This is a genomic window from Camelimonas sp. FR25, assembly GCF_059740505.1.
On the sequence record NZ_JCAWFG010000091.1, the window covers coordinates 115344 to 173014 of the forward strand.

The 57671-nt window shown below is 68.2% G+C and carries 40 protein-coding genes and 1 other RNA gene (1 of these 41 only partly in view); 6 read left to right on the forward strand and 35 right to left on the reverse strand.

Going from position 1 to position 57671, the window contains the following annotated elements:
- Nucleotides 1–519 precede the first annotated feature (519 nt).
- Nucleotides 520–1194, forward strand: coding sequence for an NAD(P)-dependent oxidoreductase (locus tag AC6A67_RS13280; protein ID WP_498037027.1), 675 nt, complete (start codon nt 520–522; stop codon nt 1192–1194).
- Between the two features lie 201 nt (nt 1195–1395).
- Here AC6A67_RS13280 and AC6A67_RS13285 read toward each other — a convergent pair whose 3' ends face one another.
- From AC6A67_RS13285 to AC6A67_RS13295, 3 genes are all read right to left on the reverse strand, one after another.
- Nucleotides 1396–1950, reverse strand: a complete 555-nt coding sequence (locus tag AC6A67_RS13285; protein ID WP_498037080.1) for a hypothetical protein — start codon at nt 1948–1950, stop codon at nt 1396–1398.
- Nucleotides 1951–2810: 860 nt separating this feature from the next.
- Nucleotides 2811–4136, reverse strand: coding sequence for an ABC transporter ATP-binding protein (locus AC6A67_RS13290; RefSeq protein ID WP_498037028.1), 1326 nt, complete (start codon nt 4134–4136; stop codon nt 2811–2813).
- A 109-nt stretch (nt 4137–4245) separates the two neighbouring features.
- Entirely contained in the window at nt 4246–5970 is a 1725-nt protein-coding gene (locus AC6A67_RS13295) for an ABC transporter permease (RefSeq protein ID WP_498037029.1), read from the reverse strand.
- A gap of 485 nt (nt 5971–6455) precedes the next feature.
- On the opposite strand from AC6A67_RS13295, the gene AC6A67_RS13300 reads away from it, so the two are divergent.
- Nucleotides 6456–7736 carry a hemolysin family protein gene (locus AC6A67_RS13300; protein ID WP_498037030.1) on the forward strand — a complete coding sequence of 427 codons (1281 nt, stop codon included), beginning with the start codon at nt 6456–6458 and terminating at the stop codon, nt 7734–7736.
- A gap of 60 nt (nt 7737–7796) precedes the next feature.
- On the opposite strand, the gene AC6A67_RS13305 is transcribed toward AC6A67_RS13300, so the two are convergent.
- The gene (locus AC6A67_RS13305; RefSeq protein ID WP_498037031.1) at nt 7797–8279 is read right to left on the reverse strand and encodes a nucleoside deaminase; all 483 of its coding nucleotides are present in this window, start codon (nt 8277–8279) and stop codon (nt 7797–7799) included.
- A gap of 43 nt (nt 8280–8322) precedes the next feature.
- On the opposite strand from AC6A67_RS13305, the gene AC6A67_RS13310 reads away from it, so the two are divergent.
- Nucleotides 8323–10896 (forward strand): pseudouridine synthase, encoded by a 2574-nt coding sequence (locus AC6A67_RS13310; protein WP_498037032.1) that lies wholly within the window; start codon nt 8323–8325, stop codon nt 10894–10896.
- 182 nt (nt 10897–11078) lie between these two features.
- Nucleotides 11079–11639 carry a 16S rRNA (guanine(966)-N(2))-methyltransferase RsmD gene (gene rsmD / locus AC6A67_RS13315; RefSeq protein ID WP_498037033.1) on the forward strand — a complete coding sequence of 187 codons (561 nt, stop codon included), beginning with the start codon at nt 11079–11081 and terminating at the stop codon, nt 11637–11639.
- 373 nt (nt 11640–12012) lie between these two features.
- Here the strand turns inward: rsmD and mutL are convergent, their stop codons facing one another.
- From mutL to AC6A67_RS13360, 9 genes are all read right to left on the reverse strand, one after another.
- The gene (mutL, locus tag AC6A67_RS13320) at nt 12013–13974 is read right to left on the reverse strand and encodes a DNA mismatch repair endonuclease MutL (protein WP_498037034.1); all 1962 of its coding nucleotides are present in this window, start codon (nt 13972–13974) and stop codon (nt 12013–12015) included.
- Nucleotides 13975–14124: 150 nt separating this feature from the next.
- A complete protein-coding gene (locus AC6A67_RS13325) occupies nt 14125–15465 on the reverse strand; it encodes a M16 family metallopeptidase (protein ID WP_498037035.1) in 1341 nt (446 codons plus the stop codon).
- 123 nt (nt 15466–15588) lie between these two features.
- The gene (locus tag AC6A67_RS13330) at nt 15589–16968 is read right to left on the reverse strand and encodes a M16 family metallopeptidase (protein WP_498037036.1); all 1380 of its coding nucleotides are present in this window, start codon (nt 16966–16968) and stop codon (nt 15589–15591) included.
- Nucleotides 16969–17276: 308 nt separating this feature from the next.
- Nucleotides 17277–18005, reverse strand: coding sequence for a hypothetical protein (locus AC6A67_RS13335; RefSeq protein WP_498037037.1), 729 nt, complete (start codon nt 18003–18005; stop codon nt 17277–17279).
- A 253-nt stretch (nt 18006–18258) separates the two neighbouring features.
- On the reverse strand, nt 18259–18819 hold the full coding sequence (gene lspA / locus AC6A67_RS13340) for a signal peptidase II (RefSeq protein ID WP_498037038.1): 561 nt from the start codon (nt 18817–18819) through the stop codon (nt 18259–18261).
- Entirely contained in the window at nt 18816–21779 is a 2964-nt protein-coding gene (gene ileS / locus AC6A67_RS13345; protein ID WP_498037039.1) for an isoleucine--tRNA ligase, read from the reverse strand. Before ileS ends, lspA begins: the two co-directional genes overlap by 4 nt.
- A gap of 405 nt (nt 21780–22184) precedes the next feature.
- On the reverse strand, nt 22185–23258 hold the full coding sequence (locus tag AC6A67_RS13350; protein WP_498037040.1) for a bifunctional riboflavin kinase/FAD synthetase: 1074 nt from the start codon (nt 23256–23258) through the stop codon (nt 22185–22187).
- Between the two features lie 248 nt (nt 23259–23506).
- A complete protein-coding gene (locus AC6A67_RS13355) occupies nt 23507–23977 on the reverse strand; it encodes a MaoC family dehydratase (protein ID WP_498037041.1) in 471 nt (156 codons plus the stop codon).
- Between the two features lie 428 nt (nt 23978–24405).
- A complete protein-coding gene (locus AC6A67_RS13360) occupies nt 24406–25296 on the reverse strand; it encodes a TIGR01459 family HAD-type hydrolase (RefSeq protein WP_498037042.1) in 891 nt (296 codons plus the stop codon).
- 321 nt (nt 25297–25617) lie between these two features.
- On the opposite strand from AC6A67_RS13360, the gene aptA reads away from it, so the two are divergent.
- Together aptA and AC6A67_RS13370 are read left to right on the forward strand one after the other, a co-directional pair.
- Nucleotides 25618–26982, forward strand: a complete 1365-nt coding sequence (gene aptA / locus AC6A67_RS13365; protein WP_498037043.1) for an omega-aminotransferase AptA — start codon at nt 25618–25620, stop codon at nt 26980–26982.
- 2 nt (nt 26983–26984) lie between these two features.
- Complete coding sequence (locus tag AC6A67_RS13370) at nt 26985–27416, forward strand: secondary thiamine-phosphate synthase enzyme YjbQ (protein WP_498037044.1); 432 nt, start codon at nt 26985–26987, stop codon at nt 27414–27416.
- A gap of 582 nt (nt 27417–27998) precedes the next feature.
- Here AC6A67_RS13370 and AC6A67_RS13375 read toward each other — a convergent pair.
- The 22 genes from AC6A67_RS13375 to rnpB all read right to left on the reverse strand — a co-directional run.
- The gene (locus AC6A67_RS13375) at nt 27999–28817 is read right to left on the reverse strand and encodes a 3'-5' exonuclease (RefSeq protein WP_498037045.1); all 819 of its coding nucleotides are present in this window, start codon (nt 28815–28817) and stop codon (nt 27999–28001) included.
- Between the two features lies 1 nt (nt 28818).
- Entirely contained in the window at nt 28819–31269 is a 2451-nt protein-coding gene (gene ligA, locus AC6A67_RS13380) for an NAD-dependent DNA ligase LigA (protein WP_498037046.1), read from the reverse strand.
- 200 nt (nt 31270–31469) lie between these two features.
- Complete coding sequence (recN, locus tag AC6A67_RS13385; protein WP_498037047.1) at nt 31470–33140, reverse strand: DNA repair protein RecN; 1671 nt, start codon at nt 33138–33140, stop codon at nt 31470–31472.
- A 6-nt stretch (nt 33141–33146) separates the two neighbouring features.
- Nucleotides 33147–34034, reverse strand: a complete 888-nt coding sequence (locus tag AC6A67_RS13390; protein ID WP_498037048.1) for an outer membrane protein assembly factor BamD — start codon at nt 34032–34034, stop codon at nt 33147–33149.
- A 622-nt stretch (nt 34035–34656) separates the two neighbouring features.
- Nucleotides 34657–35601 carry a UDP-3-O-acyl-N-acetylglucosamine deacetylase gene (gene lpxC / locus AC6A67_RS13395; RefSeq protein ID WP_498037049.1) on the reverse strand — a complete coding sequence of 315 codons (945 nt, stop codon included), beginning with the start codon at nt 35599–35601 and terminating at the stop codon, nt 34657–34659.
- Between the two features lie 394 nt (nt 35602–35995).
- Complete coding sequence (gene ftsZ, locus AC6A67_RS13400) at nt 35996–37810, reverse strand: cell division protein FtsZ (RefSeq protein WP_498037050.1); 1815 nt, start codon at nt 37808–37810, stop codon at nt 35996–35998.
- Between the two features lie 196 nt (nt 37811–38006).
- Nucleotides 38007–39338 carry a cell division protein FtsA gene (gene ftsA, locus AC6A67_RS13405; protein WP_498037051.1) on the reverse strand — a complete coding sequence of 444 codons (1332 nt, stop codon included), beginning with the start codon at nt 39336–39338 and terminating at the stop codon, nt 38007–38009.
- Nucleotides 39335–40273 carry a cell division protein FtsQ/DivIB gene (locus tag AC6A67_RS13410; RefSeq protein WP_498037052.1) on the reverse strand — a complete coding sequence of 313 codons (939 nt, stop codon included), beginning with the start codon at nt 40271–40273 and terminating at the stop codon, nt 39335–39337. Before AC6A67_RS13410 ends, ftsA begins: the two co-directional genes overlap by 4 nt.
- Nucleotides 40274–40296: 23 nt before the next feature.
- On the reverse strand, nt 40297–41232 hold the full coding sequence (locus AC6A67_RS13415) for a D-alanine--D-alanine ligase (RefSeq protein WP_498037053.1): 936 nt from the start codon (nt 41230–41232) through the stop codon (nt 40297–40299).
- Nucleotides 41233–41554: 322 nt separating this feature from the next.
- Nucleotides 41555–42478: a UDP-N-acetylmuramate dehydrogenase gene (murB, locus tag AC6A67_RS13420; protein WP_498037054.1), complete on the reverse strand. Its 924-nt coding sequence runs from the start codon at nt 42476–42478 to the stop codon at nt 41555–41557.
- A gap of 135 nt (nt 42479–42613) precedes the next feature.
- Nucleotides 42614–44017 carry a UDP-N-acetylmuramate--L-alanine ligase gene (gene murC, locus AC6A67_RS13425; protein WP_498037055.1) on the reverse strand — a complete coding sequence of 468 codons (1404 nt, stop codon included), beginning with the start codon at nt 44015–44017 and terminating at the stop codon, nt 42614–42616.
- 127 nt (nt 44018–44144) lie between these two features.
- Complete coding sequence (murG, locus tag AC6A67_RS13430) at nt 44145–45263, reverse strand: undecaprenyldiphospho-muramoylpentapeptide beta-N-acetylglucosaminyltransferase (protein ID WP_498037056.1); 1119 nt, start codon at nt 45261–45263, stop codon at nt 44145–44147.
- Between the two features lies 1 nt (nt 45264).
- On the reverse strand, nt 45265–46410 hold the full coding sequence (locus tag AC6A67_RS13435; RefSeq protein WP_498037057.1) for an FtsW/RodA/SpoVE family cell cycle protein: 1146 nt from the start codon (nt 46408–46410) through the stop codon (nt 45265–45267).
- A 229-nt stretch (nt 46411–46639) separates the two neighbouring features.
- The gene (murD, locus tag AC6A67_RS13440; RefSeq protein WP_498037058.1) at nt 46640–48037 is read right to left on the reverse strand and encodes a UDP-N-acetylmuramoyl-L-alanine--D-glutamate ligase; all 1398 of its coding nucleotides are present in this window, start codon (nt 48035–48037) and stop codon (nt 46640–46642) included.
- A gap of 75 nt (nt 48038–48112) precedes the next feature.
- Complete coding sequence (gene mraY / locus AC6A67_RS13445) at nt 48113–49216, reverse strand: phospho-N-acetylmuramoyl-pentapeptide-transferase (protein WP_498037059.1); 1104 nt, start codon at nt 49214–49216, stop codon at nt 48113–48115.
- An 18-nt stretch (nt 49217–49234) separates the two neighbouring features.
- Nucleotides 49235–50686 carry a UDP-N-acetylmuramoylalanyl-D-glutamyl-2,6-diaminopimelate--D-alanyl-D-alanine ligase gene (locus AC6A67_RS13450; RefSeq protein ID WP_498037060.1) on the reverse strand — a complete coding sequence of 484 codons (1452 nt, stop codon included), beginning with the start codon at nt 50684–50686 and terminating at the stop codon, nt 49235–49237.
- A 256-nt stretch (nt 50687–50942) separates the two neighbouring features.
- Nucleotides 50943–52436: a UDP-N-acetylmuramoyl-L-alanyl-D-glutamate--2,6-diaminopimelate ligase gene (locus AC6A67_RS13455; protein ID WP_498037061.1), complete on the reverse strand. Its 1494-nt coding sequence runs from the start codon at nt 52434–52436 to the stop codon at nt 50943–50945.
- A gap of 310 nt (nt 52437–52746) precedes the next feature.
- Complete coding sequence (locus tag AC6A67_RS13460) at nt 52747–54561, reverse strand: peptidoglycan D,D-transpeptidase FtsI family protein (RefSeq protein ID WP_498037081.1); 1815 nt, start codon at nt 54559–54561, stop codon at nt 52747–52749.
- Between the two features lie 338 nt (nt 54562–54899).
- A complete protein-coding gene (gene ftsL, locus AC6A67_RS13465; protein ID WP_498037062.1) occupies nt 54900–55310 on the reverse strand; it encodes a cell division protein FtsL in 411 nt (136 codons plus the stop codon).
- Nucleotides 55307–56350, reverse strand: a complete 1044-nt coding sequence (rsmH, locus tag AC6A67_RS13470; protein WP_498037063.1) for a 16S rRNA (cytosine(1402)-N(4))-methyltransferase RsmH — start codon at nt 56348–56350, stop codon at nt 55307–55309. Before rsmH ends, ftsL begins: the two co-directional genes overlap by 4 nt.
- On the reverse strand, nt 56347–56844 hold the full coding sequence (locus tag AC6A67_RS13475) for a division/cell wall cluster transcriptional repressor MraZ (protein ID WP_498037064.1): 498 nt from the start codon (nt 56842–56844) through the stop codon (nt 56347–56349). Before AC6A67_RS13475 ends, rsmH begins: the two co-directional genes overlap by 4 nt.
- Nucleotides 56845–57385: 541 nt before the next feature.
- Nucleotides 57386–57671, reverse strand: an RNA gene (gene rnpB, locus AC6A67_RS13480) — RNase P RNA component class A; it runs 93 nt beyond the window's last position.

The following is a 57671-nucleotide window of genomic DNA, read 5'->3' on the forward strand; positions in this document are numbered from 1 at the left end:
TATCCAGGCCATCGATTATAGCCGCGGCGATGAACGCCTTGCGACATGGCGCGAAGGTCGCGCCCGTTGCGCCGCATAAGGCGGCGTGCGACGTCGCCCCCTGGCGCGCGCATCAGCAATCATGGTCTCGACCATCAATGCCTTGCTCATAACGCCTTCTACATGGCTGCCTCCATCCGGCCAAGCATAAGGCCCTGATTGGCGAGACGATACAATTTGGCGCCCCAGTATGGTGATGCAGCCTTGCCATGACGGCGGACGCAGCGCCGTTCGGGGCGGCGCCCCCTGGAAGTCAGCTCCTGGGAGGCAGCGCATTGAGCCACATCGAGGCCGACACGTCGCACTGCTCGCGGCCCCGCGACAGGGCGCCCCATCCGCCGCAGCTTGCGCCAGCGCACATGCCGCGCAGGCTGCGTGGCGGATAGTGCAACCACGATCGCAGGCCAGATTCATTTGGGCGCCTCGTGCGTCGCCTGATGTGACAGGCGCAGGCGCGAGGTCGTATCAGGGAGCTTTATTATGAAGGTCGCCCTCATTGGCGCCACCGGCGCCGTCGGCTCGCGTTTGCTGGCTGAGCTCACAGCGCGTGGCCACCATGTCACCGCCATCGCCCGCGGCGCCGGCGCCATCGCCGCCAGCCCGTTGGTCACGCCGCGAAAGGCGGATGTGTTCAATGAGGCGGAGCTGACCGCCGCCCTCGCCGGCCATGACGCGGTGATCAGCGCGGTGTGGTTCAGCGCCTCTGATCCGGCGCTGCTCATCCGCGCCGTGCGCAATGCAGGCGTCGGGCGCTATCTGGTGGTCGGCGGCGCTGGTAGCCTTGAGGTCGCGCCTGGCGCTACGTCCGGCGCGGAACGCCAGGGCGGCGACCGGCCTGGTGTGAGCGGACCAGGCGCTGGCCTGCGCCTTTACGACACCGACCAGTTTCCCGAGGCGTGGAAGCCTGAGGCCCGCGCCGGCGGGGCCTTTCTGGAGCTGCTGCGCCAGACAACCGACCTCGACTGGACCTTCCCGTCGCCCTCGGCGATGCTGGAGCCAGGCGTCCGCACCGGAACATTCCGGCTGGGCGGCGACCATTTGCTGACCGACGATGACGGCAAGTCGCATATTTCGCTGGAAGACTACGCCGTGGCCATGGTCGACGAGCTGGAGCGACCGGCCCACAGCCGCCGCAGATTTACCGTCGGCTACTGATAGGGACCAGCAGACGCACGCCTGGTATTGTAATTTGCAAAGCGAAACGCCGCGCCAGGGGCGCGGCGGCTGACAGGCAGCGGTCTCAAATCAGGTCGCGAAGATGCTGGCCCATCCGCGACCTGACACGCGCTCACTTTGCCCTGCGTTAGCTATCGCTTGCTGAGGCAAGCCTATAGGGCGGTGCCGTGACCTCGCGGCTCAGCCCTTCAGGCGCTTGTTGCAGACGCTGTAATAGCCGCCGCCCTTCTGGATCCATTTCAGGCCGCCATTGGCGTTGCTGGCCTTGTTGGCGTTGTACTGGTCGAGGCATGTGTACATGCGCTGCTTCGCCGGCTTTTCCTTGGCGTATTTGGCCGCGAGGGCGCGCGGGAAAACCGCCGAGCCAGCTGCGGCAGGCGCGGGCTGGGAGGTCGCCCGGGAGGATGGCGCCGCCTGGCCGGCAGAGGCCGCCTGGCTGGCAGGGGCTGCCTGGCTGGCAGGGGCTGCCGAGCCGGAAGGCGCCGCCTGGGTCGCGGGCGCGGCGCCCTGGCGCGCGGCGGGCGCGGTGGCGGCTGTGGCGTCGCCACACTGGGTCTTGCGGAAATCGTTCCACTTCATGGCGCCGAGCGTTCCGGCGGCCTGGGCGGCTTTATATTTGGCGCTGCATTCCTGCATGGTCAAAGCCTGCGCCTGCGACGGGGCCAGCAGCGCCGCCCCAAGCGCCGTGAGGGCGCCAAGACCAGCGGCCAGCGCCAGCCGGCGCAGCAGCTGCATGCGTACGGCCTGCGGGTCCCGGGTAACCGCCACGGCGACTGCGCGCGCCCGCGCACGGCGGGCGGACATGGCGGCATGGGCGGACAGTGCAGCGTGGTTGGTGTGGTGAGCCATCAGTCCGATCCCCAATAAATGATCACGCCAGCCCCATCCTCACAGGGGCCAAACCCTGGGTGTCAGCCGGCGTCACAATGCCGGGTCGCGACCGGCGCCGCTTACGGCGCCGCTTTCCCGGAACCATAGCGCGTTCCGACGCGCGCCACGCGGCTTGCGCGGCCCAGAACTGACGCGCTTGCGCCATGCGCCCCGGCCAGCGCGCCAGCAGCTGTGGCGCCTGGCTCATGATTGGCCGGGCGCGCGCCGAGAGCAACTCCTGCACCGCACAATTAATAGGTGATTTACCGTATTGTGACCCAGCAATTGGTCGACTGGCGCCGCATCGGACCAATCGCAAGTCTCGCCAGGCGCGCCCGCGGGCCAGACGCAACCCCGGCGAGGCGCAAACACCGCCAGCCGCAAGTCAGGCCAGGCGCAAGTTCGGCCAGGCGCAAGTCGGGCCCAAGCTCAAGTGGGGGCCAAACCCGCACCAGTCGCGCGCAAGTCGTGGCTGCTGGCGCCAAGCCGCCCCCCCCAGCGTCCCAGCGTCCGCCTGGCTCACGACGGCGTGCGCCGCGCACCTCACCCCCCCTGCCGGAGGCCCACAGCGCGCCGACCACAGAGCACCCGAATAATCAACACGTCGATATCACAGCAAATATAATAGGCACATTCAAGCGAATAAAGCGGTATTTGAAGACCTGGAACAGATTACTTGCACCTGTCTTAAAAACAGAACGCGCACTGTATTAACCAGATGTTTATTATTCTGGATCGTCAAGGCTGAATTGTTCCGCCTGCTCATCATAAGAGAACAATTCAGCGTAACGCCCCCAGGCGACTGTGGTGTTCAGGGTCTGGTCGGCGTAACTCTCCGACATCGCCGCTTCCAGTTCCTGGCGGAAGCGGGCGGCGGGCAGCGGGCTGTCGGGGCGCTGCGTCAGCTCCTCATGGATGCGGCGCAACAGCGGCACATGCAGCAACAATTGCTCGGCGAACAGCTCCTTGCGCTGGTCGGTCTCCATGCTGGCGAAGGCGAAGCCAGCGTCGGTGAGATGCAGGTCGCCGTCGCGCATGTCAGCGAAGCCGAGCAATTGCAGCGCCTCGCCCAATTGCACCATCTCGTCGGCTTCCAGCTGGTGATCGCGCGCCAGTTCGGGCAGGTCGGCGCGGCCGTTCCACGGCTCGCCCGCCAGCGCCTCCATCAAGCCGGCCATGATATTGGTGGAGACCGGCTGCAGCGCCAGCACGTCGGCGGCGGCGGCCTCGCCCGACAGCGCCGCCTGGGAACGCCGGGTCATGCGGGCGTAGACGTCGTCCACCACCTTGCGGAAGCGCGGGTCCTGGCGGTTGCGCGGATGCGGCAGGGTGATGCGCACCTGGGCGGCCACCCGGCCAGGATTGGAGGAGAACACAAGGATGCGGTCGCACAACAGCACCGCTTCCTCGATATTGTGGGTGACAATCAGCGCTGCGCCGATCGGCAGACGGTCCTCCATCCACAGATCGACCAGATCGGTGCGCAAGGTCTCGGCGGTCAGAACGTCGAGGGCCGAGAACGGCTCATCCATCAGCAGCACGTCGGGGTGCATCACCAGGGCGCGGGCGAAGCCGACGCGCTGGCGCATGCCGCCAGACAGCTCGCGCGGATAGGCGTTCTCAAATCCATCGAGGCCAATCAGATCGATGGCCTGCAGGGCGCGGCGGCGGCGCTCGGGCGCGTCGACCTGCAGCGCCTCAAGCCCCAGCTCGACGTTTTCCTGCACGGTGAGCCAGGGGAACAGCGCAAAGCTCTGGAACACCATCGAGACGCCGCGCGGCGGGCCATCGACCAGCGCGCCGCGAAACAGCACCTCGCCGGATGTGGGCGGCAACAGGCCGGCGGCGATGCGCAACAGGGTCGACTTGCCCGAGCCGGAGCGCCCGAGCAGGCCGATGATCTCCCCCTGGCGCACGTCGAGATTGACGCCGTCGAGCACCGCCAGCGCCTCGCCGGAAGCCTTGGCGAAGTCGCGCTTGACGTTGCGCACCTCGAGCAGCAGCGGCCGGCCCGTGCGATCTCTCTGCGGCCATTCCGTATCGCGCGCCATGCACCCTGTCTCCGTTTGCACCCCGCCTGGGGCCGCTCGGGCGAGAAAACGCCTCACTTCACATCGCCAGCGCCGCTCTGGCCAACTGGCGCTCGCACAAAAGCCGCTATCACAGGCGGAACCTGCGCTCGCTCCACGCCCGCAACGGCAGCCAGACGGCGCGATTGAGGGCGAGCACGAACAGCGACATCACCGTCACCCCCAACACTACCCTGGGCAAATCACCCGCCATCGAGGCCTGGGCGATATAGGCGCCGAGCCCATTGGCGGTGAGCGTCACGTCGCCCCATTGCGCTACTTCGGCGATGATCGAGGCGTTCCACGCCCCGCCCGCCGCCGTCAGCGCGCCGGTGAGATAATAGGGCATCACCCCCGGCAGGATCAGCGTGCGCCAGCGCAAGGCGCCACGCAGGCGCAAGGAGCGCCCGGCCTCGCGCAGGTCGCCCGGAATGGCGCTGGCCCCGGCGATGACGTTGAACAGGATGTACCATTGCGCGCCGAGCGCCATCAGCAGCGTCAACCAGATATCCGGATTGCCCCGCCACATGACGATGGCGGCGACCACCACCGGAAACAGCAGATTGGCCGGGAACGCCGCCACAAATTGCACCAGCGGCTGCATGCGCGCGGCGAGCGCCGGCCGCAGGCCGATCCACACGCCGACAGGCGTCCAGATCAGGCTGGCGACGATGACGATGATGACGACGCGCAGGAAGGTCATGAAACCGAGGCGCAGCGCCTCGACGAAATCGCCTGGATTGAGCGAGGCGCGGACAAAGCTGGCGATCAGCCACACGCCGCCCAGCGCCGCCAGCGCCAGAACAAGGCGCCAGGCGATGTCGAGCGCCCGCTCCGCCAGCTTCGGCAGACGCAATGACATGGGCCGCGCCGGGCCGCGATCGAAGCGGAACTGACCGAGGCGGCGCAAGACATCGCTGACCGGCTCCACCATGGCCCGCAGCACGCGGGTGCGCCGGAACAAATTGAGCAGCCACGCCTCAGGCGCCTGGGTCTCCTCACCTTCGCCAGTCATGCGGAACTTGTCCGCCCACGCCATCAGCGGCCGGAACAGCGCCTGGTCGTAGATCAGGATCACCACCACCATGGTGAGGGCGGCGTAGCCGACCGCCGCAAGATCGCTCTGGTCGATGGCGGTGGCGAGATAGGAGCCGACGCCTGGCAGCAGAATGTGCTGGTCGCCCACCGTCAGCGCCTCGGCGGCGACGATGAAGAACCAGCCGCCCGACATGGACATCATCATGTTCCAGACGAGGCCAGGCATGGAGAAGGGCACCGTCAGCCGCCAGAACCGCTGCCACGCCGACAATTGCAGGCTGCGCGCCGCCTCCTCCAGGTCGCGGGGCGTGCTGCGCGCCGATTGCAGGAAGCTGAGCGCCATATTCCAGGCCTGGCTGGTGAAAATGGCGAAGATCGCCGCCAGCTCGGCGCCGAGGATCTGGCCGGGAAACAGGCCAAGGAAAAACGTGATGGTGAAGGTGAGGAAGCCCAGCACCGGCACGGATTGCAGGATATCGACCGCCGGCTCCAGCACCTGCGACAGCCGCCTGCTGCGCAGACACAGCGCGCCAAACGCGAATGTGAACGCCAGCGACGCCGCCAGCGCGGCCAGCATGCGCAGGGTGGTGCGCAAGGCGTAATAGGGCAGATGCGCCGGATCAGTGGTGATCGGCGGCGAGCGCAGCGCCTCCAGCGGCGCCGCAGCGTCGCGCGCGCCGACGCTGACGCCGACCATGATCGCCACAAGCAGGCCAAACGCCGCCACATCCCACAGATTGGGCAGCCAGCGACGCCCCTGTGGCGGAAGCGTAATCATCGGACGGGAACCTGCGCGCGCATTGGCAAGGAGACTGGCAAGGAGACTGGCGAGAAGACTGGCGAGTTAGCCGGCAAGGAGACTGGCAAGGAACTTGGCAAGAGATCTGGCAAGGAGACTGGCAAGAGACCTGACGAGAAGCCCGACAGGCACACCGACGGCCATGCTGGCCGTACGGCTGGCCGACTGGTTGACCAGGTGGCTGGCAAAGAAACTGGCGAAGAAACTGGCACGTTGAACAGCCCTGGAAGGCAGCGGTCGGGCGACGCCTCCCGTCCATAAAGCAGCTTCGCAACGGTTTTACCACATTCGCGACGGCCAATCCCGGCGCCGCCGTCGTGATTTGGGCAGGGAATCCTCGCAAGCGTCGCCCCCTTGCGGAATGGGCTCACGCCGCCCCACGCCATTGATTTGCCAGCTGGGCGCGCCCATGCTGACCGCCTGCATCCTGGGAGAGGCCTGCCTGACCGGCTGGTCTGCGCATTTTGCTCGAACTGATCATCGTTCTGCTGCTGATCGTGCTCAACGGCCTGTTCGCTTTGTCTGAGCTGGCGATCGTGTCGTCGCGCCCCTCGCGCCTGCGGGTGATGGCCGATCAGGGCCGTAGCGGCGCCGCCGCCGCCATCGCCTTGTCGGAAGAGCCTGGCCGGTTCTTGCCGACCGTGCAGATTGGCATCACCCTCATCGGCATCCTCGCCGGCGCCATCTCCGGCGCGGCGCTGGGCGACCAGATGGCCGCCGCCCTCGTCGACTGGGGGCTGACGCCGCGCGCCGCCGGAGCCGTCGGCTACGGCGTGGTGGTGACGATCATTACCCTGCTGTCGGTGATCATTGGCGAGCTGACGCCCAAGCAATTGGCCCTGCGCAATCCCGAGCCGATCGCCTGCGTCATGGCGCCGTGGATGGCGCGTCTGTCGCGGGCCACCGCGCCATTGGTGTGGCTGCTCGACGTGAGCACGCGCGGCGTGATGTGGCTGCTTGGGGCGCGCGGCCAGAGCGGCGCCACCATCAGCGACGAGGAGATTCGTTCGATCGTCGCCGAAGCCAGCACGACGGGGGTGATCGAAAAGGCGGAGCACCGGATGATCGGCGCCGTATTGCGGCTTGGCGACCGCTCGGTGCGCGGGGTGATGACGCCGCGCCGCGAGGTGGAGACGATCAATGTCCAGGATGATCCCGCGCTGATTTACCACCAGATCGCCGCCAGCAGCCATTCGCGTTTTCCGGTGATCGACGGCGATCCGGATAATGTCATCGGCATTGTGGTGGCGCGCGATCTGGTGCGCGGCGCCCGCGCCGGCCTGCCGCCTGACATTCGCGGCCATCTGCGCGCTGCGCCGGTGGCCCCCGATACGCTGGGCGCCCTTGAAGCCATCGCCCTGCTGCAGGCGTCGCCGACGCCGATGGCCTTGGTGCACGACGAATATGGGCACTTCGAGGGGGTGGTGACGCCAGCCGACGTGCTGGAGGCCATCGCCGGGGCCATCGACATCGATCATGTCAGCAATGACGAGGACGCGGTGGCGCGCGCCGACGGCTCCTGGCTGCTCGCCGGCGCCATGCATGTCGACGAGATGGCGGATCTGCTTGGCCTGACGCTCGACGACGATCGCGACTATGACACCGTGGCCGGCCTGGTCATCGACGCCATGCGCCGACTGCCCCATACCGGAGAGGCCGTGGACATCGGCGACTGGCGGCTGGAGGTGGTCGATATGGATGGCTTCCGCGTCGACAAGGTGCTGGCCCAGCGCCGCGACAGCTGAGCCCAGGCCACTACGTCGTGCGAGGTGATTCGCGGCGCCGAACTGGCGTCGGGAGCGCGATCAACGCCTGCTGGCGAAGAAATCGCGCAGCAGGCGCGCCGCCTCGGTTTCCGCAAGGCCGCCATAGACCTCTGGCGCGTGATGACAGGTGGGTGAGGCGTATAGGCGCACGCCGCTGTCCACCGCCCCGCCCTTGGGGTCGGCGGCGCCATAATACAGCCGGCGAATACGGGCGAAGGAGATGGCGGCGGCGCACATCGGACAGGGCTCAAGCGTGACGTAAAGATCGCATTCGAGCAGGCGTTCATTGCCCAAAATCCGGCCGGCCTCGCGGATCGCAAGGATTTCAGCATGGGCGGTGGGGTCAGAGAGCTGGCGCGGACGGTTGCCGGCGCGGGCGATCACCGCGCCTTTATGGGTCACCACGGCGCCGATGGGGATCTCGCCGCGCGCCGCTGCGGCTCGCGCTTCATCCAGCGCCAGGTCCATAATCGAGGCGCGGGGGCGTCCGGCGGCGTCGCCGGTAGAGCCATTATCCTGCATGGTTGTCCTCGCTAAGCAGCCCACGCTCTGCTATCACGCCGCAATGACGGACAAAACGGATAACAGGCGCCCGCCCCGCTCGGGACGCGGCGGCAATGGCCAGGGCGGCGATGGCCGTAACGGCGGTGAGCGCGGCTTTTCCGGTCGCGGCGGCAAGCCGGGCGGCGGCTTCAAGGCTGGCGGCTTCAAGACTGGCGGCTTCAAGGGCGATCGCTTCCAGGGCGACAAGCCGCGCGGCGAGCGCCCGGCCAATCGCGACTTTGCGGCGCGTGACGCTGGCGGTCGCGATGCGGGCAGCCGTGGCTTTGGCGAACGCGCTTTTGGCGAACGCGGTGATCGCGCACGCCCTTCCCGTGATTTCGCGCCGCGTGGCGGCGGAGCTGGTCGGGACTTTGCGCCGCGTGGCGGCGGAAGTGCTCGCGAATTTGCGCCGCGTAGCGGCGCAGGTGGGCGCGATTTCGCCCCGCGCGGCGGCGACAATCGTGGCTTTGGCGGCCGCGATGGCGGCCCGCGCCAGGAGCGCGGCTTCGACCGGCCCCAGCGCCAGCAGGAGCGTTTTTCCGGCCCTGACCGTAGCAATGAGCGTCCGTGGGAGAGCCGCGAGGCGCGCAGGCCGTCAGGCCCGCGCCCTGAAGGACGTGGCCAGCGGTTTGAGCGCCCGCGCGGCGATCGCCCCGACGACGCCCGTCCCCGCAGCAATTTTGGCCCCCGGGCTGGCGCGCCGCGCGCCGACGCTGGCCGCTATGGCGACGCCCGCCCGGCGTTTGGCGGTCGCGAGCGGCCGCAGGGTGGCCGTGGCTCCTATGGCGACCGCAGTGGCCAGGGGATGGGCCAGGCGGGTGGGCAAGGATTTGGTCGTGGTCCGGGCGAGCGCTTCGGCGGCCGCGCCGAGGGCGGCCGGTTCGAGCGCAGCGGACCCGACCGCAACCGCGCCAGGCCGCAGACTGAGCGCGTCGAGCGCGCCGATGGCCGCGAGCGTCTGGCCAAGGTGATGGCCCGCGCTGGCGTCGCCTCGCGTCGCGACGCCGAACAGATCATCGAAGCCGGCCGCGTCAGCGTCAATGGCGCGCTGATCACCTCCCCGGCGATCAATGTCGGCCCGCAGGACAAGGTGCTGATCGACGGCAAGCCCATGCCGGCGCGCGAGCGCACCCGCCTGTGGCTGTACAACAAGCCGGCGGGCCTCGTGACCACCCAGTTCGACCCGGAAGGTCGTCCGACGGTGTTCGAGCACCTGCCGGGGGCGCTGCCGCATGTGATTTCGGTGGGTCGCCTCGACATCAACACCGAGGGCCTGCTGCTGCTGACCAATGACGGCGGCCTCGCGCGTGTGCTGTCGCATCCCGAGACTGGCTGGCTGCGTCGCTATCGCGTGCGCGCCTATGGCTCGGTGACCCCGGACGCGCTTGCGGCGCTGGAAGATGGCGTCACCATCGACGGCGTACATTACGGCCCGGTGCAGGCGCAGATCCAGCGCCAGCAGGGTCACAATGTCTGGCTGATGCTCGGCCTGCGTGAGGGCAAGAACCGCGAGGTCAAGCGCATCCTCGAGCATCTCGGCCTGCGCGTGAACCGGCTGATCCGCATTTCCTTCGGCCCGTTCCAGCTGGGTGACCTTGAGGAAGGGGCGGCCGATGAGGTGCGCCTCGCCGTGCTGCGCGCCCAGCTTGGCGACGATCTGGCCCGCCGCGCTGGCGCCGACTTCGAGTCGCCCGCCCATGAGCGCGATCCGGACGAAGGCCGGCCAGTTTCGCTGCTGCCGCCGCGTATTCCGCATCGCCTGCCAGAGGAAGAGGTGGTCGATCCGTCCTTCGATGACGGCGTCGACGAGGAATTCCGCGAGGCGCTCAAGGGCAAGCCGTGGAAGGACGACACCGCCTTCGAACACGATGATGGGCGTTTTGACCCAGGCGGTCGCCGCCCGGCCCCTTCGGCTGAGGACGCGCCCATCTCTGGCCGCGCCGCGCCGACAGGTCCACGCGCTACGCCTGACCCGTGGCGTCCCGGTGAAAACGATCCGCCTCCGGCCCGGGCCGTCGGCTCGCGCCTTGGCCTGAAGCGCAGCACCTGGCGCGACGCCGACACGGAAGCGTCGCGCAACACCGGCTCGCGCAAGCCGCGCCGCGGCGATGATCCGCTGGCGGCCCGCGCCGAGAGCGGCCAGCGCGCCCATGTCCGCGCCGGCGCCGTCTCCAGCCCTGGCGGTCGCCGGGTGCTGGTGGAGAAAGTGGTGCGCGAGCAGCGCCAGGAGCTGCAGGTGCGTGGCGAACGCAGCCGCGACGACCGCCGCGAGGCTGGCGGAGGGCGCGGGTTTGGCGACAAGCGCGGGTTTGGCGACAAGCGGGGCTTCGGCGACCGCAGCGCAGGCGGCGGGCGCGGCTTTGGCGACAGGTCGTTCGGTGACCGTCCGGCAGGCGGCCGCTCCTTCGGCGACAGGCCGGATTCGGGCAAGTCGTTCGGGGGCAAGCCTTTCGGAGGCAAGTCTTTCGGGGGCAAACCGTTTGGCGGCAAACCGGCAGATGGCCGGCCCACCGGAGGCCGGCCTGCTGGCGGCAAGCCCTTTGGCGGCAAACCCTTCGGCGCCAAGCCTGGCGGTCGCGGCGGCCCGCGGCGCTAGGCCGGGGCCAGCCCTTCGCTGTTGATTGAGTTGGCGTGACGCCCGGACCATGGTTCCGGGCGTTGTCGCGCGGCGGCGCGCGCCTTAGCGGCGCGCGCCATGAGTATTTGGCTGGTCGATGATCTGGCGCCGCGTGATCGGATCGCCCCACGGCCGCCTGTTGCCCCAATGGAGAGCGCCCGGTGAGGATCGTCGCAGGCAAGTTCAAGGGACGCGCGTTGTCGTCGCCAAAGACCAATGCGGTGCGGCCAACGTCGGATCGTCTGCGCGAGGCGGTGTTCAACGTGCTCAGCCACGCCTATGACGATCCGCTGCGTGACGCTCGCGTGCTCGATCTGTTCGCCGGCACCGGGGCGCTGGCCATCGAGGCGCTGTCACGCGGCGCGGCCTTCGCGCTGTTCGTCGATGAATCGGCTGAGGCGCGCGGCCTGATCCGCGCCAATATGGATACGCTCGGCCTTGGTGGAACCAGCCGGCTGTTCCGCCGCGACGCCACCAGGCTCGGCCCGATCAGCGGCATGGCGCCCTTCTCTGTGGTGTTCTGCGACCCGCCCTATGGCAAGGGTCTGGCGGAACAGGCTCTCGCCAGCGCCCTCGCCGGCGGCTGGCTGACGGCGGATGCGCTGCTGGTGGTGGAGGAAGCCTCCGACGCCAATTTCGCCTGGCCCACCGGCTTCACCGAATTCGAGCGCCGGAGCTATGGCGAGACCACGGTGTATTTCGGCGGCCTTAGCGTGAGCTGATCCGCGACTGGCGGCTGGCGGCTGGCGGCTGGCGGCTGGCGGCTGGCGGCTGGCGGCTGGCGGCGCAGAAAAAACGCGTGGATGCCCGTGACAAGCACGGGCATGACGGCGAGAGGGGGGCGCATGCCGCTCTCCACCTCACCACCGTCATGGTCGGGCTAGACCCGACCATCCACGTCTTGCCTGCCTAGGCCTGCCCACAACGCCTTGCCCACCACGTCTTGCCTACCGGGGCTTACCCGCAACCTCTCGCCTGGCTCATCTTACCTATCGCGTCTGGCTCGCATGCCTTTCCCGCATCCCATCCGCTGTCTCACGCCAGCCAGCCCTAGCCCACCAACCTGGCTTGACGGGCCCACAAACCGACCTCGCCTCACCGCCTGCCGAACAGCTTCTCGATATCCGACAGCTTCAGCTCCACTGAGGTGGGGCGGCCGTGGTTGCATTGACCGGAGAGCGGCGTCGCCTCCATTTCGCGCAACAGCGCGTTCATCTCCTCCGGGCGCAGGCGGCGACCGGCGCGGATAGAGCCGTGGCAGGCCATGGTGGCCAGCACGTGGTCGAGCTTTTCCTCCAGCGCGCCAGCGTGATCCCATTCGGCCAGGGCGTCCGCCACGTCGCGCACCAGCCGGCGCAGGTCGCATTGGCCCAGCAGCGCCGGCGTCTCACGCACGCACAGGGCGCCTGGGCCGAAGCCTTCAACCACGAGGCCCAATTGTTCGAGTTGCGGCGCCGCCGCCAGCACCCGATCCGCGTCCACCGGATCGAGTTCGACGATATCGGGCACCAGCAGCATCTGCCGCGCCACCCCCTGCACCGCCCGCTGCGCCTTCAGCCGCTCATAAACCAGCCGCTCATGAGCGGCGTGCTGGTCGACGATGACGATGCCATCGGTGGTCTGGGCGATGATGTAGGTTCCGTGCACCTGGGCGCGGGCTGCGCCCAGCGGCTGGGCCTGGCGCGCCGTATCCTGATCAAGCGCCTGCTGCACGGCGGGGCCATCGGCCTCGCCGCCCGGCGTCGTGGCGCGGGCGTCGGCGGACGGGGCCAGCAGATCAGCGAAGGCCGCCTGGACATCGCCGTTCCAGCCGCCGCCCGCGTCAGCGAAGCCTTGCGGCGCGCCGCCGTCGATCGCCGCCGGCGCCTGCCAGTCGGCGGGCGGCGGGGCGTGGCGCGGGGTCTCGCGCCAGCGATTGTCCCAGCGTATCCCGGCCTGGCCCTGCGTAGCTGCGCCCGACGCACTGGCGGCGCCTGATGAGATGTTGGCGGCTGGCAGACCGGCGTTGCGCGCCGCCTGCAAGGCCTCAAGCGTGCGCGAGCCGCCGGTGGTGGCGGCGCGATGGCCGGCGCGGTGGATCGCCTCCTTCAGCGCGCCAATCACCAGCCCGCGCACCAGGCCAGGGTCGCGAAATCGCACCTCGGTCTTGGCCGGATGCACATTGACGTCGACGCTGCGCGGGTCGCACTGCAGCAGGAGCGCCAGCGCCGGGTGCCGCCCCGCCGGCAGCACGTCCATGTAAGCGGCGCGCACCGCGCCCTGGAACAGCTTGTCGCGCACTGGCCGACCATTGACCATGATGTGCACATGCGCCGGGCTGCCCCGGTGCCAGGTTGGCAGGCCGGCGAAGCCGATCAGCTGCACGCCCTCACGTTCAGCGTCGATGGCGATGGCGTTGGGGGCGAAATCACTACCGAGCAGTCGGGTGAGCCTGGCCAGCAGCGCCTGCTCGCCGCGTTCGCGCGGCAGGGTGATCGGCGTCAGATGATCGCCGGCCAGCGTGAACGCAACTTCCGGATGCGCCATGGCCAGCCGCTTGACCATGTCGGCCACCGCCTGGGCTTCAGCGCGATCGGTTTTGAGAAACTTCAGCCGCGCCGGGGTGGCCATGAACAGATCGGCGATCTCCACCCGCGTGCCGATGACGCCGGAAGCTGGACGCACCGGCCCCTTGAGGCCTGCCTCAACGATGATCTGCGCCGCGCTGTCGGCGTCCTGGGTGCGGGTGGTGATGCTCAGGCGCGACACCGCGCCGATCGACGGCAAGGCTTCGCCGCGGAATCCCAAAGTGGCGATGGCGAACAGATCGCCATCAGGGATCTTGGAGGTGGCGTGGCGCTCCACCGCGAGCGCCAGGTCTTCGGGCGACATGCCGCAGCCATCGTCGGTGACCCGGATCAGCCGGCGACCGCCAGCCTCCACCACCACCTCAATCGCCGTGGCGCCGGCGTCGAGCGCGTTCTCCACCAGTTCCTTGACCGCAGCGGCGGGGCGCTCGACCACCTCACCCGCCGCAATGCGATCCACCAGCACCGGATCAAGCCGCCGCACCGCCATGCTTCATCTCCCGGCCTGTCAGCGCAGGCGCAGCTGTCGCAAGAGCCGCCCTGCAAATGTGTCCCTGCAGGGCGCAGCGATCTGTCCGCGCCCTGGTTGATCTGGCGTCGCCCATCCCTGGCGGCGAGGCCCGGCTGGCGTCAGCGCCGGTCAGGCGTGGCCGTCGCGCTCGGTGACGCCCTGCGGCTTGCCCGCCGCCACCACCAGCAGATTCTCCGCCTTGAGGAAACGGGCCGCGGCGCGGCGCACATCCTCCACCGTCACCGCCGCCACAAGGGCGTTGCGGCGGTCGATGTAGTCGATGCCCATGTTCTCCAGCGACAGATGCAGCAATTGCCCGGCGATCTTGGAGGACGTGTCGAAGTGCAGGGCGTACGAGCCGATCAGATATTGCCTCGCCAGACGGACCTCCTCCTCGGTCGGTCCCTCGGCGCCCATGCGGGCGATCTCGGCGGCGATCACCTCGATGGATTCGGCCACGCGCTCATTCTTGGTGGCGGTGCCGCCAAAGAACATCGCCGAGGCGCGCATCGGATACAGCGCGCTGGAGACGCCATAGGCGAGGCCCCGCTTCTCGCGCACTTCCTTGAACAGGCGGGCCGAGAACACGCCGCCGCCGAGGATGTGGTTGGCGATATAGGCGGCCATATAATCAGGGTCGTGCCGGGCGACGCCAGGGGCGCCAAAGCGCACCACGGTCTGCGGCGTCTCAACGTCGACCACCCGCACCGCGCCCTGCGAGCCAAGCGTCACCTGCGGCACGGGCGTCAGCGTGCTGGACGCCGGCAGGCCGCCGAACACCTCGTCGAGCAATGCGCCAAGCGTGGCCGCGTCCACCGCGCCTACGGCGGCGACGTGCAGATTGTCGCGCGCCATCACCGCGCCGCGATACGCGGCGAGGTCATCGCGGCCAATGCGGGCGACGCTCTCAGGCAGGCCGCGCACCGGGCGACCATAAGCGTGGCCGCCATAGGCCATCTGGTTGAAGGCGCGCATGGCCAGCACTTCGGGATTGGCGGCGTCGTGACGCAGCCCGGCCTCGATCTGGCCGCGCACCCGGTCGATAGCGTCTTCCTCAAGCCGCGCCTTATTGAGCGCCAGCCGCAGTGCCTCGATCGCCCTCGGCAGATTGCTGACCAGCGTCTTCAGCGAGCCGCGGAATGCGTCGCGATCGGCGCTAAAGCGCAATTCGATGGCGTGATCGGCGAGCAGCGCCTGGAAGGCGTCGGAACCGTAGTCCCCTGCCCCCTCATCGAGCATGCCAGACAGCATATTGGCGACGCCAGGCAGATCGGCCGGGTCCTGGGCGGCGCCGCCGACGAAGGCGAACTCCAGCGCCAGCAGCGGGATGGCGTGCTCCTCCACCAGCCAGGCGCCGACGCCGCCGGGCGAGGTCACGTCCTGAACATGGGCGGGGGATTTGGCGGGCGAGTCGGAGGTTGCCTCGTTGCGGCCCGCCCCCTGGGCGAGCCTGGCGGCCACTTCAGTCATGGTGTTCCTGTCGGGAAAGGCGCAGATGGCGCCGCGCTCAGGGACCGCGTGGGGCCCGGGAGCGGCGCGCACGCGGAAACATCGGGGCGGCGGTCGCCTCAGGCGCCCGCCTTGAATGAACGCTCAGGCAGCCGCAGGTTCGAGGCGCCCGGTCACGGCGGTGCGGGCGTTCAGCCACTGCTTCGCCACCTCCATCACCTCATCGGGCGTGACGGCGGCGATGCGCGACGGCCACAGCTGCACGTCGGCGATGCTCTCGCCAATCGCCAGCGCCGAGCCATAGACCCGGGCCAGCGTCGCCTGGCTGTCCTGGGCGTAGACCATATCGGCGACGAGGCGCGTCGTGGCGCGTTTGAAGTCAGCCTCATCGACGCCCGTGGCGATGAACTCCGCCACCACCGCGTCGATCGCCGCCTCCAGCTCATCCAGCGACACCCCATGGGCCGGGGCCGCCGAAATGCCGAAGCGCGTCTGATCAACGGCCGAGCCAAAATACCAGGCGCCGGCCGTCACCGCCTTGCCCTGCTCCAGCACCAGTTTGCGATACAGCGTCGAGGTCGCGCCGCCGCCGAGCACCTCGGCCAGCACGTCGAGCGCGCAGGACGTTTCCGCGCCGCCGGTCAGCGACGATGGCGCCAGATACAGCCGGCGCAGCAGCGGCTGCTCGACGCGGGCGTCGGTGACAGTGACGCGGCGGGCGGCCTGTGGGGCCGGCTCCTGAACGCGCTGGCGCTGCGGCCGCGGCCCCGAGGCGATGCCGCCATAATGCTGCTCGGCCAGCGCCCGCACCTCCTGCGCCTCCACATCGCCCGCCACCACCAGAATGGCGTTCGAGGGCGTGTAGAAACGCTGGTAATAGTTGAAGGCGTCGTCGCGGCTCAGCCCCTCAATCTCATGCATCCAGCCGATGATCGGCAGGCCATAGGGATGGTGGGTGAACAGCGCCGCGTCCATGGCTTCGCTGAGCTGCTGATCCGGGTCGGAATCGGTGCGCATGCGGCGCTCTTCGATCACCACATCGCGCTCAGGACCCACCACCGCCTCGTCGAACGACAGATTGGTCATGCGGTCGGCTTCAAAGCGCATCATCTCGCCGAGGTGCTCTTTGGCGACGCGCTGGAAATAAGCGGTGTAATCGTAAGACGTGAAGGCGTTCTCCTGGCCGCCGATGGCCGCCACCGCGTCCGAAAACGCGCCTTCCGGATGATTGATCGTGCCCTTGAACATCAGATGCTCGAGGAAATGCGCGATGCCGGATTTGCCCACCGGATCATCGGCGGAGCCGTTGCGATACCACACCATATGGGTGACCACCGGCGCCCGGTGATCGGGGATCACTACCAGTTCCAGTCCATTGTCGAGGGTGCTGGCGTGAACCACGGGGCCATCGCCGACGTTTGCGCCAGACGCTCCCAGATCACGAGTCGCATTTTGGTCACGAGGCGCATCTTCCGCGCGAGGCGCATTTTGGGCACGAAGTGCGGCTCCACCGGCGCTGCTCATGCTGTCTCCTGTCCACGACTGGCGTTCACCCGCCGAACGGGCGCCGCCAGCGCAAGCTGCCACGCCGCCACACGGGCGGCGTCAAGGTTTATAAGGCCAAACATAATGTTTGCCGCCGCGCTTTGTAAGCCGCAAGTCGGGTATGACCGTGATGCTACAGCGGCAAACCACGGCAGGGGTCTGCGCCTGCCGCTACGACGCCGATGGCTGCCGCCCGCCGTACACAAAAAAAGCCCGTCGCGGCCTTGGGGCCGTGGCGGGCGTTGCTGCAGCGCTCAGTAGGCGCAAGGGGAGGGTCCTGCCGGCGATCAGTCTTCCGACTGCTTCAGGAAGTCGCGCTCAGGATTGGCGTCGCGCTTGAACGGCACCGGATCGGAGCGGGTCGCCTTGACCGGCGCGCCCGGCGCCGGCTTGCGATAGCCGCTCGGCGGCTGCAGCAGCGTCTCGCGGCGCGGCTCGAAGTTCGGATCGAGCTTCTTGCCATCGTCATTGGTCGCGGTGGAACGCAGCGTGTCGGGGTCAACCCAAGTCGACTCGCGGCCATCGCCCAGCACCTTGCGCGGCTGGTAATCCTCAGCTGTGCGGGTCGGCTTGCGCGAAATGCGCTCCATCTCATACACGCTCAGGCGGCCGCCATCACGCACGCCATTATCGTTCGGAAACGGCACCGGCTTCTGGCGCTCGGCCGTCTCGCGGCGGCGGCGCTGCAGGTCGGCGTCATCCGGCCATTGGGCGGAACGCTTCTCCGCCGTCGGACGCGGCGTCGGCAAGGTCTTCAGCGCCGACGGCGGCAAGGCCAGAGGCGCACGCTCGTGGTAGCTGATCGGATCCTTGTCCTCTTCGATCACGCCCATTTTGCCCAGCAGATTCTTGAACAGAACCCCTTCCTGGGCAGCGGCCGGGGCCGTCGCCGCCAGCAGGCCAGCGAAACCGGCGATGGCCACGCCTGCGACAATATTCGCCTGGCTGGCGACACGCAGGGCGCGACGCGCCGCGCTGTTCATGCCGATGCGCACAGTGGAATGCTTTGGCGCCATTGGTCTGTTCCCCCTCGGCGTCTGGCGTCCTGCCCGCGCCATCCTTCAAAACCCACGCTGGCGTCGCGGCCGTGGCGTGATCAAACCTCGCCTGGCGCTGCGCCAGCCTGTTGGACGTTGCCGCCGCACAGATGCGGCGTACACCGGCGCGTAAAGCGTCTATCCGCCATCTGCGCCTCATTGTGCGGCGCCAGTATGGCAGAAACGCCCCGCCCTGTCGAAGCGGCGGGCGCCAGCCCGCGCGCCATTGGCCTCAGGCGGCTGGCGTTTTCTGCCCGCGCAGGGAGTCATACAGAAGCAGCGCCACCCCGGCAACGATGGCGGCGTCGGCAAGGTTAAACACGTACCAGCTGAACGTGCCGACGTGAAAATGCACGAAATCGACCACCGCGCCCCAATAAATCCGGTCGATCAGATTGCCGATGGCCCCGCCGATGATGAGGCCAAGGCCGCTGGCCAGCAGGCGGTTATTGGCCCGGGCCAGCCACACGCACAGGGCAATTGTTGCCAATGCCGTGAAGCCGACCAGCGCCCAGCGGCCGGCGTCCTGCGACATCTGGAACAGGCCGTAGGAGATGCCGCGGTTCCACACCAGCACCAGCTCAAGGAACGGCGCCAAAACGATCGGCGGCCGGTTGGCCAGATCGGCGCCGAACATCAGCCAGAGCTTGCTGGCCTGGTCGAGCGCCAGGATGACCACGGCCAGGATGACGCCGAGGCGAACCGGGCGGCTGGCGCCGGAAGCGCTCACTGCTGCGCCGCGCGGCGCAGCATTTGTCGTCGCGGAGCGTGCGCCCTGGCCGTCGTCGTTCATCCGCGCGCCTTTTCCAGCTCACGCATCGCCGCCGCGTCGCGCAGCGAGATGTCCGGATAGTCGGGATCCGCGCCCACGTCTGGCAGGATCTTCCACGAGCGGGCGCATTTGCGGCCTTCGGCCCGGGCGAACACCACCGCGACGCCAGCCACGTCGTCGAGGCAGAAGGCGTCGCCCTGGGGCTCGCCCGCCTCGATGCGGATGGCCGAGGTGATGCACACTTCAGCGAAGTCGACGCCATCGAGCGCAGCGCGCAGCTCGTCATCCGCCACGTATACCACCGGCGCCGCCTCCAGCGACGAGCCGATGTTCTTGCGGGCGCGCTCCAGCTCCAGCGCGCCAGTGACGACACGACGCACCTTGCGCACCTTGGCCCAACGCTCAGCCAGCGCCTCGTCACGCCAGCCCAGCGGCAGCTCAGGGAAGCGCTGCAGATGCACGGAACCTGCCTCCGACGGGAAGCGGCTCAGCCAGGCCTCTTCCGCCGTAAAGGCGAGGATCGGGGCCAGCCAGGTCGTCACGCAGCGGAAGATCTGGTCGACCACCGTCAGCGCGGCGCGACGGGCGTTGCTGGAGATCGGGTCGCAATACAGTGTGTCCTTGCGGATATCGAAATAGAACGCCGACAGCTCGGTGGTGAGGAACGGCGTCAGCGTGCTGACGACGCGCTTGTAATCATAGGTGGCGTAAGCGTGGCGGACAGCCTCATCCACCTCCACCAGCCGGTGCAGCATCAGCCGCTCCAGCTCGGGCATACGCTCCGCCGCGACCAGCTCGGCGTTGTTGAAGTGATGCAGCGAACCGAGCATCCAGCGCAGGGTGTTGCGGATCTTGCGATAAAGATCGGTGACGCCCTTCAGCACTTCCGGGCCGATGCGCTGGTCGTCCCAATAGTCGGTGGAGGCGGTCCACAGCCGCAGGATATCGGCGCCGGACTGGCGGATCACATCCTGCGGGGCCAGCGTATTGCCCAATGACTTGGACATCTTGCGGCCCTGCTCGTCGAGGGTGAAGCCGTGCGTCACCACCACGTCATAGGGGGCGCGACCACGGGTGCCGCAGGCTTCGAGCAGCGACGACTGGAAGAAGCCGCGATGCTGGTCCGAGCCTTCCAGATACATCACCGTGTCATAGTCCGGCGTCTTGCCCGCCGCTGGCAGCGGCTGGCCCACCGGGCGGCGCTTGCGAGCGCGCAGATCGTCGCGGCTCTCCAGGGTGAAGCTGTGGCTCGAGCCTGAGTCGAACCAGACGTCGAGCACGTCGGTGACCTTCTCGAAACGCGCCGGATCGTAATCCGGTGCGAGGAAGCGCGCGCCATCCGCGTCGGCGAACCAGGCGTCGGCGCCCTCGGCGTCGAAGGCGGCGGCGATGCGCTCATTGACCTTGTCGTCGCGCAGCAATTCGCCGGTCTCGCGATCAACGAACACGGTGATCGGCACGCCCCAGGCGCGCTGGCGCGAGATCACCCAGTCAGGACGGCCGGCGACCATGGCGGTGATGCGATTCTCGCCTTGGGTCGGCACCCATTGGGTGTCGGCGATGGCCGCCAGCGAGCGGGCGCGCAGGCTGTCGCCGACGCCGTCGATGTCGCGGTCCATGGCGATGAACCATTGCGGCGTGTTGCGGAAGATCAGCGGCGCGCGCGAGCGCCAGGAGTGCGGATAGCTGTGGCGCAGCCTGCCGCGGGCGATCAGCGCATCCGCCGCGGTGAGCGCTTCGATGACGCGGGCGTTGGCGTCGCCGTCCTTGCCATTCTCATCCAGCACGCGGGCGCCGGCGAACAGCGGCACATGCGGGAAATAGGCGCCATCGGGCTGCACCGTATGCGGCACTTCGGTCGTGCCGGCGGCGGCGAAGGCGGCGCGATTGCGCACATAGGTCATATAGTCATCGGCGCCATGGCCCGGGGCCGTGTGCACGAAGCCCGTGCCCGCGTCGGCGGTGACGTAATCAGCCGGCAGCAGCGGCACGCCGAAGTCATAGCCCTGGCCGTGCAGCGGGTGCTGCGCCATCACATTGGCCAGTTCGGCCCCGCTCAGGCCCGCCACCCGATTGAAGGCGGTCACCTTGGCGATCTTCAGCACGTTTTCGGCCAGCGCGTCGGCCAGCAGATAGCGGTCGCCCACCTTCGCCCAATTGCCTTCCGGCGCCTCGGTGACCTCATACAGGCCGTAAGCGATGGTCGGCGAATAAGCGATGGCGCGGTTGGCCGGGATGGTCCACGGGGTGGTGGTCCAGATCACCACCGACGCGCCGGCGAGCGCTTCAGACGCATTGGCCAGCGGGAATTTGACGAAGATCGTCGTCGAGACATGGTCCTGATATTCGACCTCGGCCTCGGCCAGCGCCGTGCGCTCAACGATCGACCACATCACCGGCTTCGAGCCCTGGTAGAGCTGGCCGCTCATGGCGAACTTCATCAGCTCGCGGGCGATCTGCGCCTCGGCGTCGTAGGACATGGTGAGATAAGGCCGGGCCCAGTCGCCGGTGACGCCCAGACGCTTGAACTCCTCGCGCTGCACTTCGACCCACTTCTCAGCGAAGGCGCGGCATTCGGCGCGGAATTCCAGCACCGGCACGTCGTCCTTGTCGAGGCCCTTGGCGCGGTATTGCTCTTCGATCTTCCACTCGATCGGCAGGCCGTGGCAGTCCCAGCCCGGCACGTAATTGCTGTCATAGCCCGACATCTGCGCCGCGCGCACCACGAGATCCTTGAGGATCTTGTTCAGGGCGTGGCCGATGTGAATGTTGCCATTGGCGTAAGGAGGGCCGTCATGCAGGGTGAAGCGCGGCGCATCCTTCGCCTGCTCACGCAGACGCTCGTACAAACCCAGGCCATTCCAGCGCTCCAGCAGCAGCGGCTCACGGTCGGGCAGACCGGCGCGCATCGGGAAATCCGTCTGCGGAAGGAACAGGGTTTTGGAATAGTCGCGGGCCTCGGCCTTGCTGCTGTCGCTCATCTCTGGCTCATTTTCCCGGCGCTGATCGCCGCCCGATGACGGGCATGGCGCGCCATGCTGGAACTGGCGAATGGATTAACCGGCGCTTACGCCGTGGCATGCCCCGCGCCCGTGATCAAGTGCGCGGTCGCCCCCGGCGCCTTGCGCGGCGCTGGCCGCATCGAACATGCGGCGTCATGGTGGAGATTACCGGACTGGCCTGCCTGCGCGGCTGGCGGCGTCGCCTGTCGACAGCTGGCCGCGCAATTGCGGGCCAATGGACATGGCGGACGAGGTCCCGACGTCCCGCGCTCCGGTTACGCGGAAGCCGGGCTGATAATTCGGAAACGGGCGGGACGATCTGGCGACATGCCGTGGGCTTAAAGCATTTCGCCGGTCAAGGAAAGTACAGGGCCTCAGGACCGTTCAGGCCTGAAACACCGAGGGCGGCGGCGGATTGGCGGCGAGAATGCGCCGTGCATTGGCGCTGTCGCGATCCATCTGGGCGATCAGCGCCTCGAGGCTGTCGAATTTCTCCTCGCCGCGCAGATAGTCAACGAACTCGACGTCGAGCAGCTTGCCATAGAGATCGCCGGAGAAGTCGAACAGATGCGCCTCGAGCAGCGGCGCGCCATTGTCAAACATCGGCCGGCGGCCAAAGCTGGCGACGCCATCATGCGCCACGCCGTCGACCAGCGCCCGCACCACATAGACGCCATGCGCCAGCCGGCAATCATCGGCGAGCCGGATATTGGCGGTCGGATAGTTCAGCGTGCGGCCAAGCGTGCGGCCATGGCGCACCTCGCCGCGCACGAACCAGCGATAGCCGAGCAAGAGATTGGCCGCCGCCACATCGCCCTCTTCCAGCGCGGCGCGGATGCGGCTGGAGGACACGGCGTCGACATCGGATGCCCCGGCGCTGACCTTGCTGACGATGCGTACCGGCACGCCAGCCGCCGCGCCCCTGCCCTGCAGAAACTCCGGCGAGCCCTGGCGGCCCTTGCCGAAATGAAAATCATGGCCGACGACCACGCCGGAGACCCCGAGGCCGCGCACCAGCAGATCGTCGAAGAAGGCCTGGGCGCTCATGCCGGCGAGGCTGGCGTCGAACGGCAGCACGATCATGCCGTCAAGGCCGAGCCAGGCCAGCAGCGTCTCCTCGACCCCATCCGGCGTGATGCGAAACACCGGGCAGTCCGGATTGAAGAACGAGCGCGGATGCGGCGAAAAGGTCAGCATCACCGCCGGACGCCCCAGCGAGGCGGCGAGTTCCCGGCAGGCGGCGATCACGGCGCGATGGCCGGCGTGAACGCCGTCGAAATTGCCGATCGCCACTACCGGACGCGCCAGCCCGGCCTCGCCGCAGCCCAAAAGGCCGCCAGTGATCGCCGCGGCGGCGACGTTATCGACGCAACGCTGCACAAGAAACGGCTTCGATGGCGCCGGGGCCGGAAAATGCTCCGCAATCCGTGGTGAGCCGGAAGTGGGGTTCTGCGCCATGTACCGTCAACGCACTCGTCGGCAGAGGCGCCAGCTTCACCGAAGCAGGCCATGCCGTCAGGATGTCACGCATTTTCTCAACGCAGAGCGGGACCCGCTTCGCCTGAAAATGTCATCGCCGTCGCCTGGACAGCGGGCGAAACCTGCCAACATCGCGCCCTCCAGGTCAAGGGCGTGTGTGGGTCATGAACATGCCTGGCCCCCATGTCGGGATCAGGAATGCGCCCGGCGCTGTTCCGGCCCGGCGCTCAGCTACCGTCCGCGCCTGGCGGCGGCGGCTGATCGGCCCTCAGCCCTTCCGGCAGCGCCACCCACGCCTCGCCTTCCAGCACATTGCGGCCATCGGCGACGCATTCACAGAACAGCCGCACGCGCTGGCGCGCAGGGACCAGCTCCACCACCTCCACGGCGGCGGTGACCACGTCGCCAATGCGCACCGGAGCGAGGAATTGCAGGGTCTGCGACAGATAGATCGCGCCAGGCCCAGGCAGGCGGGTGCCGATGACCGCCGAAATCAGCCCGGCGGTGAACATGCCATGGGCGATGCGCTGGCCGAACATCGTCTGGGCGGCGAACGCCTCATCGAGCAGCAACGGGTTGCGGTCGCCGGTGACGGCGGCGAAATCGCTGATATGCGCCTCCATAACGGTGCGCATCAGCGTCTCGCGCATGCCGAGCCGCAATTCGTCAAAGCCGTAATATCGCAGGGTCGCGCCCATTGCGCCTCCAGCGTCACCGCCGCGGCGTCCAGCCGGGAAGGTGGAACAACACGACAGATCGCCACGCGCGTCTGCAGCGCAGGGCTGTCAGATGATGGCGCCTGACCGGCGCGCCTGCCGGACCGCCTGCACGCCGCGCCGCAGCGCAGGTTCATGGCGAACGGAACGCGCCGAAGCGCCGTGGCTGAATGGCTCCCCAACGCCGCAACAGTGCCGGTGAAGCCGCGCACGGCCAATTGGACTTTGGTCACGCGACCATTTGATGAGGGCGAAAAACCCTTGCTGGCCAAGACTTCATCATCGAAGGCCTCACCAGCAAGTGACAGCCCGCGCCATAGCCGTGCGCCTTTCGCCGTCCGTGGCCTTACGCTGCTGGACGACGCGACGCACGGGCGGACCATCACCCCCGAGGGAGCACATCCCCCGCTTTACCAGCGCAAATGGTCGATCAGCGCGCTTGGACGGATTTTCTGCCGCGCCGCCCAGGCGTTGACCGAGGCATGGGTGAGCTTTTCACCGATCATCACCTCATGGGCGTGGATGCCGCGCGCCACGAACAGCACGTCGATCCCGGCGCCGACGGCGCCCGCCACATCGGTGTGGATGGAATCGCCGATGGCGAGGATGGCGTCGCGGCCAATGCTGGCGCCCTTCAGCCGTTCGCCGAGCGCTAAGGCGGTGTCATAGATCGGCGCGTAAGGCTTGCCAGCATAGATCACCCGGCCGCCAAGCTGCTCATACAGCGCTGCGATGGCCCCGGCGCAGGGAATCAACTGGTCGCCGCGCTCCACCACCAGATCGGGGTTGGCGCAGATCAGCTCGACGTCGCGCGCCAGCATGCCCTCCAGCGTCGCCCGATAGGTCTCCGCCGTCTCGGTTTCGTCGTCGAACAGGCCGGTGCAGACGACATATTCCGCCTCATCCACCGAGGAGAAATTGGCGCCAAGGCCCTCGAAGATTGGCCTGTCGCGGCCAGGGCCAATCATGAACACCGGCTTTTGCGCCCGCGCCGCGATGGCGCCGCGCGTAATGTCGCCAGAGGTGACGATGGCGTCATAGGCGTCGCGTGGGGCGCCGAGGCGATCGAGCATGTCGCGCACCAGCTCGAACGGGCGCGGCGCATTCGACACCAGCACCACCACGCCGCCGCCAGCGCGGAAACGTGTGAGCGCGGCGCAGGAATCGGCGAATGCCTCAACACCGTTGTGGATGACGCCCCAGATGTCGCAGACCAGCAGATCCTTGCCCAGCGCCAGCTCGGAGAGCCCCTTGACCAGCTGGACCTCGCCTGTGGCTGCGGTTGCCCCTGTTGCGCCCATCTGTCGACCTTTCGCAAATCATTCTGGCCGGAACCTGCGCCCGGCGCCGCCTGTTATGGCCGCCTCACCCGACAACAACAAGACGCTGGCGCCGCCCCAATGAGCGTGTACCATCCAGCCAGGGCGGCTTTTCGGGCAGCGGTCGCGCCGCAGGGCGCTCATAGGGCCGAAAGGACGTGGCCTGGCCCGAGGGCCTTGGGCCACGGCAGGCGGAGGTGGCGACGGGACCCGCATGACGGCCAACCGCGCGCCCTGCGCCGCGCGGTCACCCAGCCTTTGCGTCACCGGTCCGGCCAGTGGCGCCAGCCTCCAGGAGACGACATGAATACGCCTGTCACCCCCCGCCCCGGAGCTGCGCTGAGCCCAAACGACCTCGACGCCTTCTGGATGCCGTTCACCGCCAATCGCGCCTTTCGCCAGCGCCCCCGGCTGATCAGCGGCGCCGATGGCATGCACTACATCACCAGCGATGGCCGCCGCATTCTGGATGGCGCCGCCGGCCTGTGGTGCTGCAACGCCGGCCACAACCGCGCGCCGATTGTCAGGGCGATTCAGGATCAGGCGGCGCAGCTGGATTTCTCGCCGACGTTTCAGTACGGCCACCCGGCGGCGTTCACTTTGGCCAGCCGCCTCGCCGACCTCGCGCCCGGCGACCTCAACCATGTGTTCTTCGCCAATTCCGGCTCGGAGGCCGCCGACACGGCGCTGAAGATCGCCATCGCTTACTGGCAGGCCCGCGGCAAGGCGACCAAGGTCCGGCTGATTGGCCGTGAGCGCGGCTATCACGGCGTCGGCTTTGGCGGCATTTCGGTGGGCGGCATCTCCGGCAATCGCAAGAGCTTTGGCGCGCTGCTGGCCGGCGTCGACCATCTGCCGCACACTTACAGCCGCGAGCATCAGGGCTTCAGCCACGGCGAGCCGGACTGGGGCGCGCATCTGGCGGATGAGCTTGAGCGTCTGGTCGCCTTGCACGACGCCTCGACCATCGCGGCGGTGATGGTGGAGCCGATGGCCGGTTCAACCGGCGTGCTGCCGCCGCCCAAGGGTTATCTGGAGCGGCTGCGGGCGCTGTGCGACCGCCACGACATTCTGCTGATTTTCGATGAGGTCATCACCGGCTTTGGCCGGCTTGGGGCAGGCTTCGCCGCCGAACGCTTTGGCGTCGTGCCCGACATGCTGACCTTCGCCAAGGGCGTCACCTCGGGGACCGTGCCGATGGGCGGCGTCATCGCCCGCGCCGGGGTGTTCGAGGCCTTCATGCAGGGGCCGCCGCACATGATCGAGCTGTTCCACGGCTACACCTATTCGGCCCATCCGCTGGCCTGCGCCGCCGGCCTCGCCGCCCTCGACCTGTATCGCGATGAGGGCCTGTTCGCGCGGGCGCAGGCGCTGGAACCAATGTTCGCTGAGGCGGTGCATGGGCTGAAAGGCCTGCCAGGGGTGCTGGACATTCGCAATATCGGCCTTGCGGCAGGCATCGATCTGGCTCCGGCGCGCGGCGACGACGGCAAGGACCTGCCCGGCAAGCGCGGCCTTGCGGCGATCGAGAGCGGTTTCCACGACAAGGACGTGCTGCTGCGGGTGGGCGGCGACACCATCGCCCTGTCGCCGCCGCTGATCGCCACCGAAGACGACATTGCGGCGCTGGTCGAGCGGGTCGGCCAGGTCATCCGGGCGACGGCCTGACCATGGCCCACGTCCAGCATCGCCTCAGCCTCAGCACCAGGGGTCAGGGGCTATATGAATTCACCGCCGATTGCGCCAGCTTCGTGCGCGAGGCGTCGCAGCGCCATGGACTGACGCTCGGGCTGCTGACGGTGTTCTGCCGCCACACCTCGGCCTCGCTGCTGATCCAGGAGAACGCCGACCCGGACGTGCAGACAGACCTGCTCACCGCCTTCCGTCATTTCGCGCCGGAAGGTCACGGGCTGTATGTGCATGACAGCGAAGGGCCCGACGATATGCCGGCCCATATCCGCACCGCGCTGACCACCACGCATCTGTCGATTCCGGCGGCGGATGGGCGGCTGCTGCTGGGGACCTGGCAGGGGGTCTATCTGTTCGAGCATCGCCGCGCGCCGCACCGGCGCGAGATCGTGCTGCATCTGGCGGGTGAATAAGGCGCTGGCAGGCGAGCGGCGACGAGGAGGCGCGGCGCCCATGGCAGAGGGCGCTGGGCCAGGTCACGTCGTGCAAATCCGCAAAAATATCGCCGCCCGAAGGCGGCTGCCGATTGTTGTGAGGCCTGCGGCGCCGCAGCGCCGGGGCGAAAGGCCAGATGGCCGATCAGACGGCGTTCATCTGGGTGACGACGATCAGCGCGACGGCCATGACAGCCCAACCGATCGGGGTAGCGAAGACGATCGAACCAACCGACTTGATAGCGCTCATTTGACTGCTCCCCGGAGCCCCTTGCTCCATGGATGAGACAATAGTGCGTGACATGCTTTCAGTAGGTGCGGCCGTACACATGCGCGCGCGCCTCAGCAGGCGCAACATCCGCGGGGCTGCTCCGCCGCCGCGCCGCGAGTCGCGTGGACATGCGAGGTTTTTTCGGCCCCCTGCCTTTACAGGCCCCATGCCCGCGCTGACGCCGCCTTACGCCAGGATGCGACGGAGCCAATGCCTCCGCATCCTGACATGCTCAGGCGCCGCACGGGCTTGGCCGGACCGCGGCGCTTCATGCACATCGCGGTATGCTATTAGCCGACCTGCCTGCTGATGCGCTGGAGCGCCTCGGCCAGCTCGATATGGTCACAGCGGATCACGTCATCGATGACGCCGTCGGCCAGCGCCCGCACATGTTTGCAGATGCGGCGGAACTGTCCGGCCGGGCAGCTGCAGCTGACGCGCCCGCCTGCTTCGCCAATGCGCACCTGCCAGGCGTCGCCCCGGCTGCCGCGCACGGTCAGCGTGGGCTGGGCCTCAGCCGGTTTGCGCGGCGCGCTGCGGCGCCCTGGCGTGTAACCAGGCCCCGCGGCGCCACGGCGCGGCGCGCGCGCCCGGGCAGGCGCCAGCGCCGCCGCGCCCAATTGCCTGACGGCGGCGATAGCGATCTGGGCGCAGGCGTAAGCGTCGTCGCCGGCGTGGTGGTGGCGCAGGCTGACCCCGAGGAATTCGCTGACCAGATTGAGCCGGTGGCCAGGCAGATCCGGCCAGGCCTGCCGCGCCATCTGCAAGGTGCAGGCAAAGCGGAAGTCCGGCGCCGGCAAACGGTAATGCGTGAGCGTCTGCGCCAGCACGGCGCTGTCGAAGGAGGCGTTGTGGGCGATGAAGGTGCGGCCCACCACGTCATCGGCGAATTGCCGCCAGATGTCGGGGAACTCCAGCTCATCGGCCACATGCTCGGGATAGATGCCGTGCACCCGGATATTGCCGGGGTGAAACCGCATCTCGGGCGGTCGGATCAGCCGGTATTCGCGGCGCGTCACCACGCCGTCGTCGATCCACGCAAGGCCAATGGCGCAGGCGCTGTCGCGCCGCTCATTGGCGGTCTCGAAGTCGATGGCGAGGGCGTGCATGTCAGCTGTTCCCGCCTGGCAGGCTGGCCAGCCATTCCTGCTCGGTCATCACCGCCACGCCGAGCTTTTGCGCTTCGGCCAGCTTCGAGCCGGCGCCTGGCCCGGCCACCACCAGATCGGTGCTGCGCGACACCGAGCTGGCGACGCGGGCGCCCAGCCGCACGGCGGTCGCCTTGGCCTCCGAGCGCGTCATGTGCTCCAGCGTGCCGGTAAACACCAGGGTCTTGCCGGCGATCGACGAGCTGGCGGCGGCGGCGGCCAGCTCCAGCGGCTTCGGCGTCACCTCGGCGAGCAGCGCCTCGACCGCAGCGCGGCTGTGATCGTCGGAGAAGAAATCCAGCAAAGCGTCGAGCGCCACAGGTCCCACATCCTGCAGACCCGCCATCTCCAGCCAGGCCGGGCCTGGCTGATGCGCCGCCGCTTCGCGCAGGGCTGCGTAAAGCGCCTCGCCGTCAACATACTCAGCGATCAGGCTGTCCACCGCCTTCTTGTTTGCGCCCGCCGCCTTCAACGCGCCGTTAGGCGCGCGCCGCAAGGTCTCCATGGGCAGGCCGCCCTCTTGCGCCATCTGCAGCAGCCGCTGGCTGGTAACATCGCCTACATTCTTCACCGCCAGCAGGCGCAGATACTGAAGCCCAGGCCGGCCAGCTATCGCCTCATCTATCTTCGCCAGCAAGGTCGGCATGTCGCCATATTTGCGGGCCAGCGCCCGGCTGGTGGCCTCGCCAATGTGGCGGATGCCGAGGGCGAACAGAAAGCGGTCGAGCGGCGGCGTCCGGCGGCTGTCGATGGTCTCGAGCAATTTGTCGATCGACTTGTAGTCTGGCCCGCCCTTGGCGGTGCGCAGCGGGCTGTCGTCGAGTTCCTCCTGCTGCGCCGCCGCCTCGCCGCCGACGCGCTTCGCTGACAGCGCCTGTCGCCGGCGATATTCCGCCGCCTTCACCGCCTCAGCGTCGAGGCGGAAGATATCCGCTGGACCAACGGCCAGACCCTCGTCGAACAGCATGTCGATCTGCTTCTCGCCCAGGCCATCTATATCGAGGGCGTTGCGCGAGACAAAGTGCTTCAGCCGTTCGCGCGACTGGGCTGGACAGGTCAAGCCGCCGGTGCAGCGCCGCACCACATCCTGCCGGTTGGTGCGCGGATTGAACTCACGCACCGCATGGGCGCCGCAGGCGGGGCAGACCGTCGGGAACACGAACGGCGTCGCGTCGTCAGGGCGGCGCTCCATCACCACCTGGACCACCTGGGGAATCACATCGCCGGCGCGCTGCACCTCCACGGTGTCGCCAATGCGCACATCCTTGCGGGCGATCTCGTCTTCATTGTGCAGCGTGGCGTTGGAGACGACCACGCCGCCCACCGTCACTGGCTGCAATTTGGCCACCGGCGTCAGCGCGCCGGTGCGCCCGACCTGGATGTCGATGTCGAGCAGCGTGGTGACAGCCCGCTCCGCCGGGAATTTGTGGGCGATGGCCCAGCGCGGCGACCGGGCGACGAAGCCCAGCCGCTTCTGCATGTCGAGGTCGTTGACCTTGTAGACCACGCCGTCGATGTCATAGCCGAGCGCCGCGCGTTGCGCACCAATGGCGTGGTAATGGCTGAGCAGCTCGGCGGCGCTGTCCGCGACGATGGTCAGCGGATTGGTGGGGAAACCCCAGCGGGCGAAAGCCTCAATCACCCCCATCTGGGTGTCGGCGGGCAGCGCAGAGACCTCACCCCAGGCATAAGCGAAAAACGCCAGCGGCCGGCGGGCGGTGACGCTGGCGTCCTTCTGGCGCAGCGAACCGGCGGCGGCGTTGCGCGGATTGGCGAACAGCGGCTTGCCCGCCGCCTGCTGTTCTTCGTTCAGCGCCGCGAACGCCGCGTGGCTCATATAGATTTCGCCGCGCACCTCCAGCACAGCAGGCACATCCGCCTCCGCGAGCTGGTGCGGGATGCCGGCGATGGTGCGGACATTGGCGGTGACGTCCTCGCCCTCCTCGCCATCGCCACGGGTCGCGGCGCTGACCAGCGCCCCCTGCTCATAGCGCAGATTGATCGACAGGCCGTCGATCTTCGGCTCGGCGGTGATGGCTGGCGGCGCGTTCTCGGCGAGGCCGAGGAACCGGGCGACGCGACCGACAAATTCTGCCACATCCTCATCGCTGAACGCATTGGCCAGCGACAGCATGGGCACGGCGTGGCGCAACTTGCTGAAACCGTCGGCGGGGGCGGCGCCGACTTTCTGGCTCAGGCTGTCGGCGGTGCGCAGCGCCGGAAAGCGCGCCTCGATCGCCTCATAGCGGCGGCGCAAGGCGTCGTAATCGGCGTCGGAAATTTCTGGCGCGTCGTTCTGATAGTACAGCGCGTCATGGCGGGCGATCTCGGCGCCGAGGGCCGCATGGGCTTCGCCCGCAGAGATCAGGTCGAGGTCATCCACGGGCGTGTCGGTGGCGGGGCGTCTGGCCATGGCGATGTCCTGGATTGATCCGGCGCTGTTGGGGGCGAATGGGCCTGGCGCCCTGCGCCGTCATCCATTCGCATGCGCCTGTCATACATGGAACGGCGGCGCGGCGCAGCAGGGGCGAACGGCCTGGATGAGCGCCGCCCATGGTTGCATGGGTGGACGTGGACTGGCCCTGCATGCGCGACGACGCGGCGCGGCGCCGTTCAGACGGCCCCGTCGAGCAGACGCGCGGCGGCGGCCCGCGCCTCTTCGGTGATGGTCGAGCCGGCCAGCATGCGGGCGATTTCTTCCTGGCGGCGGGCGCTTTCCAGCCCGACCACGCGGGTGGCGATGGCGCCCGATTTGGCCACGGGCTCCTTGGCGATCAGATAATGGTGCCCGGCGCGCGCCGCCACCTGCGGCGCATGGGTGACGCACACCACCTGAACCTTGCCCGCCAGCCTCGCGAGACGCTGGCCGATGGCGTCGGCCACGGCGCCGCCAACGCCGGTGTCGATCTCGTCAAACACCAGGGTCGGGGCCGAGCCGCGATCAGCCAGCACCACCTTCAGCGCCAGCATGAAACGCGACAGCTCGCCGCCCGAGGCGACCTTCATCATCGGCCCGGGCCGGGCGCCGGGATTGGTCTGCACCACGAAGGAGACGCGATCGAAACCATCGGGCCCGCGCGCCGTCTCATCGCTTTCCAGCTCGGTGATGAATCTGGCCCGCTCCAGCTTCAGCGGCGGCAGCTCTGAGCCCACAGCCTTGTCGAGCGCTTCCGCCGCCTTACGGCGCGCCTCCGACAGCTTGCGGGCGGCGGCGATGTAATCGGCCTCGGCCTGGGCGACGGCCTGGGCCAGCGCATCCAGCTGCTTTTCCCCGGCGTCGAGGCTGTCGAGCTCGCCCTGGAATTTCTCCAGCAGCGCCGGCAGATCGTCAGGGGCGACGCTGTATTTGCGGCCGGCGCCGCGCAAGGCGAACAGCCGCTCCTCGGTCATCTCCAGCTCGCGCGGGTCGAACTCCGCGTCGGCGAGGCTCTGTTCGAGCACGCCGGCGGCTTCCTCCAGCGCCAGAATGGCGGCGTCGAGCGCCTTCAGCCCCGGCTCGACCAGCTGCGGCGCCTGATCGGCGCGGCGCTCGAGGCGGCGCATGGCGCCAGACAGCACCGGGATCGGCGAGGCGTGGCCGGACAGGGTCTGGTGCGCCTCATTGAGCTCGGACACCACCTTCTCGGCCTGCATCATCGCCTGGCGGCGGGCGGCGAGCTGCTCCTCCTCCCCCGCCTCGGGGGCCAGCTTGCCGAGTTCGTCCACCGCATGGCGCAGATAGTCCGCCTCCTTGCGGGCGGCCTCGATGGCGGCGAGGCGCGCGGCGCGCGCTTCCTCCGCCTGGCGCAACCGGCGCGCCAGTTCGGCCAGCTTCGCCGCCTGGCCGCTGAGGCCGCCGAAAGCGTCGAGGATGGCGCGATGCGACGCCGGGTCCATCAGCGCCCGGTCGTCATGCTGTCCGTGGATTTCAACAAGCTCGCGGCCAATGGCGCGCAGGGTCTGCACGCTGACCGGCTGGTCATTGATGAAGGCGCGCGTGCGCCCGTCCGCCATCTGGATACGGCGGAGGATGAGATCGCCATCGACCTCCAGCTCCTGCGCCCCGGCGAGGGCGAGGGCCGGATGCCCGGGCGGCAGATCGAACGCGGCGGTCACCTGGCCCTGGGCCTGTCCGTGCCGGACAAGCCCGCCGTCGCCGCGCCCGCCAAGGGCCAGCGAAAAGGCGTCGAGCAGAATGGACTTGCCTGCGCCGGTCTCGCCCGTCAGCACGCTCAGACCTGGCGCGAACGTCAGGTCAAGCCGGTCGATCAGGACAATGTCACGGACCGACAGCTGTGCGAGCATGATGCGTCAGTGGTTGCGGCCGAAGGTCTTGCCGAAGGCCTGGCTGATCCAGGAGCCCTTGTCCTCGCGCGGCGTGAGGCCGCCCTTGGTCAGCAAGGCGTGGGCGTCGTGATACCACTGGCTGTCAGGGAAGTTGTGGCCGAGCACGGCGGCTGCGGTCTGGGCCTCATTGGTGATGCCCATGGCCATATAGGCCTCAACCAGGCGCTCCAGCGCCTCCTCGACGTGGCGGGTGTTCTGGTAGCGGCTGATCACCACGCGGAAGCGGTTGATGGCCGCGCCGTAATTGCGGCGATTGAGGTAATAGCGGCCGACTTCCATTTCCTTGCCGGCGAGCTGGTCACGGATGACCTGAATCTTCCACTTCGAATCCTTGACGTATTCGGAGTTCGGATAGCGGGTCACCAGATCATGCAGCGCCTGGCCAGCCTTCTCGGCCTGTTCCTGATCGCGCGAGACGTCGGGCGCCATCGAGTAGTGCGACATGGCCAGCAGATATTGCGCATAGGCCGCGTCCTTGTCGGACGGATACAGCGTGACGTAGCGCTTGGCCGAGCCGATGGCGTCGTCATAGGCGCCGGCCTCGTAATTGGCGTAGGCCGACATCAGCAGCGCCTGCTTGGCGAACGACGAGTGCGGGTGAATCTTGATCACCTCGTCAAACCGCTTCGCCGCGCCTGCGAAATTGCCGTTGGCCGCGCGGGCAAGGCCGTCGTTATACAGCTGCTCCGGCGGGGTATCGATCACCTTCTCCGGCTTGTATTTCTCGTCGGCGAAGGGATTGAACTTGTCCAGCCCCTCGCTGCAGGCTGCGAGCGAGGTGACGGCGACAGCGGCGAACATGACACGGGCGCTGACCTTGGTAGCCGCCCTGAACGAATTTCCCAGACGCATGCCGCGACGTTCCCTTCAGCCGTTGTCTCGCGTCATCGCTGACGCCCTTGCGCGCAGCCGCGAGGCTGTGGCGCTGATAATAAACTGCGACGCCCACCGGACGACATGATGCGGCCATCCCCGCCGCGAAACCAGCATCGCTTGTAGCCTGAACACCCAGGCCCCGCCAAGCCCGCCGACGTGCAACGGCTTGACGAAATCGTGCAGCGTGGCGCCGGCGCCAGCAGGAGCTGCGGCCAAGTCTCAGGCAAGCCCCCTGCCCGCCAGCTCACGAGCCAAAGCCAGGGGCCGCCCCACGACACCGGGGAAGCTCCAGGCAAGGCCGTCGCCAGGCTCCCTGCCGAAGCGACAGGCCAGAACGAATGGCCAACCGCTCGCCTGAGCATCGTCAGGATCGCCAGTTCGTCGCCGTCTGCGCCATGCAGAAATCGCCACGTCCTGATGGCCAGATTATGGTGAGCGGCGCGATTCTGTCGCCGGCAAGGCCTGCGCGCCCATCTCCGCCACGACCTGCTACGAACGTCCCCGCCCGGCAAGCAAAAATGGCGCCCCCCGGTGACCGGCGGACGCCATTATTCTTAGAGTCCGGCGCGTCCAGCGCCTGTGCGCCAGGCGCGGCCGCTCAGTTGACGGTCGGCGCGAAGGCAGCGACAGCGATGGCCGGCGCCTCGGCGTGGCCGGTCTCGCGGCGCGGCGCCACGTCGACCACCGCATAATTGGCGCGGTCGGCGAACAGGGCCTCGAGCATCATGAAGTTGAGGCGGTGACCGCCGCAGAACGAGTGATAGGCGCCCTGGATCGGGCCGCCGGCCAGCGCCAGATCGCCGACCGCGTCGAGGATCTTGTGGCGCACGAACTCATCCGGCCAGCGCGTGCCTTCCGGGTTCAGCACGCCGTCCGGGCCCAGCGCCACGGTGTTCTCCAGCGAGGCGCCGCGGGCGAAGCCAGCCTTCCACAGCGCTTCAACGTCATGCATGAAGCCGAAGGTGCGGGCGCGGGCGATCTCGCGACGATAGGCGTCCGGCGTCAGGTCGAACACCTTGCGCTGGCGGCCAATCACCGGAGTTTCGAAGTCAATCTCGACGTCGAGGCGGAAGCCCCGATCGAACGGCCGCATTTCGGCGAAGGCGCGCCCCATTTCCACGCGCACTGGCCGCAGCACCTTGATCACCCTGCGAAACGCCGCCTGCTCGACCAGGCCCACCTGGGTGATGGCGTCGACATATTCGGCGGCGCTGCCGTCGAGGATCGGAACCTCGGGGCCGTCAATCTCGATGCAGACATTATCGACGCCAAGGCCAGCCAGGGCCGACATCAGATGCTCGATGGTCGCCACCGAACCAGACTGCTCATCGCCGATCACCGTGCACAGCGCGGTCGCCGACACGGCGAGGTGCCGGGCCTCAAGCAGGCGCTCATGGCCATTGGCCAGATTGGTGCGAAGGAAGGTCACGCCATTATTGGCCGGGGCCGGATGCAGCGTCATCTCGACGGGCTGCCCGCCATGCACACCGGCGCCGGTGATGACAATGGAGGAGCGAAGCGTTGTTTGCCGGCTGGCTTTCATCTGGCGTTCCTGACGTTCGGCTGCCCGAGGCGCTGGCCCGTGGCTGGGGCCTTGCGGCGCATCTGGCGGCGACGGCGTCTGTCCGTTGCTGTCTGCCTGAGGGTTACGCAACGTAATCTCCATGGGGAAATCAGCGACGCATCACCCTGTTTGTGACGAGGAACATAGTCCGATGACTCTGGTCGGCCAAATCACGCTTTCTTACGTTCTGTAACGAAAATCCCACACAGAAATATCTCGCTAACCATATGATTTAAAACATGAATCACAAAACAGAACGACCCCGGCAAAGGCCGGGGTCGCGGGGGCTGTTAACAGCCTGTTACGCTCAAGGCGCCGCTGCGGGAGTCAGGAATCGCGGCGGTGGATTCCCTCCCCCCAAAAGCGACTGACCTCAATTGGCCTGGCGACGCAGGAACGCCGGGATCTCCAGCTGGTCGTCCTCATAGCCACGGGCCTGCGGCGCGGGGGCCGGCGGCTCCTGGCGCTGCGGCGCCTGGGCCGGGCGGCGGCCATATTCAGCGTGAGCCGGCGAAGGAGCCTCAACGGGCGGACGCGGCGCCATTGGGGCCGGCTGGTGCGCCGGCTGCGCGTGCGGCGCAGCGTGACTCTCCTCACGACGGCCGAGGCCGACCGAGGCGATGCGCTGCAGCAGCGACATGCGACGGGTCTCGTGCTCGGGCTCATATTCCGGCTCGCGAGCGCGCAGCTGGTTCTGGGCCGGCACCGGCAGTTCATCCACCCGCGGCATACGCGCCGGGCGCACCACGCGCTCGGCCTGCGGCGGAATGAAGTGCTCCTGCATGCCGGCGGCCGGGGCCATCGGCTGCTGCGGCGCCGGGGCGGCGGGACGCATCATCTGCGGCGCAGGCTGGGCGAGCGGCGCGGCGGGGGCCATGGCCGGAGCCGGCTGGACTGCCTGAGCCAACGGGGCCTGAGCCAGCGGGGCCTGGGCCATCATAGGCGCCTGCTGCGGCGCGGGAGCGACTTCCGGCGCAGCGGCGACCGGGGCGGCGACAGGCGCAGGGGCCGGCGCAGCGACAGAGGCGGCGGCCGGCGCGACGACCGGCGGCACCGGCGCGAAGGTCGCGGCGGCTTCGGTGACGGGGGCCGGCGCAGTCACCGTCGAGCGGATGCTCGGCGGCGCCTGGTTGGCGCGCATGCGGGCTTCTGTCCGGAGGCGCTCCGCTACCTCAGCGATCTTTTTTTCGGTAGCCAGGATGTCGGCGTCCTCGGAGATCGCGGCCGGCTCGATGCCGGTGGCGACCACGGAGACGCGGATCAGGCCTTCGAGCGACTGGTCGAAGGTGGCGCCCAGTATAATGTTGGCTTCCGGATCCACTTCCTCGCGGATGCGGGTCGCGGCTTCGTCAACCTCGTACAGGGTCAGGTCGGGGCCGCCGGTGATCGAGATCAGCAGGCCGCGCGCGCCCTTCATCGACACATCGTCGAGCAGCGGATTGGCGATGGCGGCTTCTGCGGCGTTGATGGCGCGCTTGTCGCCCGAGGCCTCGCCGGTGCCCATCATCGCCTTGCCCATGCCGCGCATGATCGAGCGGACGTCGGCGAAGTCGAGGTTGATCAGGCCTTCCTTGACCATCAGGTCGGTGATGCAGGCCACGCCCGAATACAGCACCTGGTCAGCCATCGCGAAGGCGTCAGCGAACGTGGTGCGTTCGTTGGCCACGCGGAACAGGTTCTGGTTGGGGATGACGATCAGCGTGTCGACCGCCTGCTGCAGCTCGGCGATGCCGGCCTCAGCGACGCGGGTGCGCCGGGCGCCCTCGAACTGGAACGGCTTGGTCACCACGCCGACAGTCAGTATGCCCAGGTCGCGGGCGGCGCGAGCGATCACCGGCGCTGCGCCGGTGCCGGTGCCGCCGCCCATGCCGGCGGTGATGAACACCATATGCGCGCCGGAGAGCTGGTCGCGGATCTCGTCGATCACTTCCTCAGCTGCGGCGCGACCCACGTCGGGCTGCGAGCCGGCGCCCAGACCTTCGGTGGCCTGGATGCCCATCTGGATCACACGTTCCGCCTTGGCCGAAGCCAGGGCCTGCGCGTCGGTGTTCGCGCAGACAAACTCCACGCCTTCAAGACCCGCTTCGATCATGTTGTTGACGGCGTTGCCGCCGGCGCCGCCGACGCCGAACACCGTTATGTGGGGCTTCAGTTCGCGGATATCCGGAACCTGCAGCTGGATCGCCATTTGAAGTTGCCTCTTTCCAGTACGGCGCCGGCTGCGCGCCCCCTTTGGAATGTATGAGTGGTTCCCGGCCGCCGCACCGAAAACACGGATTCATCCTGAGATCCCACACCGGGGGCGAATCAGCTGATTTGCGCCCAAGTGTCTGATTTACTTATTTTTTCAATCGCGAAGCAGGATTGGTATGGTTAATCATGCTTCAGAAACTGTCTTTGATCCACCGTCCAACGCGCGCAAAGTAGTTATCAGACCCCGTTCTCGCGTAACTGTGGCTGGCGCGCGGTTCGAAATGTTCGACATGCGCGACCTGGGGATAAACCAGCAGCCCCACTGCCGCAGCGAAAGCTGGGCCTTTGGCTGCCTCTGGCAGACCCTTGACGCCAAGGGGCCGCCCGCTGCGCACCCGCGCCGGCGCTGATCCTGCGGACAGAATGCGTTGCGCCGTCGCGTGCATGCCATTGAGCTGGCTGGCGCCGCCGGTGAGCACGATCCGGCGTGAGGCCATGGCCCCAAAGCCGGCGTGACGCAGACGGTCGCGCACCAGTTCAAGAATTTCCTCCACCCGGGGCTGGATGATCCGGGTGAGCTGGGATTTCGGCGCGTGATTGGGCACGTCGCGCTCAAACTCATCCACAAGCGGCACGGCGATCAGCTCGCGCTCATCAGCCGGCGTCAGCACCGTGGAGCCGTAGAGCGTCTTGAGGCGCTCGGCGGCGTTGATGCGGGTCGACAGGCCGCGCGCCACGTCCATGGTGACGTGGTGGCCGCCGACGGCGATGGCGTCGGAATGGACGATCGCCCCGCCCGAGAACACCGCGAATGAGGTGGTGGAGCCGCCCATGTCGATCAGCGCCACGCCCATGTCGGCCTCGTCATCGACAAGGCAGGACAGGCCGGAGGCGTAAGGGGTCGACACCACCGCCTCCACATCAAGGTGGCAGCGCTCCACCGCCAGCATCAAATTGCGCGCCGCGGTGGCGTCGGCTGACACCACATGCATGTCGACGTCGAGCCGCTGGCCGAGCAGGCCCTCCGGATCGGTGACGCCGCGCTGGCCGTCGAGGCTGAAGCCAGTCGGCAGGGTGTGCAGCACGGCGCGGCCCGGCCGCATGCCGTTCTGCGCCGCCGCCGAGAGCGCGCGCTCCACGTCGCGGGCGCTGACCGCGCCGCCGCGCACGTCGACGCCGGCGCTCTCCTTGAGCGAGCCGAGCCGGCCGCCGGTGAGATTGACGATGACCGATTGAACCTCGACCCGGGCCATGCGCTCGGCGGCGTCGACGGCGTGGCGGATCGACTGCTCGACCGCCTCCAGATTGACCACGGCGCCGCCCTTGAGGCCGGCCGAACGGGTGTGGCCGATGCCGAGCACCCGGGCGATGTGGGTGCGGCCAGGCAGCGCCTCACTATCGCTAACCGGCTTCAGCTGGGCGATGATGCACACGACCTTGGACGAGCCGACGTCGAGCACCGACAGCGTGGCGCTGCGGCGGGCGGACAGGGGCTTCAGGCGGGGCGTGAAGATATGATTCATAGCGTGACCGCCCCCTTGAGCTGCTTGGCCCGGTTTTTCAGCATCTCGGCCCGCGCCGCCGCCGCCTCAACGCTCTGCCGCACCGCGACGCGGTCTGGCGTGCGCAGGTCGACCAGCAGGATGTCCTTGTCGAGCAGCCGGTGGTCGCGCTCCAGCAGGGCGAAGCGGGCCAGGGCTGCGGCGGCGTCCTTGCCGCCTGGCAGCTTGACGCGCACGCCATTGTCCATGGTCAGCGTCCAGTTGCTGCCTGCCTCGAGCGAGCCGGCGCGAATGCGCTCGCGCAAGGCGCCAGCCGATTCCAGCAGCGCCGCGTAGTCGCCGGCGCGGATATTGGCCCCCTCGCCGACCACGAAGGGCAGCCGGGCGAAACGCATGTCGGTGACGCGGTCGATGGGCGTGCCGTCGGCGGCGACCACGAACAGTTCGCCGTTTTTCTGCCAGAGGGCTGCGGGCTTGCGCTCGGTGATGACGATCGACAGCTCGTTCGGATAGAGCTTGCGCACCGCCGCTTCCTTGACCAGCGGCAGCTTCTCCAGCGCCGCCCGCACCTCATTGACGTCGAGGAACAGCAGCGAGCTCTGGTCGGTGACGCCGGCGGCGCGCAGCGCCTCGATCTGCTGCAGCTCCTTGAGGCCGCTCATGTGCACACGGTCGACGCCGAGGCCGACCAGACGGGCCAGCGCGTCACGCGGCTCGCCGTAGGCGGCGCGGAATTCCGCGTCATGGCCGCCCATGTAATAGCCGGCGACGCCAACCGTCGCCATGAAACCAGCCAGCAGCGCCGTGCCGAGAAAACGTGGCGTGCGGTCGACCAGCGGCCGCACGGCGGAGCGGCGACCGGGGCGGCGCCACAGGGGAAAGCGGCGGCGCGACGGCAGCACGTCCAGGGACACAGGCATCGGACGACCGTCGAGGCTCATGGCCATCGCGGTCATGCCGGCGCCGGGCAGTCCCGACGTTACCGATCGCAGGAGGCGTCCTCCACCATCCATCGCACCAACTCGCCAAAAGAATAACCGGCGTAGGCCGCCATTTCGGGTGCCAGGGACGTCTCGGTCATGCCAGGTTGCGTATTCACTTCCAGGCAAATTAACGCCCCGGTTCCCCCAGGCGTATCGTCCCACCGGAAGTCCGCGCGACTGACGCCGCGGCACCCGAGCGCCTGATGCGCCCTCACGCTTAACTCTTGAACAAGACGGTAAATATTTGGTTTAATTTGTGCGGGAAGGATGTGGGTAGAGCCGCCTTTCGCGTACTTTGACTCGTAGTCGTAGAAGGCCTGACCACTGGTCACGATCTCGATGACATCAAGGGCGCGATCCCCCATCACGGCGCAGGTAAGTTCACGTCCTGCAACGTATTTTTCCACCATCACCACATCGCCATAGGGCCAGTCGTGGCGCAGCAGTTCCTGCGACGGATGCGACTGTCCCGCTTTGACAATCACCACGCCGAAGGACGAGCCTTCGTTGACCGGCTTCACAACATAGGGAGGCGGCATCAGGTGGCGCGCCGCGGCCTGCTGGCGGGTGGTGACAATGCTCTCGACCACTGGCACGCCAGCCGCCGCCATCACGGTTTTCGCCCGCTGCTTGTCCATGGCAAGGGCCGAGGCGAGCACGCCAGAGTGGGTGTAGGGGATGCGCAGGGTCTCGAGCACGCCCTGCACCACCCCATCTTCGCCGCCGGCGCCATGCAGGGCGTTGAGCGCCACATCTGGCCTTAGCTCGGCCAGCCGCGCCGCAATGTCCCGGCCAACGTCAACCCGGGTCACCCGGTAGCCGACCTGCTCAAGCGCTGCGGCGCAGGCCGCGCCCGAGCGCAGCGACACCTCACGCTCGGCGGCCCAGCCGCCCATCAGCACCGCAACATGGGTGTTGTCCGGGGTCGTCATCCCATACCTCCTGCGGCGGACCGCCACGGCCGCCGCGCCACTGGTTACATGCGGATTATCCCAGAACCCGAGGAGCATGACTCATCGGGTTCTGGCCAAGCCCGTGCGGCGCCTGAGCATTTCAGGATGCGGATGCGTCAGCATCTTCGCATCCTGGTATGAGTTGCGGAAGCGCGCGCTCCCGCTCTGGCGTCGCCACAGGGAGTGGACGCCACTCCTGGTTACGGAACTGCAAAGGCGCCGAAAGGCGGCGTCTTGAAGGACGACGCGCCGCGCCTTATCTGCAGGCCGCCGTGACGCCTGCATCGCCTGCGTCGCTGGTTCAGGGCCGGCCGACGCGGCGAATCTCCCACTCCAGCGTCACGCCGCTGTGGGCCAGCACCCGCGCCCGCACCTCTTCGCCCAACTCCTCGATCTCGGCGGCGGTGGCGCCGCCGTGGTTGATCAGGAAGTTGCAGTGCAGCTCGGACACCTGCGCCGCGCCGCGCCGCAGGCCCCGGCAGCCGGCGGCGTCGACCAGCTGCCAGGCCTTTGCTTCGGGCGGGTTCTTGAAGGTGGAGCCGCCGGTCCGGGTGTTGACCGGCTGGGTGGCGCTGCGCGCCTCGGTGATCTTCGCCATGGCGGCGGCGATCTGCGCCGGATCGCCGGGGCGGCCTTCGAACAGCGCTTCGGTGAAGATCACATCCTCAGCCACGGCGCAGTGGCGATAGGTGAAGCCCATGTCGGCCCGGCTGAAGACGTGGATGGCGCCGGCGCGGTCGACGCCGCGGGCCTCGACCAGCACGTCGGCGGTCTCGCCGCCATAGGCGCCGCCATTCATCCGCACGGCGCCGCCAATGGCGCCGGGGATGCCGCGCAGGAAGCTGAGGCCATCAATACCGGCCTTGGCCGCCGCATTGGCGACCTTGACGTCAGGCGCCCCTGCCCCGGCGCGCAGCCGGTTGCCCGCTAGCACCTCGATGGCGGCGAAAGCCTTGCCGAGGCGGATCACCACGCCAGCGAAGCCGCCGTCGCGCACCAGCAGGTTTGAGCCGAGCCCTACGACCAGCACCGGAATGTCAGCCGGCAACTGCCGCAGGAAAGCGGCGAGGTCGGCCTCGTCGGCTGGTTCAAACAGCACGTCGGCGGGACCGCCGGCGCGGAACCACGACAGAGGCGCCATCGGCGCATTGGCGGTGAGCCCGCCGCGCACGCCGGCGATGGCGGCGACCTGGTCTGCGATGGCGTTACCGCTAATGGCGGCCATGGAAAGTCTCCAGCTGGCGTCCGCAAGTTCGGTGGCGCCAGACGATGTGAGGGGGCCTGGGCGCGCGGCCCAGGCGGCCCAACAGGCGCTGCACCAGGCCGCACAAGGCGGCCCAAGGGGCCCATCGACTAAGGCTCAGTCCAGCTGCGCCAGTTGCTCCGGCAGGGCGTAGGCCCACTGGCTGATGCTGCCGGCGCCGAGGCAGACGACGTAATCGCCCGGCTTCGCCAGCTCATGGATGATGTGCGGCAGATCATCCGGACCACTGACCGCCACCACCTTGCGGTGCCCGCGCGCCTTGACGCCATCGATCAGATCGCTTTGCTGCGCCCCCGCGATCGGCTGCTCGCCTGCTGCGTAGACGGGCGCCACCGCCACCACGTCGGCGTCGTTGAAGCAGGTGCAGAAATCATTGAACAGCGATTGCAGCCGCGTGTAGCGGTGCGGCTGCACCACGGCGATGACTTGGCCCTCGGTGGAGGCGCGGGCGGCGCGCAGCACGGCGGCGATCTCCACCGGGTGATGGGCGTAATCGTCGAAGATGGTGACGCCGTTCCACTCGCCGGTGCGGGTGAAACGACGCTTCACGCCGCCAAACCCGGCCAGGCCCTTGCGGATCAGGTCCGGCGTGACGCCGAGCTCCAGCGCCACCGCGATGGCGGCTGTGGCGTTGAGGGCGTTGTGCAGGCCCGGCATCGGCATTTCCAGATCATCGATGCGCAGCTCGTCGCCGCCCTTGGGGGCGCGCACCACCACCGAGAAGCGGCAGCGGCCGCCGCGCAGGTCGACGTCGACCAGGCGCACGTCGGCCTGCGGGTTCTCGCCATAGGTGATGACGCGGCGGTCGAGCGCATGGCCGACCAGATCCTGCACCGCCGGATGGTCGATGCACATCACGCCGAAGCCGTAGAACGGCAGATTGTCGATGAAGGAGCGGAACGCCTGCTTCACCGCATCATAGGTCTGGAAGTGATCGAGATGCTCGGGATCGATATTGGTGACGATGGCCACATCTGCCGGCAGCTTGAGGAAGGTGCCGTCGGATTCATCCGCCTCCACCACCATCCAGTCGCCGGCGCCAAGGCGGGCGTTGGTGCCATAGGCGTTGATGATGCCGCCATTGATCACCGTCGGGTCGAAATTGGCGGCGTCGAGCAGCGTCGCCACCAGCGAGGTGGTGGTGGTCTTGCCATGGGTGCCGGCGATGGCGACGCAGGTCTTCAGCCGCATCAGCTCGGCCAGCATCTCGGCGCGGCGCACCACGGGGATGCGCGCCTCGCGCGCCGCCTTCAGCTCCGGATTGTCCGGCTTGATGGCGGTGGAGATCACCACCACCGAGGCGTCGCCGACATGGCTGGCGTCGTGGCCGACAAAGGTGGTGACGCCGAGGTCGGCGAGGCGTTTGACGTTGGCGTTCTCGCTGGCGTCAGAGCCCTGCACGCGATAGCCGAGATTGTTCAGCACTTCGGCGATGCCGGACATGCCGATGCCGCCAATACCGATGAAATGGATCGGGCCGATCTCGCGCGGCAGTTTCATCACGCATTCTCCATAGCGGGCCAGCGGCGCCTCCGCCGCGCGACCCCTCAACAAACTCTCAAACGCTGGCCCTTGATGCCCTGCGCACGCGGGCCAACTGGTCAGGCAAACCGTTCAGGCCAATGGCTCAACCGCCCTTTCGGGTAAGGCCGCCGATCTCCATCACCAGATCAGCCAGGCGGCTGGCGGCGTCCGGGATGCCGACGCTGCGCGCCGCGTCCGCCGCCGCGCGCAGCGTGGACGGATCCTTGAGCCGCGCGGCGATTTCGTCGTGCAGACGCGTGGCGGTGAATTCTGGCTGGGGTATGACCTCGGCGGCGCCAATTGTCGCCAGCGTCGCCGCATTGGCCGCCTGATCCTGGTCGAGCGAGCCGGGCAGCGGCACCAGAATGGCGGCGCGGCCGATGACGGCGAGCTCGGCCACGGTGGAGGCGCCAGAGCGCGCCACCACCAGATGGCTGTGGGCGATGCGGGCCGGCAGATCGCTGAAGAAGGGCTCGACCGTGGCGGTCACGTCCATGTCGGCGTAGCGGTCGCGCACCCGCTCAAGGTCTTCGGGCCGCGCCTGCTGGGTCACCACGATCCGGCGACGCTGGGCCGGCGACAGCAAGGCGATGGCCGCCGGAGCGACGTCGCTCATCACCCGGGCGCCCTGGCTGCCGCCGAACACCAGCAAATGCAGCGGCGCGTCGTCGCCGAGCGGCGGCAGCGGCAGGCGCGCCGCCTCCAGCACCGCCGGGCGCACCGGATTGCCGACATGGTGAATGCGGGCGCGGATTTCCTGGGGGACGCCGGCGACCTCGGCGAAACCCGTCGCCAGCGCGGTGACGCGCGGGGCGAGGAATTTGTTGGCCCGCCCGAGCACGGCGTTCTGCTCGTGAATGATGCTGCGGGCGCCCGCCGACTGCGCCGCCTTCAGCGGCGGCACGCTGGGATAGCCGCCGAAGCCCACCACCACAGCCGGGCGCAGCTCCTTGCGGATGACGCTGCGCGCCCGCCAATAGCCGCGCGCCAGGGTCAGCGCCGCTTTGGCCATCACCGGAAGCGATTTGCGCGATGGGGTAGCGGATGGGATCTCGTAGATGGTCTCGGCCGGGAACTGCGCCACATGGCCGGTGACGCGCACGTCAGTGGCCAGAGCGACGCGCACGCCGCGGGCCTGCAGCTCGCGCGCCAGCGCCTCAGCCGGAAACAGATGGCCGCCGGTGCCGCCAGCGGCCAGCAATACTATGGGATTGGCGCTCATGTCAGACGTCGCTGCGCTGGAGGGAGTGGCGGCGGTCGGGCAGACCGGCGGTGGGGCGTTTGCGGGTGACGGCGATGAGGAAGCCCATGCCGAGCGCCAGCGACAGCAGCGACGAGCCGCCATAACTGATGAACGGCAGCGTCATGCCCTTGGCTGGCAGCAGATGCACGTTGACGCCCATGTTGATGCCCGCCTGCACCCCGAACAATGTCACCAGACCCACGGCGGCATAGGCGCAGAACGGGTCTTCAATGCGGCGGGCCAGCGCCAGTCCACGCAGCACCACCACCAGGAACATCAGCGCCAGCACCATGCAGGCGATGACCCCGAGCTCTTCGCCGGTGACCGCGAAAATAAAGTCGGTGTGGGCGTCGGGCAGGATGCGCTTCACCGTGCCCTCGCCCGGACCCTTGCCGAACCAGCCGCCCTGATAGAACGATTCCATCGCCGTATCGACCTGGAAGGTGTCGCCGGAGGATTTGTCGAAGAAGCGCTCCATACGCGAGCGCACGTGCGGCACCAGCGCATAGGCCACCGTCAGGCCGAGCGCCGCTGCGCCGCCCAGCGCCGCCATCCACATCATGTGCAGGCCAGCGACGAAGAACAGCGTGCCCCACACGGCGATGATCAGGATGGTCTGGCCAAAGTCGGGCTGCAGGATCAACGGAATGGTGGTGGCCGGCAGGATCAGGATGGCCAGCAGCGTGCCAGGCGCATCCTTGCGCGAGCCTTCCGAAAACGCCCAGGCGGTGAGCACCACGAAGGCTGGCTTGACGAATTCGGACGGCTGGATGGTGACCGAGCCCAGTTGCAGCCAGCGATGGGCGCCCTTGACCTCCGGCCCGAACTCCAGGGCGGCGAACACCAGCAGCATCGCCACGAGAAAAATCACCAGCGCGGCGCGACGCACATGGCGCGGCGACAGGAAGGAGGCCGAAACCAGCACCACCAGCGCTGGCGCCAGAAACGCCGCCTGGCGATTGACGAAATGAAAGGTGGACAGGCCCAGGCGCTCGGCCACCGGCGGGCCGCCGGCCATCAGCAGCACGAGGCCGCTGACGATGATGGCGCCGATGGCGATCAGCAGCGTCCGGTCAACGGTCCACCACCATTGCCCCACATAGGTGCGATCGGCGCGCGACGCCATGGCAAGCTCTCCGGCCTCTGGCTCCGTGGCGACGGCGGCGGCGCCGCCCCGCGCGGGGACCATGCTCGACTGTCACTGGGGAAGCGCGTCCTGTCAGGGCGCGTCCCGGAATGAAAGGGATACGTCGCGGGCAGGCCTCGCCGCCTTGCCGTTGCGCCATCCCACGCCGGGAGCCGTCGTCAGCCACACCAGGGTGGGCCAAGCTACAGTCGCCTTGCGCCGCAGTCCGTCAGCCCGGGTGGGCCGCCAGCCACGCGGCGACGCAACGCCGGAAGTCGTCGCCGCGCGCCTCGAAATTGGGATATTGGTCAAACGAGGCGCAGGCCGGCGACAGCAGCACGACCGCTTCCGGCAGGCCGGAGGCGGCGGCGGCGTCAGCGGCGCTGGCGAGCGCGACGTCGAGCGTCCCGCAGCGTTCGTAGGCGACCTTCCCGTCGAGGGTTGCGGCGAATGATTCGGTTGCATCGCCGATGAGATAGGCTTTGCTGATTCTGGCGAACAAACCGTTAAGAGAGGCGACGCCGCCCTCTTTCTGCTTGCCGCCGAGGATCCAGAACACGCCGCCCTCAAACGCCCTGAGCGCCTTGTCGGTGGAATCGGCGTTGGTGGCCTTGCTGTCGTTGATGAACACCACATTGTCGCGGCGGGCCACCTGCTCCATGCGATGGACCAGCCCTGGGAAGCTGCGCAAACCCGCGGCGATCACCGCCAGATCGACGCCCAGCGCTGCGACCGCCGCGCTGGCGCACAAAGCGTTCTGGGCGTTGTGACGGCCACGCAGCGAAGATGATCCGGCGAGATCGGCGAAGGCGACGCCATCGCGCAAAAGGCGCGTGCCGTCGCAGCTCCAGCCCGCGGCATGGGCGGCGTCGGAGCGGATGCGGGCGACCGGCTTGCCAAGGGCGTCCATGCGTGCGGCGGCGGCGCGGGTGAAATCATCCTCCACCGCGATCACCGCCACATCGGCCCCATTGATGAGCCGCTCCTTGACGGCGGCGTAATGGTCCAGCGTGCCGTGGCGGTCGATGTGATCGGGGGTGATGTTGAGGAACACGCCGACGCTGGGGTTGAGCGAGGGGGCAAGGTCGATCTGGTAGGACGAGCATTCCACCACATGCACGCGCCCGACCGCCGGCCCTGGCAGCGACAGGATAGCCGTGCCGATATTGCCGCCCAGCGCCACCTCCTTGCCGGCGTGCTGCAGCAGATGGGCGATCAGCGCCGTGGTGGTGGATTTGCCATTGGTGCCGGTGATGGCGATGAACGGCGCCTCAGGCGCCAGCGCCGCCCGCTCGCGGCAAAACAGCTCGATATCGCCGATCACCGGGACGCCCGCCGCCTGGGCGAGGTCGACCGTCCAGTGCGGCGCGGGGTGGGTCAGCGGCACGCCCGGCGCCAGCACGAAGGCTGAAAAGCCTGACCAGTCAGCTGTTTTGAGATCGACCACCTCAAGCCCGGCCGCCGCCGCCCGCTGGCGCGCGGCGTCGTTGTCATCCCACGCCGCGACACGCGCGCCGCCGGCCAGCAGCGCCTTCGCCGTGGCGATGCCCGAGCCGCCGAGCCCGAACAGAGCGACGGTCTGGCCCGCCATGGTGGTGATCGGGGTGAGCGTGCTGGCTGTGGACATCAGCGGGGCCTCAACATGCGCCAGCAAGCGCGCCGGCGCTTGCTGGATAAGCGACAGATCCTGAAGGGCGCGCGATCAGCGCAGCTTCAGCGACGACAGGCCGATCAGTGCCAGCACCACGGCGATGATCCAGAAGCGGATCACCACCTGCGGCTCGGTCCAGCCCAGCTGCTCGAAATGGTGGTGGATCGGCGCCATCTTGAACACGCGCTTGCCGGTGAGCTTGAACGACGCCACCTGGATGATCACCGACAGCGCCTCGAGCACGAACAGGCCGCCGACGATGGCGAGGACGATCTCGTGCTTGGCCGCCACCGCCATGGCGCCGAGCAGGCCGCCGAGCGCGAGCGAGCCGGTGTCGCCCATGAAGATCTGGGCCGGCGGGGCGTTGAACCACAAAAAGCCGATGCCCGCGCCGAGCAGCGCGCCGCAGATCACCGCCAGTTCGCCCGTGCCGGGCACGAAATTGATCTGCAGATAATCAGCGAATTTCACATTGCCGACGAGATAGACGATCAGGCCGAAAGCGGCGGCGGCGATCATCACCGGCACGATGGCGAGGCCATCGAGACCGTCGGTAAGGTTGACGGCATTGCCTGCGGCCACCATCACCAGCGCGCCGAAGGCCAGGAAGAACCAGCCGAGGTCGATCATCACGTCCTTGGCGAAGGGAATGGCGACCGAGGTGGCCATATGGGCGGTGGCGCCGCCGCCAGCGGTGCGCTCCACGGTGACGATGGCGAAACAGGCGGCCAGCGCAATGATGAATTCGATGCCAAGGCGCGCCTTGCCCGACAGGCCGGCGTGCGACTGCTTGGTCACCTTGAGATAGTCGTCATAGAAGCCGATGGCGCCGAAACCGACCGTGACCAGCAGCACGATCCAGACATAAGGATTGCTGAGATTGGCCCACAGCAGCGTGGCGACGATGACCCCGGACAGGATCATCAGCCCGCCCATGGTCGGCGTGCCCTTCTTTGACAGATGCGACAGCGGGCCGTCGCTGCGGATCGGCTGGCCCTTGCCCTGCCGGATGCGCAGCGAGGCGATGATCGCCGGGCCGAACAAAAACACAAACAGCATGCCGGTGAAGATGGCGCCGCCTGTCCGGAAAGTAATGTAACGGAAGACGTTAAGGGCGCTGAACGAGGCCGAGAGCTCGGCGAGCCAGTACAACATGGGTCACTCTTTCCCTGTTCAGTCGCGAAGGGCGGCGTCCGCCGGGAAGCGGTGTTTGAGCGCCGAGACAATTCGGGAGATTCGGGTGCCGTTCGAGCCTTTCACCATCACCACATCGCCGGCCTGAATGGCGGCGAGGACGGCGGGTTCAAGCTCGGCCGGCGTTGCTGCGTAGTGCGCCCGGCGCTGCTCGGGCAATGCGTCCCAGAGCGCGCGCATGGCCTCGCCGCCTGCAAAAACCTGATCGACGTCGCTGTCAATCAATTCCGACACAAGGCTGGCATGCAGGGCCGGCGACTGGGCGCCCAGCTCCAGCATGTCGCCGAGCACGGCGATGCGGCGGCCACGGGGGCCCGGAGGGGTGGCGCCAAGCGCGGCGATGGCGGCGCGCATCGAGGCGGGGTTGGCGTTGTAGCTCTCGTCGATCAGCGTCACCGAACCGCCGGCCACCGCCAGTTGGGTGCGCTGGCCCCGGCCTTCCGGAGCGGACAGCTGGCCGAGCGCCAGAGCGGCGAGCGCCATGTCGGCCCCCAGCGCCTGCACCGCCGCCATGACAGCCAGCGAATTGATGGCGAGGTGCCGGCCCGGGGCGCCGATGCGCCACGTCGCCATGTCCCCAAAGATGCTGGCGTCGACCACCGACAGATCTGGCTGCACGATGACGCGCTGCAGCCGCACATCGGCGCCGGCGGCCTCGCCGAAGCTGACGATCTGCGCCGCGCCGCCGCGGCTGGCGTGCTGGCGCAGGCGCTCACTTTGGGCGATATCAGCGTTGATGATGGCGACGCCGGAAGGCTCAAGGCCATCGAAAATTTCGCCCTTGGCGTCGGCGATGGCGTCGACCGAGGGGAAGAATTCCAGATGCACCGGCGCGACCGTGGTCACCACGGCCACGTGCGGGCGCACCATGGCGGTCAGCGCGCTGATCTCGCCCGGGGCGCTCATGCCGATCTCGAACACGCCGAAATCCGTGTCGCGCGGCATGCGCGCCAGGGTCAGCGGCACGCCCCAATGATTGTTGTAACTGGCGGCGGAGGCGTGCACGGCCCCCTGCCCGGCCAAAGCGAGGCGCAGCGCCTCCTTGGTGCTGGTCTTGCCAACGGAGCCGGTGACGGCGACGACCTTGCCGCGCATGCGGGCGCGGCTGGCGCGGCCGGCGGCCTCCAGCCCCCTCAGCACGTCCTCGACCACGAGCAGCGCGCCTTTGTCTGCGACCAGCGGCGCCAGCGCCGCCGCGTGCGCCTCGTCGACCACCGCCACCGCAGCGCCCGCCGCAAGCGCCGCCGCGACAAAGTCATGGCCATCGCGCGCCAGCCCGGCGATGGCGTAGAAGGCGTCGCCAGGCGCAAGCGTGCGCGTGTCGATGGATATGCCGGTGATGGCGGCAGGCGACTGGCCGATCAGCCGCGCCGCCATGGCCTCCCGCAGCTCTTCGCCCGTCCAAAGCGGCGTGGACGCCTCGATTGTCATGCCCTGTGCTCTCCAGTGGCGGAATGTCGACGACGACTGATGCGCCAAAAAGGTTCAAATCCTGTTGCCATCGCCACGAACCTTGCGCAGCGCCCGCCTCTATCGCCCCCGCCCCTGTCGCCGCAAGCAGGACTGGAGCATGTTCCGATCACTCCGGACCGGCTCATGCCCCTTTCCATGCAGGGAGCGCATTCTCGTCGACCAAACGATGCCGTTTGCTCGGAAAGCGCTCCAGCGACCATGGCGGGTCGCGCGCTCAGACCTCGCCGCCCGCCGCCACAATGGCTGTGCGCGCCGTCTCCTGGTCAGAGAACGGCAGCACCTGCTGACCGACGATCTGGCCGGTTTCATGGCCCTTGCCGGCGATAACCAGCACGTCGCCGGCGCCGAGGCCGGCGATCGCCGTGCGGATGGCCTCGCCGCGATCACCGATCTCCACAGCCTGCGGCGCTGCGGCGCGGATCGCCGCGCGGATGAGCGCCGGATCTTCCGAACGCGGATTGTCGTCGGTGATGATCACCTCGTCGGCGTAGGTCGCGGCGATCTCGCCCATCATCGGGCGCTTGCCCGGATCGCGGTCGCCGCCGGCGCCGAACACGCACCACAATTTGCCCGACGCGAAGGGCCGCAGCGCCTTAAGCACCTCGCGGAGGGCGTCGGGCTTGTGGGCGTAATCGACGATGACCAGCGCGCCCTTGACCTTGCCGACCCGCTCCATGCGGCCAGGCACGCCCTGCAATTGCGCCAGCTGCGGAAGGACATTGGCCGCGTCCTCGCCGGTGGCGATGCACAGGCCAGCCGCCATCAGGGCGTTCACGGCCTGGAAGCCGCCGCACAGCGGCAGCACGATGTCATAGGCGTCGCCCTCGACCGTGACCGACAGTCTCTGGTCGAAGCCATCCGGCGCATGGGCCAGCAGCTGGATGTCGGCGCCGCCCTCGCCAACGGTGAGCGTGCGCATGCCGCGCGTGCTGGCGATCAGCAGCATCTCCTGGCCATGGCTGCTGTCGATATTGATGACCGCAGCGGCGGAGGCTGGCGCAACCTCCGAGAACAGCCGTGACTTGGCGGCGAAATAGCTCGCCTCGTCCGGATGGTAATCCATGTGGTCGCGGCCGAGATTGGTGAAGCCGACCGCCGACAGCCGCACCCCATCCAGCCGCCGCTGGTCGAGGCCATGCGAGGACGCCTCCATGGCCAGATGGGTGACGCCCTCGCGCGCCAGCTGGTCGAGGGTGCGGTGCAGGGTGACCGGATCGGGCGTGGTCAGCGACCCATAAACCGCGCCGGAGGGGCCGATGACGCCGACGGTGCCCAGTGACGCCGCCTTGTGGCCGCAGGCGGTGAACAATTGCCGGGCGAAATCCACCACCGAGCTTTTGCCCGCGGTGCCAGTAACGGCGACGATATGGGCTGGCTGCAGCGGATAGAGCGCCGCCGCCGCCATGGCCAGGGCGCGGCGGGCGTCGGGGCTCTGGCCCCAGGCCACGGTCGCGGGCAGGTCATCGGGACGCGGGCTCTCGGCGACAATGGCCAGCGCGCCGCGCGCCACGGCGTCGGCGACGAAGGCGCGGCCGTCAGCCCGGGCGCCGGCCAGCGCGACAAAGGCCGAGCCGGAGGTGGCCTCACGGCTGTCAGCGGTCAGGCTGGTGATGCTAATATTGGCTGCGGCGCCAGTGAACAGTCCCGGGAACGCCTGCTCAAGGGTGACCGGCGACGCCGACGCGCTGGCGGCGAGCGTATCTGTCATGGCGGCGGTGCTCCTGCTGGTGGACCGGGATGGTTGGGTCCGTGGGGTCGGACCGGCCGGACGCATCCCTTGCAAACGTCGGCTCGGGATCCCGGTTCCGCCCCAATCGGGGCGGCGATGCAGGATCATCACGGCTCATAGCACGATCGCCCCAGGCTGTGTGCCTCAGGCTGTGCGCCCCAGGCTGTGCGCCTCAGACTGGGCGCCTCTCGGGCGGATCGATGACCTGGCTGGGGGCGCTGGCGGCGCCTGGCCCAGGCGCGCCCACCCGCGTCCGGTTGCGGGGCGGTGGGGTCAGGCGCCCATCACGTCAGTCGCGCAGGCCCTGGGCCCCGAGGCGGGCCATGGTCGGGAACGGGTTCTTCGGCTCCTCGAAGATCGGCGGCAGGCCGAGCAAGGGCGCGACGCGGGCGATGATCTTGCCGGTGGTGACGCCGGCGTTCCACGCTGCGGTGGCGTAACCATGGGTTTCCGGCAGGCCCTGCGGCTCGTCATAGATGGTCAGGAACAGATATTTCGGCTTGTGGGCCGGAGCGACCGACATGAAGGTGGTGAACAGCCGGTTGCGGGCATAGCGGCCGCCGATGACCTTTTCCGCCGTGCCGGTCTTGCCGCCGACGTAATAGCCCTGCACCGCCGATTTGCGCGCTGAGCCCTTGGCCCCGTTCAGCCGCATGATGTAGCGCATGGCCTCCGAGGTCTGCGCCGACACCACCTGGGTCCCCACCGCCTTCGCCTCTTCCTCGGTGCGCTTGAGGAAGGTCGGCGTCAGCATGCGGCCGCCGTTGAGCAGCGCCGCCGTGGCGGCGGTGGCCTGGATCGGCGCCACCGCCAGACCATGGCCGAAGGAGATGGTCATGGTGTTCAGCTCGCCCCAGCGGGCGGGCACGATTGGCTCGGCGCTCTCCGGCATCTCCGTGCGCATGCGGGTGAGCTGGCCAAGTTTGCGCAGGAACGCCTTGTGACCCTCGACGCCCACCGCCAGCGCCATGCGCGCCGTGCCGATGTTCGACGAGTACACAAAGATCTCCGGCACGGTCAGGATGCGGTTCTTGCCGTGATAGTCGCGGATGGTGAAGCGGCCATAGCGCAGGCCGCCGCGGGCGTCGAAGGTGGAGTTGATGTTCACCTTGCCCGAATCCAGCGCCATGGCGGTGGTCAGGGCCTTGAAGGTCGAGCCCATCTCATAGACGCCGACCATCAGCCGGTTGATCCGGTCCTTGTCGAGCGCGTCAACCGGGTTGTTCGGGTCGTAATCTGGCAGAGACGTCATGGCGATCACCTCGCCGGTGTTGACGTCGAGGATCAGCGCCGCCGCCGCCTTGGCCTTGAAGTGGGCCATGCCCTTGACCAGCTCGTCGCGCACCGCATGGGTGGCCTTGAGGTCGAGCGACAGCTTCACCGGCTTGAGGTCGGCGGCGTTGTTGATGAAGCCGAGACCGGCCAGGTCGCGCAGGCCCTGGTTGTCGATGTATTTCTCGATGCCGGCGATGCCCTGATTGTCGACATTGGCGAAGCCAAGCACATGGGCGCCGACCGGGCCATTGGGATAGACGCGCTTGTTCTCCGGCAGGAAGCCGACGCCAGGGATGCCGAGGCGGTGCACTTCAGCGCGCTGCTTGGGCGTCAGCTCGCGCTTGATCCAGACGAAGCCCTTTTTGGTGTTGAGCTTCTCGCGCAACTCCCGGGCGTTGAGGTCGGGCAGCACCGCCGTCAGCAGTTCCGTCGCCTCATCAGCGTCAAGGATGTTGCGCGGCTCGGCGAAGGCCGAGTAGGTCTTGATGTCGGTGGCCAGCAGCAGGCCATTGCGGTCGACAATGTCCGGGCGGGCGACGCCGACGGTATTGCCGGCGACAAAGCGCTCGGACACCGGCGGCGGGAACACCGCAAAGGTGGCGAGCCGCACCGCCACGGCGCCGAAGACGCAGATAAAGCCTGCGCCGACCACAATAATACGGGCGTTGGCCTTGTCGCCGCGCATGCGGAACATGTCGGCGATGACGGCGCGCGCCACGGCGAAAGCGCTGCGACGCGGTTGGCGCACCTTTTCGGGACGCGGCGTTGCGGCGCTGGTCTTGTCTGCAGAAGGTGTCGCGCCCTCAGCCGTGCCTGGCCGCAGCCGCATGCGCGCCGCGTGGGCGGCGCCGCGCATGCGGCTGCGCAGACCAGACAAGGCGCCGCCACGGGAAGCGGCGTCAGGCGCGCTGCTCGTCGCATCGGCGGCTTGGGCAGCCTTTTGTCGTGTGGGTTCCTGCCGCGCCACCGGCGCTACTTCAGCATCAGCCTTGATGGCGTTTGGGCGTGCAACGGCGGCCTTTACGGGCTGAGCGGCATTGGACGGCTGGGCGGCGGCTTCTGGGCGCGGCGCATCCGTCGCCTTTGTCGGCTGCGGCGGGCGCGGGCCGCCTGGCGCGGGCGGTAGCCTGGGGCCGCGATCGCTACGATTGGAGGTATCCGGCAAACTTACCTCCCAGGCGTACGGGCGGCGGCGCGCGCCTCCGGCGCAGAGGTTGCGTCAGAGGCGACAGACGGGGTCGTGGTGGGTTCGGACAGGCCGAGGTCAGCCAGTTTGCGTCCGATAGTGTCAATTTTCTCCTGGCGCAGCGGCAGATCCTGCGGCCGCACCAATTGTTCGATGGCCATGGGCTTCAGATCGAGGTGGCGCTCGGCCAGCACCTGCAGCCGCTCGGGCCGGATCAGCCGCTGGAACTCGGCGGTCAGCACCGCGCCGAGTTCTTTCTCGCGGCGGATCTGGTGCTTCAGCTTCACCACCTGCTCGGCGAGATAGACCGTGTCATATTTGATCGAATAGGCGTAACCGGCCGATGCGACCAAAGCGACGATGGCGGCGATGTGGAAGATGCGAATGATCACCGCGCTCTCCGTCTGGTCGTCTCTGGCAGCATGGCCAGGCTGGTGACGTCGCCGTCCTCCGCCTGGGCCGGGGCTTCAGTGCGCAGCGCGGCGCGGAGCTTGGCCGAGCGGGCGCGCGGGTTGGCGCGCAATTCGGCCTCCGACGCCGTCACCGGCTGACGCTTCAGCAAGGTGAAGGTCGCGGGCGTCGCGTCGTCCTGCTGCGGCGCAAAGCGGTTGCCGCCGCCGCGCCGCCCCTGGCGGTTGGCGAAGAACTGCTTGACGATACGGTCTTCGAGTGAATGGAAGGTGACCACCACGAGCCGCCCGCCTGGCGCCAGCAGGCGCTCGGCGGCGTGCAGCGCCTGTGCCAGCTCGCCCAGCTCGTCGTTCACCGCAATGCGCAGCGCCTGGAAGGTGCGCGTCGCCGGATGCGGCGCGGTCGGCGGCGCATGCACCACCTTGCCGATAATGTCCGATAAGGCGCGCGTGGTCAGGATCGGCGCTTCCTTGCGGGCGTTGACGATGGCCCGCGCCACCTGCCGCGCCCGGCGCTCCTCGCCGAAGTGGAAAAAGATGTCGGCGAGACGCTCCTCGCTCTCCTCATTGACCAGATCGGCGGCGCTGGGGCCCGACGAGGCCATGCGCATGTCGAGCGGGCCGTCGAAGCGGAACGAGAAGCCGCGCTCGGCCTGATCGATCTGCATGGAGGAGACGCCGATATCCAGCACCACGCCATCGAGCGGCGGCAGGCCGAGATTCTGGGCCGTCTGCTCCATGTCGCTGAAATTGCTCTGCACCAGGGTCAGGCGCCCGCCAAAGCGCGCGACCAGCGGCTGGCCGCCGGCGATCGCCGACGGGTCGCGGTCAAGCGCCGTCAGCCGCGCATCGGGGCTGGCGTTGAGGATGGCGGTGGCGTAACCGCCCGCGCCGAAGGTGCCGTCAAGGAAATTGCCGCCAGCATGGGGGGCGATCGCGTCGATCACCTCCCCCAGGAGCACCGGTACATGAAGGGCCGGTCCGCCAGCGGCGTCGGCTTCGCCGTCGCCGTGGCCCGTCATGCGCCTGACGCCCCTGGGGAGAGTGACGCCGCAGGACCGGCGGACAAGCCTGCCCGGCCCAAATTCTTCTTCAACTCGCGCACCTTGGCCCGCGCCTCTTCCAGATGGAGGCGGAAACGCTCCGGCTCCCAGAGCTGAAACTTGTGCCCGTGCCCGACGAAGGTCACCGCATCGGCGATGCCCGCATGGGCTTTCAGGGCCTCGGAGAAAGTGACCCGGCCTTCCGGATCGACCTTCAGGATTTCGCTGGTCCCGAGCAGGGCCGTCGACAACAGATCCCGCTCTTCCGAGTAGGGCGACAGGGTGTTGAGCAAGCCATTGATCTCCGACAGCAGCGCGTTGCCGCCTGCATCCAGCGCCGGAACGTCCAGCCCCGGATGCACATACAGCCCCTCGAACCCATCGCGCGCCAGCACAGCCCGGAACGTGGCCGGGATGGACACCCGACCCTTGGAGTCGAGCCGGTTGGTGAAGTTGGACACAAACCGGTCCATCGCCAACTGCCGCCCCAAGCCAGTAGCTCCACCCTGCGCCGACAACCGCGCCGGAGCAGGCGTCGGACATCACCCCGGCAGTCGCCGACGCAGCGCGATCAGCGCCACGCCTGCCGGCTGAGACCAGACAGGACGCCTGGCGCTCCGCCCAGCTCTCTGACGGGATGATTTGGGATAACATGGGAGACTATGGGCGTCAATGGAATCAAGGGTTTCGACACGCGCCCAGACGCGCCGCCCGAGTGATTCGTCGACGCCGCCCAGGCGCAGCCCATCATCGGCCCGGCAAGGTTAATGAATCGGTTACGGAGCAAGGGTTAGCGGGGCCAAAGGCCGGCTGGGATCACCGCGCGCATGGCGACGCGATGCGCCGCCGGACAAGTGTTTGCGCACGGTTTGCAGACGCAGGACGGCGACGCCCCAGCAGCGCCGGGGCGTTAACCATCTGACATTTTCGTGAAGGGGCGGACGGAACATCCGCAGCGAGGCGCCCCCCCCCGCGCGACGTGTGGAAGGCGTGCAAGCTTTCGCGATGCAAGAAAAAGCCAGTCGGCCTGTAAGCCGGGTTCTGTAAGGCCCAGTTCCGCAAGCGCAACTGGACGTGACGACCATTCATCTGGGACGGTCGTTACCGACCGCCTCTAGCAACCAACCCGGACGATCTGGCCGGAAAAGCCCGCGCTTGCGCGCACGTCGTCCCTATTTGGTCTTGCTCCCGGCGGGGCTTGCCATGCCGTCTGCGTCGCCGCATCCGCGGTGCGCTCTTACCGCACCCTTTCACCCTTACCTCCGGCGAACCGGCGGCGGTATACTCTCTGTGGCGCTTT

Bases quoted from the DNA above. Each gene is read 5' to 3' on its own strand.
- AC6A67_RS13290 (WP_498037028.1), bottom strand. From the start codon at position 4,136: ATGGCGCGCGATACGGAATGGCCGCAGAGAGATCGCACGGGCCGGCCG.
- AC6A67_RS13310 (WP_498037032.1), top strand. From the start codon at position 8,323: ATGACGGACAAAACGGATAACAGGCGCCCGCCCCGCTCGGGACGCGGC.
- AC6A67_RS13350 (WP_498037040.1), bottom strand. From the start codon at position 23,258: ATGGCGCAGAACCCCACTTCCGGCTCACCACGGATTGCGGAGCATTTT.
- murB (WP_498037054.1), bottom strand. From the start codon at position 42,478: ATGGCCGCCATTAGCGGTAACGCCATCGCAGACCAGGTCGCCGCCATC.
- AC6A67_RS13305 (WP_498037031.1), bottom strand. From the start codon at position 8,279: ATGCAGGATAATGGCTCTACCGGCGACGCCGCCGGACGCCCCCGCGCC.
- AC6A67_RS13280 (WP_498037027.1), top strand. From the start codon at position 520: ATGAAGGTCGCCCTCATTGGCGCCACCGGCGCCGTCGGCTCGCGTTTG.
- recN (WP_498037047.1), bottom strand. From the start codon at position 33,140: ATGCTCGCACAGCTGTCGGTCCGTGACATTGTCCTGATCGACCGGCTT.
- AC6A67_RS13475 (WP_498037064.1), bottom strand. From the start codon at position 56,844: ATGGACCGGTTTGTGTCCAACTTCACCAACCGGCTCGACTCCAAGGGT.
- AC6A67_RS13415 (WP_498037053.1), bottom strand. From the start codon at position 41,232: ATGACGACCCCGGACAACACCCATGTTGCGGTGCTGATGGGCGGCTGG.
- AC6A67_RS13435 (WP_498037057.1), bottom strand. From the start codon at position 46,410: ATGGCGTCGCGCGCCGATCGCACCTATGTGGGGCAATGGTGGTGGACC.
- AC6A67_RS13355 (WP_498037041.1), bottom strand. From the start codon at position 23,977: ATGGGCGCGACCCTGCGATATTACGGCTTTGACGAATTGCGGCTCGGC.
- lspA (WP_498037038.1), bottom strand. From the start codon at position 18,819: ATGAACGACGACGGCCAGGGCGCACGCTCCGCGACGACAAATGCTGCG.
- AC6A67_RS13285 (WP_498037080.1), bottom strand. From the start codon at position 1,950: ATGCAGCTGCTGCGCCGGCTGGCGCTGGCCGCTGGTCTTGGCGCCCTC.
- AC6A67_RS13375 (WP_498037045.1), bottom strand. From the start codon at position 28,817: ATGCACGCCCTCGCCATCGACTTCGAGACCGCCAATGAGCGGCGCGAC.
- mraY (WP_498037059.1), bottom strand. From the start codon at position 49,216: ATGTTGTACTGGCTCGCCGAGCTCTCGGCCTCGTTCAGCGCCCTTAAC.
- AC6A67_RS13460 (WP_498037081.1), bottom strand. From the start codon at position 54,561: ATGCGGCTGCGGCCAGGCACGGCTGAGGGCGCGACACCTTCTGCAGAC.
- murG (WP_498037056.1), bottom strand. From the start codon at position 45,263: ATGAGCGCCAATCCCATAGTATTGCTGGCCGCTGGCGGCACCGGCGGC.
- AC6A67_RS13450 (WP_498037060.1), bottom strand. From the start codon at position 50,686: ATGACAATCGAGGCGTCCACGCCGCTTTGGACGGGCGAAGAGCTGCGG.
- lpxC (WP_498037049.1), bottom strand. From the start codon at position 35,601: ATGAAAGCCAGCCGGCAAACAACGCTTCGCTCCTCCATTGTCATCACC.
- AC6A67_RS13410 (WP_498037052.1), bottom strand. From the start codon at position 40,273: ATGACCGCGATGGCCATGAGCCTCGACGGTCGTCCGATGCCTGTGTCC.
- murC (WP_498037055.1), bottom strand. From the start codon at position 44,017: ATGAAACTGCCGCGCGAGATCGGCCCGATCCATTTCATCGGTATTGGC.
- murD (WP_498037058.1), bottom strand. From the start codon at position 48,037: ATGTCCACAGCCAGCACGCTCACCCCGATCACCACCATGGCGGGCCAG.
- AC6A67_RS13330 (WP_498037036.1), bottom strand. From the start codon at position 16,968: ATGAGCAGCGCCGGTGGAGCCGCACTTCGTGCCCAAAATGCGCCTCGC.
- ileS (WP_498037039.1), bottom strand. From the start codon at position 21,779: ATGAGCGACAGCAGCAAGGCCGAGGCCCGCGACTATTCCAAAACCCTG.
- mutL (WP_498037034.1), bottom strand. From the start codon at position 13,974: ATGGCGGTGCGGCGGCTTGATCCGGTGCTGGTGGATCGCATTGCGGCG.
- AC6A67_RS13295 (WP_498037029.1), bottom strand. From the start codon at position 5,970: ATGATTACGCTTCCGCCACAGGGGCGTCGCTGGCTGCCCAATCTGTGG.
- ftsA (WP_498037051.1), bottom strand. From the start codon at position 39,338: ATGAATCATATCTTCACGCCCCGCCTGAAGCCCCTGTCCGCCCGCCGC.
- AC6A67_RS13325 (WP_498037035.1), bottom strand. From the start codon at position 15,465: ATGACTGAAGTGGCCGCCAGGCTCGCCCAGGGGGCGGGCCGCAACGAG.
- aptA (WP_498037043.1), top strand. From the start codon at position 25,618: ATGAATACGCCTGTCACCCCCCGCCCCGGAGCTGCGCTGAGCCCAAAC.
- AC6A67_RS13390 (WP_498037048.1), bottom strand. From the start codon at position 34,034: ATGCGTCTGGGAAATTCGTTCAGGGCGGCTACCAAGGTCAGCGCCCGT.
- rsmH (WP_498037063.1), bottom strand. From the start codon at position 56,350: ATGACGGGCCACGGCGACGGCGAAGCCGACGCCGCTGGCGGACCGGCC.
- ligA (WP_498037046.1), bottom strand. From the start codon at position 31,269: ATGGCCAGACGCCCCGCCACCGACACGCCCGTGGATGACCTCGACCTG.
- AC6A67_RS13370 (WP_498037044.1), top strand. From the start codon at position 26,985: ATGGCCCACGTCCAGCATCGCCTCAGCCTCAGCACCAGGGGTCAGGGG.
- AC6A67_RS13360 (WP_498037042.1), bottom strand. From the start codon at position 25,296: ATGGGCGCAACAGGGGCAACCGCAGCCACAGGCGAGGTCCAGCTGGTC.
- AC6A67_RS13455 (WP_498037061.1), bottom strand. From the start codon at position 52,436: ATGACAGATACGCTCGCCGCCAGCGCGTCGGCGTCGCCGGTCACCCTT.
- AC6A67_RS13335 (WP_498037037.1), bottom strand. From the start codon at position 18,005: ATGGCGCCAAAGCATTCCACTGTGCGCATCGGCATGAACAGCGCGGCG.
- ftsZ (WP_498037050.1), bottom strand. From the start codon at position 37,810: ATGGCGATCCAGCTGCAGGTTCCGGATATCCGCGAACTGAAGCCCCAC.